This window comes from Cupriavidus sp. SS-3 (assembly GCF_035818815.1).
In the GTDB taxonomy this organism is placed as follows: Bacteria; Pseudomonadota; Gammaproteobacteria; order Burkholderiales; family Burkholderiaceae; genus Cupriavidus; species Cupriavidus taiwanensis_C.
In genome coordinates, this window is record NZ_JAYLVT010000001.1 from 225,017 (window position 1) to 281,213 (window position 56,197).

Genomic DNA, 56,197 nt, shown 5'->3' on the forward strand with positions numbered 1-56,197 from the left:
AGAAACACCGTCATGGCCCTGATACTGGGGTGCCCGCTGGCGGCCGTCGCGCAATCGTCGGTCACGCTGTATGGCGTGGCCGACATCAACGTCGAATATGTGAACCGCGTCGGCGCCGTACCGGTCGCCGCGAATGGCTTCAACCGCGGGCCGGGCGACAAGGTGTTCCGCATGGACTCGGGCGGCCTGTCCGGCTCGCGCTGGGGCCTGCGCGGCATGGAGGACCTGGGTTCCGGATGGCAGGCATCGTTCGTACTGGAAAGCGGCTTCGGCGTGGACAACGGCGCGTTGCAGCAAGCCGGGCGCCTGTTCGGCCGCCAGGCCTTTGTCGCCGTGCGCCACGCCGGCATGGGCCAGCTCAGCCTGGGCCGCCAGTACACCTCGATTTTCGAAGCCCTGGCGAATTTCTCGCCCACGGCCTACGCCACGCAATACGAACCGGTGGTGCTGCAGGCGGGCCCCAACTTCCGCGAGGACAACACCGTCAAGTACACCGGCCAGTTCGGCCCGCTGACGGCGCGTGCGCACTGGTCGTTCGGTGTCGGGCTGGCGCTGCCGCAGACGGTCGGCGTCGCCACGCCGATCGGGGGCAACGGCGAAGTGCCGGGACAGTTCCGCCGCGATACCGCCTATGGCGCCTCGCTGGCGTATGCCGCCGGACCCTTCGGCGCCACCGTCGGCTACGACCAGTGGAATCCGACCATCGGCACCAGCAACGGCACGCTGCGCAAGGCTGTGGTGGGCGCCAGCTACACCTTGGGCCCGGCCAAGATCATGGGCGGCTATCGCTGGGGGCAGAACAAGAACGCCGCCGACGTGGTGATCCAGCGCGACGACTTTTACTGGATCGGTGCCAACTACCAGGTCACTCCGGCCGTGGGGCTGACGCTCGAATACAACTACGACAACGTCAGGAGCCTGTTCGGCGACACGCAGGTGGCCAATCCGTGGCAGGTGGCCTTTATCGCCAACTATGCATTCTCGAAACGCACCGACGTGTACGTGTCCACCGCCTATGCGCGCAATGCCGGGCTGATGCTGGAATCGCTGGCCACGGTCTATGCCAACAGCCTGTCGCTGGGCAACAGCTATGCCGCGGCCAACGGGCAACGCAGCATGGTGGGCGTGGCGCTGGGGATCCGGCACAAGTTCTGATCCGGGCCTTGCTGCCAGACGGGGCTCGTTATGGCCGCCGCGCGTGGTTGCGCAGGCGGCTTTTTTTACTGTCCGGACTGCGCCCGCCAAGCCGACACGCTGCGCCCGAAGCGTGCGCTGAACCAGCGCGAGAACGCGCTCAGCGACGAAAACCCCAGCAGCGCCGCCACTTCCGACAGCGGCCGCTCGCGGTTCTCCAGGTAGCGGATCACCAGGTCGGCGCGGGCTTCGGCCAGGATGTCGGAGTAGCTGGTATGCGCCTGCTCCAGGCGCCGGTGCACGGTGCGGCGGTCGACGCTGAGATGCTGGGCCACGCGCTCCACCGAGCACAGCCCGGTCGGCAGCAGCGCGTACACCAGCTTGCGCACCATGTCCGGCATGGTGGCCGCGGTCGACTGCGCCAGCAGCGTGCCGAGATATTGCTTCACCTGCTGCGCCATCACCGGGTCGTACGACGGCAAGGGCGCTTCCAGGTCCGCCGCCTGGCAGACAATGCCGTCGAAATCCTGGTTGAACGAGCCGGCCATGCCGAACACGCGCGCATACGTCGCCGTGCTGGGCGGGACCGGATGCGTGAAGCAGATGCTGCGCGGCCGCCACGATGGCCCCAGGAACAGCTTCAGCATGCGGAACATCACGCCCACCGCCAGGTCGGTCGCCTGCCGCAACGTGCCCGGCGCTTCGCTGAGGACCTGCAGCCGGATCATTACCAGGTCGTCGCTGTCTTCGACGCGCATCGCCAGCGCTTCATTCTGCAGCCCCATGTAGCGGACCATCGACTCCAGCGCGCGGCGCAGCGTCGGTTCCTCGCGCACCACGAAGGCCAGCGGGCCCAGGTTGGAGAACTCGCGCAGCTCGGCCATGCGCAGGCCGAAATCCTCGGCCCCGGCGGCGCGCGCCGACGCATCCAGCAAGCGACCCACCGAGGACGCCGGGATGCGGATATCGGGGTCGAGCAGCACCGAGCGGTTGATCTTCGCGGCCCTGAGCTGCTGGTACGGGTCCAGCCCCAGCGCACGCGCGACTTCGACGTAGTTGGTCAGGCTGGCACTGCGCAGGTAGTAGGACATGACAGCGGCTTCCGGGCTTTCCCTGAGTGTCCCGAAATGTAAATCGGTTGTCCCGGATCGTCAAATCGCGGCGGTCCGTTGACCGATACTCCAGTCACCAACCAACCGGAGCGATCTATGCAATTCCTCGACGATTCCCTGCACCCCGAGAACATGGACAAGGTGGTGATCACCGTGGCCCCGTATGGCCCCGAGTGGATGCCACAGGACTTCCCCGAGGACATCCCGGTGACCATGGAGGAACAGGTGCAGAAGGCGGTCGATTGCTACAACGCCGGCGCCACGGTGCTGCACCTGCATGTGCGCGAACTCGACGGCAAGGGCTCCAAGCGCCTGTCCAAGTTCAACGAGCTGATCGCCGGCGTGCGCGCCGCGGTGCCGGACATGATCATCCAGGTCGGCGGCTCGATCTCGTTCGCGCCGGAGGATGACGGCCAGGAGGCCAAGTGGCTGTCCGACGACACCCGGCACATGCTGGCGGAGCTGCAGCCCAAGCCCGACCAGGTCACCGTGGCCATCAACACCACGCAGATGAACATCATGGAGCTGCTCTATCCGGAGTACCTGAAGGGGACTTCGCTGGAGCACCCGGCCTACCAGGCCGCCTACCGCGAGATGACGGTGCCGGCGGGCCCGGGCTGGGTGGAAGAGCACCTGCGCCGGCTGCAGGCGTCGGGCATCCAGCCGCATTTCCAGCTGACCGGCATGCACGCGCTGGAAACGCTCGAGCGGCTGGTGCGCGCGGGCGTCTACACCGGTCCGCTGAACCTGACCTGGATCGGCATCGGCGGCGGCTTTGACGGCCCCAACCCGTTCAACTTCTTCAACTTCGTGCACCGCGCCCCGGACGGCTGCACGCTGACCGCCGAGTCGCTGCTGAAGAACGTGCTGCCGTTCAACATGATGGCCATGGCGATGGGCCTGCATCCGCGCTGCGGCATCGAGGACACCATCATCGACCAGCACGGCAAGCGCATGACCTCGGTGCAGCAGATCGAGCAGTGCGTGCGCGTGGCGCGCGAGCTGGGCCGCGAGATTGCCTCGGGCCAGGAAGCGCGCGAGATCTACCGCATCGGCACCTGGTACGACAGCGCCGAGGCCACGCTGCAGGCCAACGGCATGGCCCCCAACCGCAAGTCGGGGCAGAAGAACCTGCCGCTGCGCGCGGCCGCCTGACGGCCGTGGGCGGGGCCGGCCACGCGGCCGGCCCGCGCCAGCCACCCGGAGCCGCCGATGCATCACCACGACGCCCTCGCCAATCCCTGCATCAACATCTGCCGGATGGACCTGGCCAACCGCTATTGCCAGGGCTGCGGCCGGACCCGGCTGGAAATCGGCCGCTGGCTGCGCATGAGCGAGGCCGAACGCGCGCAAGTGCTGGCCGCGCTGCCGGCACGCCGCGCAAGCAGCAGCCATACTAGATAACGGAGACAACATGACCACCCGACCCGCCTTCCTGCTGCGCATCGCCGCCGCGGCGGCCACCCTCGCGCTGGCCGCGCCCTCTGCCATGGCCTGGACCAGCAAGCCGGTCCGCATGCTGGTGCCGGCTCCAGCCGGCGGCACCATGGACGTGCTCGCGCGGCTGCTGGCGGACCAGCTGTCCGCGGACCTTGGCCACCCCGTGGTGGTCGACAACAAGCCCGGCGCCGGCGGTGGCATTGCCATCACCACCATGCTGGCCGCGCCCGCTGATGGCCAGACCATCATGGTCACCGCCAGCAATGTGCTGACCGAGATCCCGCATGTGCTCAAGCAGCCGTTCGACCCGCTGAAAGACGTCAGGCCCGTCGCCGCCGTGGCGCGTTCGCGCATGGTGATGATTGGCGCGCCTGGCCTGCCGGCCAAGGACCTGAAGGGCCTGGTCAGCTACGCCCGGGCCAATCCGGGCAAGCTCAGCTTTGCCTCGTACAGTGCCGGCACCGCTTCGCACTACGCCGGCATGATCATGAACCAGAAGGCCGGGCTGGACTTGCAGCATGTGCCCTTTGCCGGTTCCGCGCCGGCGCTGACGCAGGTGATGGGCAATCAGATCGCGGTAATGTACGACGGCATGGTGACCTCGCTGCCGATGATCCGCGCCGGCAAGGTGCAGGTCTATGCCGTGGCGTCGAAGAGCCGCTCGGCGCTGCTGCCGCAGGTGCCCACCTTCGCGGAAATGGGTTACCCCGACATGGAGTTCAGCAACTGGGTGGGCGTGATTGCGTCGTCGAAGCTGTCGCCCGAACTGGCCGAGAAGATTCACGCGGCTGCCTACAAGGCTGCGGCTTCTGCCAAGGTGCGTGACCGGATGGAGGCGCTCGGCTATGAGCCGCTGCCGGCGCAGCCCCTGCCGCAACTGAACGAATCGGTGCGCATGGAGTTCGAGCGCAATGCCGGCATCGTCAAGGCGTTCAATATCCAGCAGTAAAGCCCTGCCTGGCAATGCAAAAGGGCAGCCTCGGAAGAGGCTGCCCTTTTGCTTTCCTGCCGCCCGTTCAGGCGCCGGTGGCGCGCAAGCGCTTCTTGTCGATCTTGCCGACGCTGGTCTTCGGGATCTCGTCGACAAACAGGATGCGCTCGGATTCCGGCACCGCATACTTGCTGAGCCGGTTGGCCTCGACGCGCGCCAGCAGCGACGCGCGAATCGCTTCCGCGGTGACGGTGGCGCCAGGCTTGCGCACCACGTATGCCACCGGCCGCTCGCCCCAGCGGGCGTCCGGCACGCCGATGACCGCGCACTCCTGCACGCCCGGCACCTGCGTGACCAGGCCCTCGACCTCGATCGACGAGACCCACTCGCCGCCGGTCTTGATCACGTCCTTGATCCGGTCGACGATCTGCACGAAGCCGTCGGCGCCCATCACCGCGATGTCCTGCGTATGCAGGTAGCCGCCGGCCCACAGCTCGGCCGATGCCTCGGGTTTGCCGTGATAGGCCCGGGTCAGGAACGGCGCGCGCAGCACGATCTCGCCGCGCGCCGTGCCGTCGCGTGGCACGTCGTGCATGGACTCGTCCACCAGGCGGAAGTCCACCATCGCCACCGGACGGCCCGTCGAGCAGCGCATGCGCACCTCGGTCTCGCGATCGGCATTGGCGTGCCCCGGGGGCAACTGCGCCAGCGCGACGATGGGGCCGGTCTCCGACATCCCATAGCCGGCAAACACATCCATGCCGCGCTCGAGCGCGGCCTCGCACAACGCCGGCGGCAGCGCCGAGCCGCCGATGATGAGCTTCCAGCCCGACAAGTCCTGGCCGCTTGCCTGCGCTGCCTGCAGCAGCATCTGCAGCAAGGTCGGCACGCAGTGCGAGAACGTGACCCCCTCGGTCTCGCGCAACTGCAGCAGGACATCCGGTGCGTAGCGTCCCGGCAGCACGATGCGCAGCCCGAGCATGACCGCGACATAGGGGATGCCCCAGGCCAGCACGTGGAACATCGGCGTGATCGGCATGTAGACGTCTTCCCGGTGCAGGCGCTGCCCTTCGCGCGGCGCGCACAGGCTGGTGGCCGAGGCCAGCGCATGCAGCACGATGTCGCGATGGCTGTAGCACACGCCCTTGGGGTCGCCGGTGGTGCCGGTGGTGTAGAAGGTGGCGGCGCGGGTGTTCTCGTCGAACTCGGGGAAGTCGAAGTCGGGCGAGGCCGCTTGCAGCAGCGTCTCGTACTCGCCGCAGAAGGGCAATGATGTCGGCGGCACGTGCTGGCCGTCGGCCAGCAGGACAAAGCTGCGCACGCTGGTCAGCTGGTCGCGGATCTCTTCCATTACGGGCAGGAAGTCCGGATGCAGCAGCACCACCTCGGCGCCGGAATCGTTCAGCGTGTACAGGATCTGCTGCGCCGACAGCCGCACGTTGACCGTGAACAGCGTCGCGCCCATCATCGGCACGCCGAAATAGCACTCCAGGTAGCGATGGCTGTCCCAGTCCATCACCGCCACGGTGGTGCCGTGCGCCACGCCCTGCGCAGCCAGCGCGGAAGCCAGCCGGCCAACGCGCTGGCGGAATTCGCGATAGCTGTGGCGCAGCTGTCCGCGGTACGTGATCTGCTGCTCGCCGTACAGCGACAGCGAATTGAGCAGCAGCTGCCGGACCAGCAGGGGATAGGCATAGGCCTGCGGTGCCGCAGGCACAAGGTGTGAATGCATGTGTGTCTTCCTCCGTCAGAACGGCACGTCGCCGATGATGCCGGCACGCTCCATCTTGCGTACCGTGGGCGCATAGTCCTGCACCGCGTAGTGCTGCGTGCAGCGGTTGTCCCAGATCGCCACGCTGTGCTTCTTCCAGCGCCAGCGCACCTGGTACTCCGGGATCTCGGCCTGCGCGCACAGGTAGTGCAGCAGGTCTCCCGCGCCGGGCATGAAGTCCTTGCCGAAGCGGATCACGTCGCCGCGGTGGTAGTTGGCGAAGTGCGAGGTGAAGGCGTTGACGAACAGGATCTTCTCGCCCGTTTCCGGATGGGTGCGCACCACCGGGTGCTCGACCATCGGGAATTGCGCCGCCAGCGCCGCGCGCTTCTCCGGCGCCATGTTGGCGCCGAAGGTGTGTTCGATGCTGTGCTTGGCGCGCAGCCCTTCGACGCGCGCCTTGATGTCCTGCGGCAGGCGCCGGTAGGCTTCGCCCATGTTGACCCAGATGGTGTCGCCGCCGACCGCCGGCGTTTCCACGCAGCGCAGCACGCAACCCATCGGCGGCGCTTCGCGCCAGGTGGCGTCGCAATGGAAAGAATTCTCGTAGTGCTCGACCTTGCTGTCAGGCGACTTGTAGATCTGCACCAGCCCCGGATGCTCCGGGTCGCTGCCCACCACCGGGTGGTCTTCCAGTTCGCCGAAGCGGCGGGCAAAGGCAACGTGTTCGGCGCGGGTGATGTCCTGGTCGCGCAGGAACAAGACCTTGTACTGCAGCAGCAGTGCCTTGATTTCAGCGAACAGGCCGGCGTCGCGCGCGGCATCGGCCAGGCTGACGCCGCTCAGTTCGGCGCCGATGGTGCAGGTCAGTGGTTCTGCATGCATGGGGTGTCTCCTCTTGGTTGGTGTTCAGATGACGAAGATCGATGATCCGGTGGTGCGGCGCGCTTCCAGGTCCTGGTGCGCCTGGACCGCGTCTTCCAGCGCATAGCGCTGGTTGATGCCGATGTGGATGCGGCCCGCGGCGACGTGGCCGAAGACTTCGTCGGCCAGCGCCTGCTTTTCCGCGGGATCGGCGATGTAGTCGGCCAGCGCGGGGCGGGTCAGGAACAGCGAGCCCTTCCTCGCCAGCAGCGCCGGGTCGAACGGCGGCACCGGGCCCGAGGCGGTGCCCACGCACACCATGGTGCCGCGGCGGCGCAGCGAATCCAGCGAGCCCATGAAGGTGGTCTTGCCGACGCTGTCGAACACCACCGCCACGCCCACGCCATCGGTCAGCTCGCGCACGCGTTTGGCCACGTCCTCGCGGGTGTAGTAGATGATGTGGTCGCAGCCGTGCGCGCGCGCCACCTCGGCCTTGGCCTCGGTCGACACCGTGCCGATCACGGTCAGGCCCAGCAGCCTGGCCCACTGCGACACGATCAGCCCGACCCCGCCCGCCGCCGCGTGCAGCAGGATGGTGTCGCCCGCCTGGAACGGATGGATGCGGCGCATCAGGTAGGCCGAGGTCAGCCCGCGCATGGTCATCGCCGCCGCGGTCTCGAAGGCGATGCTGTCGGGCAGGCGGATCAGCGGCGCGGCGGGTACCAGGCGCTCGGTGCTGTACGCGCCCAGCGTGTTGACGAAGCCGGTGTAGGTGACGCGGTCGCCCGGCGCCACGTTGGTCACGCCGGGGCCGACGGACACCACCACGCCGGCGGCTTCCACGCCCATGCCGCTGGGCAGCGGCACGGGATAGGTGCCGTTGCGGAAATAGGTATCGGCGTAGTTCAGGCCCACCGCGACGTGGCGGATGCGGACCTGTCCCGGCCCGGGCTCGCCGACTTCCATCGGCTCGTAGCGCAGCACTTCGGGGCCGCCGGTCTCATACATGCGGACGACATTTGCCATGATTCTGTTCTCCTTGGAATGTGCGTTGGTGCAGAGTGCGCTGCACATGCCTGCCACTGTAGGCAGCGCGGCCCGGACCGGCTTTGCATTGGCTACCGACGACTTTGCATTTCATGCCAGGAGGCCTATGATCCTGCTGCGGCGGGCCGTCGGTTACCCGCCACGGCGCAGGACATGACCAACGCATCGCAACGCAAGACCGGTTTGGAAACGCTCATACGTGCCGCCGCACTGACCAACTTCCTGGAGGTATCGCGCGACCTCGGCCTGGACCCGCTGCCACTGCTGCGCCAGGCGCGCTTGCGCCGCGCCTGGCTGGGCGATCCCGACCAGCGGGTGCCGCTGGGCGCCTGCGTGGCGCTGCTGGAAGCCGCCGCGCAAGCCTCGGACTGCGAGACGTTCGGGCTGCGCATGGCGGAGTCGCGCCAGCTGTCGGATTTTGGCGTGATGAGCCTGCTGATCAGCCAGCAGCCCACGCTGCGCGCCGCGCTGGCCACCACCATCCGCTATCGCCACCTGGTCAATGATTCGGTGGCGCTGCTGCTCGAAGATGCCGGCAGCGCGGTGCTGATCCGCCAGGAGGTGCTGAGCGACGCGCCCTCGCGGCAGGCCACCGAGCTGGCCATCGGTGTCGTGTTCCGCATGTGCGCGCTGCTGCTGGGCCCGCGCTGGCAGCCGATCGGGGTGAGCTTCACGCATGCGGCGCCGGCCGACCTGCGCGTCCATCGCCGGCTGTTCGGCTGCCCGCTGGAGTTCAATGCGGACTGCAATGGCATCGTCTGCCGCGCCGCCGACCTCGACGCGCCCAACCCGGGCGCGGATCCCGTCATGGCGCGTTATGCGCAGCAGTTCATCGATACCCTGCCGCGCGCCAACCCCCAATCCATCGGCCACGAAGTGCGCGCCGCCATCTACCTGATGCTGCCGATGGGCCGCGCCACCTCCGATGCCGTGGCCGAGGGCCTGGGCCTGAGCCTGCGCACCATGCAGCGCCAGCTCGACGACGCGGGCGAGACCTTCACGGGCATCCTCAACGACGTGCGGCGCGAGCTGGCGCGACGCTATGTCGAGAACCCGCGCTACTCACTGCTGCGCGTGTCGCAGCTGCTCGGCTATGGCTCGGCCAGTGCCTTCACGCGCTGGTTCTCGGCGCAGTTCGGCACCGCGCCGGCCAACTGGCGCCGGGACCACGCGGGGCGGTAGGGCGGTCAGGCGTCAGCCCGCCAACGCTGCCGGTGCTTCGCGCAGCGCCAGTTCCGCGTCCTTGATGCCGGCCAGCGGCGCCAGTACCGCGGCGTCGAACGGCCGCACCGGTTCTCCCGCACGCACCCGCGCCGGCCAGTCCGGATTCGCCAGCGCCCCGCGTCCGAGCGCGACCAGCGTCGCGCCTTGTTCGAGCATGCCGGCCGCGCGCACCGGATCCGTCAGGCTGCCGTTGGCGACGATGGCCAGCCCCGGCGCCGCGCGCCGGGCGTGCTGCACCAACGACGCATCACCGTCGGCGAAGGCAGGCTGCCAGGCTTCATGCTCGGTCACATGAAGGTAGTCGACGCCACTTGCCGCAATGCCGGCAAACACCGCGGCCGCACCCTCTGTGCTTTCGGGCCACTGGTAGGTGAAGTCATTGACCTTGGCCTGCGAGATGCGCACGCCGACGACGACATCGCTCCCCACCGCCGCGCGCACCGCGCGGATCGTTTCCAGCAGCAGGCGCATGCGCTGCGCGATGCCGCCGCCCCAGGCGTCCTGGCGCTGGTTGGTATGGCCGTTGAGGAACTGGTCGAGCAGGTAGCCGTTGGCGCCGTGGATCTCGACGCCGTCGAAGCCGGCCTCGCGCGCCCGCCGCGCCGCTTGCGCAACGCCGTCGATGGCCTGCAGGATCTCTGACTCTTCCATCGCGCGCGGCACGCGGAAGGCGCCCGTGCCGCCATACGCTGTCAGCTGCCGGCCCCTGGGCTGCACGGCCGAGGGCCCCACCGTATCGTCGCGAAAACGGTTGGCCTGCGACAGCGCCCCCGCATGCATCAGTTGCGCGACCATGCGCCCGCCGGCCTGGTGGACCGCGTCCACGATCCCGTGCCAGCCCTGCGCCTGCTGCGCGTCGGTCAGCCCCGGCTGGCCGGCATAGCCCTGCGCATAGGCGCGGTCGGTATAGATGCCCTCGCTGACGATCAGGCCAAAGCCGCCGCGGGCAAAGCCCTCGTAATAGCGGCGCATGGCATTGGTGGGGACGCCGGTGTCGGTGGCGCTGATGCGCGTCATCGGCGCCACCACCAGGCGGTTGCGCAGCGGCACGCCGTTCAGCGCCGGCGTATCGAACAGCGAAGGCGCGGCGGGCGTCGTCATTGCGCGCCCTCCGCAGTCAGCGCGATGGCTTCGATCTCGATCATCGCGTCCGGCGAATACAGGGCCGAGACCTCGACGATGGTATCGGCCGGATAGGGCGCGGAAAACCACTTGCGCCGCAGCGCGACGATCTTCGGGAAGTATTCCATCGACGTCAGGAAGATCGTGACCTTGGCCACGCGGTCCAGCCCCGAGCCGCCCGCCTGCAGGGCACGCCTGAGGTTGCTGAACGCCTGCTCGGCCTGCGCGTCGAAGTCGCGGCGGCCGACGATGGCGCCGTCGTCGCCAACCCCGGCCTGGCCGGATACGAACAGCAGGTTGCCGGCCCGGATGGCTTGCGACAGCAGGTAGGGGGCATAGGGATCGGGTTGGGTGTGGACTTGTTGCAGGTGCATCGCGGACTCCGGTAATGATTTAGTAAAATTCACCTTGTTTTCGGCTGATCGTCTTTCGGGTCAGCCGGCATGCCAAGTATCGGAGCCGGCATCGACCGCGACAAATGGTCGCTTTTCAGTCGATGCATGAGATCGATTCATCTATGGAGTACCCTTGCGCAAACTGCCTCCCCTCGGCGCCCTGCGCGCCTTCGAAGCCGCCGCCCGCCGCGCCAGCTTCAAGCACGCCGCCGACGAACTGCACGTCACGCCGACGGCCATCAGCCATCAGATGCGCGCGCTGGAAGAGAGCCTGGGCGTGCGTCTGTTCGAACGCCAGACCCGCAAGGTGCGGCTGACGGCGGCCGGGCATCAGCTGTTCCCCGCGGTGCGGGACGGCCTCGATGGCATGGAGCGCGCCGTGCAGGCGGTGCAGCGCAGCGGCCGCCCGCATGTGGCGACGCTGACGTCGACGGTGGCGTTCATGGCCAGGCGACTCGCGCCGCTTGCCGGGCAGTTCCGTGCCGCGCATCCCGACTGGACCTTGCGGCTCGATGCCTCGGACCAGATCGTCGACCTGGACCACGATGCGGACGCGGCGATCCGCTACGGCAGCGGCAGCTATCCCGGCCTGGTGGTCGAGCCGCTGTTCCGCGACCGCTTTGCGCCGGTTTGCAGCCCCGCCCTGAAACTGGCATCCATGCAGGACCTGGAGCACGCCTCGCTGATCCACTTCGAATGGGGCGCCGCCGCGCGCGATGACGCGCGCGCGCCGGTATGGCACCGGTGGCTGGCGCAGGCCGGCGTCGACGTGGCCGATCCGCAGGCCGGCCTGCGCTTTACCGACGAGATCCACGCCGTGCAGGCCACCATCGCCGGACAGGGCGTGGGCCTGCTCAGCCTGACGCTGGTGGCTGAGGAACTGGCGTCCGGCGCGCTGGTGCGGCCTTTTGAACTGTCGCTGGAGAGCTTTCGCTATGACCTGGTCTACAGCGAGCGGGCGGCGCAGCGTCCGGCTACGCGGTTGCTGCGGGATTGGGTGATGGGGGTGTTTGCGCGCTAGCCTTGGCACCGACCAGGGTGACCACCGCCGGCGTACACTGTGCCTCCCGAATCCGGAGCCTCGCCCATGCCCGCCTTGCGCACCCTCTACCCCGAAATCGAGCCCTATGAAACCGGCACGCTGGATGTCGGCGACGGGCATGTCGTCTACTACGAGCGCGTGGGCACGCCGGGCGCCAAGCCCGCGGTGTTCCTGCATGGCGGGCCCGGCGGCGGCATTGCGCCGGACCACCGGCGGCTGTTCGATCCGGCGCGCTACGACGTGCTGCTGTTCGACCAGCGTGGCTGCGGGCGCTCTACGCCGCATGCGGGGCTGGAGGCCAACACGACCTGGCACCTGGTCGACGATATCGAGCGGCTGCGCGTGCTGGCGGGCGTGGAGCGCTGGCTGGTGTTCGGCGGCTCGTGGGGCTCGACGCTGGCGCTGGCCTATGCGCAGAAGCACCCGCGGCGCGTGAGCGAGCTGGTGCTGCGCGGCATCTACACGGTGTCGCAGGCGGAACTGGACTGGTACTACCAGTACGGCGTGTCCGAGATGTTCCCCGACAAGTGGGCGCGCTTCCAGGCGCCGGTGCCCGAGGCCGAGCGCGGCAACATGATGGCGGCCTACCGCAAGCTGCTGACCGGCCCCGACCCCGACAAGCAGGTGGAGGCGGCCCGCGCCTGGAGCGTGTGGGAAGGCGAGACCATTACCTTGCTGCCGGATGCAGGGAACAGCGCCAGGCATGACGACGGGCACTTCGCGCTGGCCTTCGCCCGGCTGGAGAACCACTACTTCACGCACCGTTGCTGGCTGGAGGAGGGGCAGCTGCTGCGCGACGCGCACAAGCTGGCCGAAATTCCGGGCGTGATCGTGCATGGCCGCTATGACATGCCGTGCCCGGCGCGCTATGCCTACGCGCTGCACCAGGCGTGGCCGCAGGCGGAGTTCCACCTGATCGAAGGCGCCGGCCATGCATGGACCGAGCCGGGCATCATGGACCAGCTGCTTGCCGCAACCGATCGCTTCGCCGCGCAGCGCTAGCCCCGCTCGCCGGGGCTCCAGCCTTACCGCACATGTTCACCACCGGAGATCACGATGGAGCTGTACGCGCACCCGTTTTCGTCCTATTGCCAGAAGGTTCTCGTGGCGTTGTACGAGAACGCGATTCCTTTCGAATTTCGCATGCTGTCGCCCGACCACGCGCAGCACATGGACGAGTTCGGCAGGCACTGGCCGCTGCGGCGCATGCCGATGCTGGTCGATGACGGCCGCGCGGTGTTCGAGTCCAGCATCATCATCGAATACCTGGACCAGCATCACCGCGGCCCGGTGCGCTGGCTGCCTGAGTCGCCCGATGCCGCGCTGAAGGTGCGCCTGCTCGACCGCTTCTTCGATCAGTACGTGATGACGCCGATGCAGCGGATCGTGGCCGATTACTTGCGTCCCGAAGCGAACCGCGATCCCTATGGCGTGGCCGGGTACCGCAAGCTGCTGGACTCGGCCTATGCGTGGCTGGAGACCGAACTGGCGGCGCGGCAATGGGCCGCGGGCGATGCCTTCACGCTGGCGGACTGCGCCGCTGCGCCATCGCTGTTCTATGCGGACTGGGTGCAGCCGATTCCGCCGTCATGCGGCAGCGTGCGCGCCTATCGCCAACGGCTGCTGGCGCGGCCGTCGTTCGCGCGCGCGGTGGACGAGGCGCGGCCCTATCGCCCGCTGTTCCCGCCGGGCGCGCCGGAGCGCGACTGACCGGCAAGCGCGGGCAGGCTCAGGTCGAACTGCGCCGTCATGGCGCGATAGCCGGCGTCGCCGGGATGCAGGTGGTCGCCGCTGTCGAAGGCCGGCAGCAGCGCCTGCGGGCGGGCAGGGTCGCGCACGGCCGCGTCGAAATCCACCACCGCGTCGAACGCGCCGCCATGGCGGATCCAGTGGTTGACCGCCAGCCGCACGGCTTCCTTGCCCGCGCTGTCATAGCCGCGGATCGGCGTGTCGCGTAACGCGCCGGCAAACGGCGTGATGGTGGCGCCGATCACGCGCACGCCGCGCGCATGCGCACGGGCGATCAGGCGCCGGTAGCCCTCGATCAGTTCGGCGGCCTGCGGCACGGCGTCGTGCGGCGCGAAGGTCGAGCCCGGCCAGGCGATATCGTTGATGCCGATGGCCGCGATCACGGTGCGGACATGCGGCTGGCTCAGCACGTCGCGGTCCAGCCGCGCCAGCGCGGACACGCCCATGCCGTCGCGCAGCAGCCGGCCGCCGGAGATGCCGGCGTTGAGCACGGCCACACCGTCGCCGGCCAGCCGCTGCGCCAGCAAGTCCGGCCAGCGCCGGTTGGTGTCGGGCGTGGAGCCGTTGCCTTCGGTGATCGAATCGCCGATCGCGACTACGGCACCGGCCCCCGTCGCGGCTTCGACCTGCACTTCGCTCAGCAGGACCCGAGCGCTGAACGCCTGCGGCGCAGCCAGCATGGCCTGCGCGGTCGCGTTGCCCGCAGCCAGCCACGCGGTCTGGCGGCCATCCCAATGGAACGATTCGATCGCGCTACGCTGCGGCAGGTAGAGGCTGAGCGCGAGTTCACCGAGTGCCGGCGCATCGAGGACGACCGCATCGCTGGCCACGGACTGGCCAGCCGGAATGGTCACCGTTGCGCTGCCCCCGAAGGTCACGGCGCGGCTGCCGGCGAGGTCGATGCGGCCGCCGCCGGCATGGGGTGCCAGTTGCGCCGCGCCGACCACGAGTGGTTGCCGGCCATAGGCGTTCGACAGCACCACGCGCAGCCGTTGACCGCCCACGCTCAGCCGCACCACCTGGCGCACCGTCTGGTCCGCCAGCACCGGGGGCACGCCGGTCGGCAGCGGCAGCGCATCCGGTTGCCACACCGGCTGCTGGCTGGCCATCCAGCTGGTCAGCCAGGCCCGGTCCTGCACCGGGCTGGCGAGCGCTGCGCTGCCGGCGATGGCGCCGGCAAGGGTCAATGCCGCGACGCGGCGCAGGAAACGAAGATCGGAAAACATGGATGGGTCCTGGTAGGTGGACCGGCAACGTTGCCGGCATGGGGCCAAAGTTAGGCCATTCCACTCATGCCAGGTAGCAGGCAAAATGGCATATTGCTCATTCCAATCCGGAATGACTGGAATGACGTAATGCAAGGAGCGGCATGGACACCATACGGGCAATGCAGGTTTTCGTGCGCGCGGTGGAGCTGGGCAGCCTGTCGGCGGTGGCGCGCGAGCAGCAGTCGACGCAGCCGACCGTCAGCAAGATCGTGGCCGCGCTGGAGCGCGACCTGGGCGTGCGGCTGCTGGCGCGCAGCACCACCAGCCTGTTGCCGACCGAGGCCGGGCGGCGCTTCTACGAGCGCGCGCGGCGGGTGCTGGACGAATACGGCGAGGCCGTCAGCGATGCGCGCGGCAAGACCGGCCAGCCGGCGGGCCGCGTGCGCGTGAGCGCACCCGCCAGCTTCGGCGTGCTGCGGCTCAACGCGCTGGTGCTGGCGTTCCAGCAGCGCTATCCGGAGGTCGAGGTGGAATTGCTGTTCGACGACCGCTTCGTCGATCTGGTCGAAGCGGGGGTCGACGTGGCGGTGCGCCTGGGTGCCACGCTGCCGCCGCATGTGGTGGCACGCCGTATCGCGGTGTCGCCGCGACTGCTGGTGGCCGCGCCGGACTACCTGGCGCGGCATCCGAGGATCCGGCAACCGGCGGACCTGGCGCGCCATCAGATCCTGCGCTTTACCTGGCTCGCCAGCGGCGACGACATCGTGCTCGACGGGCCGGGCGGGCAGGCGCTGGTGAGTGCGCCGTGCCGCTACCGCGTCAACAACTCGCTGGCGATGCGCGAGAGCTTCCTGGCCGGCGCCGGCTTCGGCATGACGCCGGCGTGGCTGGTGCAGGACCTGCTCGACAGCGGCGCGCTGCGGCGGGTGCTGCCGCGCTGGCAGGGCCCGGCGCAGGAAGCGTTCCTGGTCTGTCCGACGCGGCGCTACCAGCCGGCGCCGGTGCGGGTGCTGCTGGAGTTCCTGGCGCAGGCGATTGCGGAGCTGCCGGGATTTGCGCGGGCCTGATGGACCAGCGGCCCAGGGCCCAGCGGCCCGGCGGTCAGGGCAGCCGGTCCCGTGCCACCAGCATCGTCAACGGCCGCGCCAGCAGGGTACTGGCCAGCGCCATCAGCAGCAGGCCGGAAAACGCCGCGGTGCTGATGATGCGCGCGTCCAGCAGGACGGTGAGGACCACCACCTCGACCAGGCCCTTGGTCTGCAGCAGCGTGCCCAGTGCCAGCGCATCGCGCCAGTCCAGGCCGGCGCGGCGTGCCGGCAGCACGACGCCGGCCATCTTGCCGGCGATGGCGACCGCTAACGACAGCGCGGCGATCCAGAGCGTCATGGGGTGATTCAGCGAGATTTCGGTGCGAAGTCCGGCGGCCAGGAAGAAGAAGGGCAGCAGTGCTACCACCGTGACCGGTTCGAGCTGCCCGCGCACGCGCTGCGCTTCGCGCGCGGGCCATACCAGTCCGGCCACAAAGCCACCCATCACATGGTGCAGGCCGGCCAGCTCGCCCAGGAATGCCGATACCAGCACCAGGCACAAGGCGATCGCCAGCAGCAGCTCGATCTCCGGCGCAAGCCGGCGCAGCAGCCACGCCAGGGCAGGGCGCACCGCCAGGAACATGAGCCCCAGGTAGGCGGCGGCACGGGCCGCCACCGTGACCGCGCCGGCGCCGTCGTGGCCGCCATGCTGCAGCAGCACCAGCGTCAGGAACAGCCAGACCCAGGCATCGTTGACGGCCGCGCAGCGCAGCGCCAGCTGGCCCAGGGGCGTGCCGGTCAGGCGCATCTCGCGCAGCAGGGCACCCAGCACCGGCAGCGCCGTGACGGCGGTACAGATGCCCAGGGCGCAGGCGAACCAGCCCGGACTGGCCAGCTCGCCGGCAACCGGCCAGCCGACCGTGACCATCCACCAGCCCGCCGCGGCGCCGAGCGCGAACGGCGCCGCAATGCTGCCCAGCGAGATCTGCATGGTGGCGCGCCACTGCGCGGGCATGCCGCCTTCGCGCAGGTGCAGCCCGGTCAGGAAGCAGAACAGCGTCACGGCCAGCCACTGCAGGCCGGACAGCATCGGCAGGCGCTCGGGCCCGAACAGCGCGGTCCAGCCCTGCGGCGCCAGCGTACCGAATACCGACGGTCCCAGCACGATGCCGGCGAGCACCTGCACCCCGACCAGCGGAAACACCGAGCGCAGGCCGGCCCCGCGCCACAGCAGATAGGGCAGCGCCACCACCAGCATCGCCTGCAGGAAGAAAATGCTGACCCCGTTCATGGGCCCACCGGCGCGCCGATGGCGCCGGACCCGCTCATGACGGCGTGTGTCACCCGAACATGCCCCCGTTGACCGAGATCACCTGGCGCGTGATATAGCCCGCGTCCGGCGACAGCAGGAAGGCCACCGTGGCGGCGACTTCCTCGGGCGTGCCCATGCGGCGCGCCGGGATCATGCGCAGCGCTTCGTCGCGCACGTGCGGCTCGACCATGTCGGTGTCGATCAGGCCCGGCGCGACGCAGTTGACGGTGATGGCGCGCTTGGCCAGTTCGATCGCCAGCGCCTTGGTGGCGCCGATGATGCCGGCCTTGGCCGCGCTGTAGTTGGCCTGGCCGCGGTTGCCCACCAGCCCCGACACCGACGACAGCGTGACGATGCGGCCCGGCTGGCGGCGCTGCACCATCGGCATCACCACCGGGTTGAGCACGTTGTAGAAGGCATCGAGGTTGGTGTGCACCACCTCGTCCCACTCGGCGCCGGTCATGGCGGGGAAGGCGGCATCGCGTGCCAGGCCGGCGTTGCAGACCACGCCGTAGTAGCAGCCATGCGCGGCGATATCGGTCAGCAGCGCGCCGGCAGCGTCTTCGCGCCGGGACACATCGAAGCACAGCACGCGTGACTTGCGTCCGCACGCGCGCACGGCGTCGGCGACCGAGTCGGCCTCGTCACGGCGCGAGCGGCAGTGCACGACGACGTCATAACCGTCGCGGGCCAGCCGCAGGGCAATGGCGCGGCCGATGCCGCGCGACGAACCCGTGACCAGCACGGTCGGATGGCTCATGGTGGTTGTCCTTGCAGAACCGCCTGCGCCAAGGCAGGCTGGCATACGGTGAGGCGCATCAGACCTTGCAGAACTCTTCCAGCACCGCCAGCCGGCGGCGCGGCTCGGTGACGAAGGGGTTGTCGCGGTCCCACGCATAGCCGGCCAGGATCGCCGCGATCATGTCGCGGATTTCCGAGGTGGCGTTGGGATGGAAGATCAGCTTCTGGAAGCGGCCTTCATACCAGGCTTCGACGAATACGCGGAAGCAGTCGACGCCGGCCTTGAGCGGCCGCGCGAACTCGTGTTCCCAGTCCACCGGCTCGCCGCGCAGCTGGCGCACCAGGCACTGCGCCGCCAGGCTGGCCGACTTGAATGCGATGGTCACGCCGGACGAGAACACCGGGTCGAGGAACTCGCCGGCATTGCCGAGCAGCGCATAGCCGTTGCCCCACAGCGATTTCACGTTGGCCGAATAGCCGGCGATCTGGCGCGCCGGGGTGTCCCATTGCGCGTCGGCCAGCAACGTGGCCAGGCCCGGCTCTTCCGCGACCAGCGCCTGCAGCCGCTCGGTCTCGGTGCCGGTGTAGCGGTCCAGGAACGCCTTCTCGGCCACCACGCCCTGCGAGCAGCGCCCGTCGGAGAACGGGATGGTCCAGTACCAGACGTCCTGGTGCTGCGGATGCACGCTGATCAGGATCTTGTTGCGGTCGAAGGTGCCGGTCGGAATGCGGTCTTCCACATGCGTGAAGATCGCGCTGCGCACCGGAAAGCCCGACGGCGTTTCCAGCTGCAGCAGGCGCGGCAGGATGCGGCCGAAGCCGGAGGCATCGAGCAGGAACTTCGCACGTACCGTGTACTGGCTGCCGTCGGGCGCGCGCACGGTGACTTCCGGCTGCGCGCCGCTGACATCGACGTTCTCGACCACATGCGAGAAACGCACCTCGGCGCCCTGGCGCTCGGCCTCGCGGATCAGCACGTGGTCGAACTGCGCGCGCTGCACCTGGTAGGTGGTGCCCCAGCCGGGCGAGTACTTCTGGCGGAAGTCGAAGGCGGTGCGCTGCGTGCCGCGCGCGAAGGCGGCGCCGTTCTTGTACTGGAAGCCGGCTTCCACCACCGCGCGCAGCATGCCGGCTTCCTCGAGATAGGCCATGCTTTGCGGCAGCAGGCTTTCGCCGATGGAGAAGCGCGGGAAGGTTTCTTTCTCGATCACCAGCACCGGAATGCCGTGCTTGCGCAGCAGGCCGGCAGCGACCGAGCCCGCAGGCCCTGCGCCGATGATGACGACGTCCGTGGTTTCCGTTTTCATAAGCTTCGGCTCCGGAATCACATCCGGAACGACGGGAATTTGGCGGGCGTCAATTGTACTCAGAACACTGCCTGGCACCGGCAAAACCGGCCCCGGCACTGTTCGGGACTCACGGCGATCGTTGCGCGGGCGCGGCGCGCCCGTCAGACATGTGTGCCCAGCGCCCGGTTGATCCGCAGCGCCAGCAGCGTGCAGGCGACGCCGGAAAGCAGGTAGCCGCTCACCGCGATCAGGCCGAATTCCGCCGATAGCCCCAGCGCCACCAGCGGCGCGAAACCCGCGCCGAACAGCCACGCCATGTCGGTGGTCAGCGCCGCGCCGGTGTAGCGGAAGCGCCGCTCGAAGTTGGAGGTGACGGCACCGGCGGCCTGGCCGTAGGACAGGCCCAGCAGGCCGAAGCCGAGCAGGATGAACAGGTCCTGCGCCAGCGGGCCGCCGCCCATCAGCCAGGGCGCGAACAGGCTGAAGATGCCGATCAGGATGGCCATCAGTGCCAGCGTGGTGCGCCGCCCGATCCGGTCCGCGATCACGCCCGAGGCAATGGTGCCGAGGATGCCGATGAAGGCGCCGGCAATCTGCACGGCCAGCACGTCCGTGACCGGTTGCGAGCCGTTGAGCGCGACCCACGACAGCGGAAACACCGTCACCAGGTGAAACAGCGCAAAGCTCGCCAGCGCGGCGAACGCGCCCAGCAGCAGGTTGTAGCCCTGCTTCCTGACGATCTCGGCGGTGCTGATGGGTTCGAGCTCGTCCTCGTCGAGCAGCTGCGTGTATTCGTGCGTCACCACCAGGCGCAGCCGCGCGAACAGCGCCACCACGTTGATGGCGAACGCGACATAGAAGGGATAGCGCCAGCCCCACGCCAGGAACTCGCGCGGCTCGAGGCTGAGGTTGAGGAACAGGAACAGCGAACCGGCGACGATAAAGCCGGTGGGCGCGCCCAGCTGCCCCAGCATCGCGTACCAGCCGCGCCGCTGCGCGGGCGCGTTCAGCGCCAGCAGCGAGGGCAGCCCGTCCCACGAACCGCCGAAGGCCACGCCCTGCAGCGTGCGGAACACCGCCAGCAGGATGATGGACGCCGGGCCGAGCGTGGCATAGCCGGGCAGGAAGGCGATGCCGACGGTGGCCGTGCCGAGCAGGAACAGCGACGCGGTCAGCTTGACGCCGCGGCCCCAGCGGCGCTGGATGCGCATGAACAGCGTCGTGCCGAAGGGCCGGCCGATAAAGGCCAGCGCGAAGATGGCGAAGGCATAGAGCAGCGCGTCGAGCCGGTCGGCGAACGGAAAATAGACCGCCGGGAACACCAGCACCGAGGCGATGCCGTAGACGAAGAAATCGAAGTACTCCGAGGCGCGGCCGATGACCACGCCGGTGGCGATTTCCGCGGGCGCGACATGCGCGGCGCCGGGTGCGGGAGGTGCTGTAGGAGACGCCCGGTGCTGGTGGGTCGCGGTGGTCATCGGCATACCTCCCTGTCTGTGAGCGAGGGCGCTGCAAATTGCACCATGAAGAATGGCACTTGAGCGCCTACACTGCCATAGTTGCTCAGACCAGTCTAAGTCACTTGCGCCGCGGCGTACAAATGGCGCGACCCGAAAGCTATGCGATCTTCCGGTCAGACAATGTCAATGCACCGCCCGATGCGCTGGTTATTGCTGCCAGTCGTGCTGCCAGTCCTGCTGTCGCTGGCCGGCTGCAACGCCGTGCTGCTGTCGCCTGCCGGCGATCTTGCGGTCCGGCAACGTGACCTGATCATCATTTCCACCGGCCTGATGCTGCTGATCATCGTGCCGGTGATCGTGCTGACGCTGGTGTTCGCGTGGCGCTACCGCGCCGCCAACGCCGATGCGCACTACAACCCCGACTGGGACCACTCCACGGTGCTGGAGCTGCTGATCTGGTCGGCGCCGCTGCTGATCATCATCGCGCTCGGGGCCATCACCTGGGTCAGCACCCACAAGCTCGATCCCTACCAGCCGCTGACCCGGCTCGACGAAAGCCGCCCGCTGCCGCCGGGCGCGCAACCGCTGACGGTGGAGGTGGTGGCGATGGACTGGAAGTGGTTGTTCGTCTACCCCGAGCAGGGCATCGCCACCGTCAACGAGCTGGCCGCCCCGGTCGACCGGCCGATCCGCTTCAAGATCACGTCCACCACCATGATGAATTCGTTCTTCATCCCCGCGCTGGCCGGCCAGGTCTACGCCATGCCCGGCATGGAAACGCGCCTGCATGCGGTGGTCAACCGGGCGGGCGTCTACGAGGGCTTTTCCGCCAACTACAGCGGCGCGGGCTTTTCGCACATGCGCTTCCGCTTCCATGGCCTGAGCGACGATGAATTCGGCCGCTGGGTGCAGACCGTGCGGGCCGCCGGCGCGCCGCTGAGCCGGGCCACCTATACGCAGCTGGCGCAGCCCAGCGAACGCGAGCCGGTGCGGCGCTACGGCAGTGTCGACGCGAACCTGTTCGATGCCATCGTGAACCGCTGCGTGCAGGCCGGGCAGGTCTGCCAGAAGGACCTGATGGTCCGCGATGCGCAGCGCGCCGCGGGCCTGGGCGCGGCCGTCTGCACGGCCAGCAACACGCTGGGCGAACCCCTGTTCGGGACCGGCGCGTCCGGTCCCGGCGAGGTGCTGCGCTAGCGCCTCGCGTCGGTGGCAGGCGCTGCGCAGGAGCGTGACCTAGAACGCCGTTGTTGTCCTGGAGATCCACATGCCGGAGCGATCCGAACTCGCCACGCAACTCTTCGGCCGCCTGAGCTGGGAGGCCATCCCGCTGCATGAGCCCATCCTGATCGCCACCTTCGCGGTGGTGGTGCTCGGCGGGCTGGCGCTGGCCGGCGGTGTCACGTATTACGGCAAGTGGGGCTACCTGTGGCGCGAGTGGTTCACCAGCATCGACCACAAGCGCATCGGCATCATGTACATGATCCTCGGCATCGTGATGCTGCTGCGCGGCTTTGCCGATGCCATCATGATGCGCATCCAGCAGGCCATTGCCTTTGGCGACAACCTGGGCTACCTGCCGCCGCACCACTATGACCAGATCTTCACCGCGCACGGCGTGATCATGATCTTCTTCGTCGCCATGCCGCTGGTCACCGGCCTGATGAACTTTGTCGTGCCGCTGCAGATCGGCGCGCGCGACGTGGCGTTTCCGTTCCTGAACAACTTCAGCTTCTGGATGACGGTGGGCGGCGCCGTGCTGGTGATGATGTCGCTGTTCGTCGGCGAATTCGCGCGTACCGGCTGGCTGGCCTATCCGCCGTTGTCCGGCATCCTGCAGAGCCCGGACGTGGGCGTGGATTACTACCTGTGGTCGTTGCAGGTGGCGGGGGTGGGCACGCTGTTGTCCGGCATCAACCTGCTGGTCACCATCGTCAAGATGCGCGCGCCCGGCATGACACTGATGCGCATGCCGATCTTCACCTGGACCGCGCTGTGCACCAACGTGCTGATCATCGCCGCGTTCCCGGTGCTGACCGCGGCGCTGGCAATGCTGGCGGTCGATCGCTACCTGGGCATGAACTTCTTCACCAGCGACCTCGGCGGCAGCGCCATGATGTACGTGAACCTGATCTGGATCTGGGGCCACCCCGAGGTCTACATCCTGATCCTGCCGGTGTTCGGCGTGTTCTCCGAGGTGGTGGCCACCTTCTGCCGCAAGCGCCTGTTCGGCTATGCCTCGATGGTGTACGCCACGGTGGTGATCACGGTGCTGTCGTACCTGGTGTGGCTGCATCACTTCTTCACGATGGGCTCGGGCGCCAGCGTGAATTCGTTCTTCGGCATCACCACCATGATCATCTCGATCCCCACGGGTGCCAAGCTGTTCAACTGGCTCTTCACCATGTACCACGGGCGCATCCGCTTCGAGGTGCCGATGCTGTGGACCGTGGGCTTCATGGTGACGTTCGTGATCGGCGGCATGACCGGCGTGCTGCTGGCGGTGCCGCCGGCGGATTTCTCGCTGCACAACAGCCTGTTCCTGGTCGCGCATTTCCATAACGTGATCATCGGCGGCGTGCTGTTCGGGCTGATGGCCGGCATCACCTACTGGTTCCCCAAGGCCTTCGGCTACCAGCTGGAGCCGTTCTGGGGCAAATGCTCGTTCTGGTTCTGGCTGGTCGGCTTCTACGTGGCGTTCATGCCGCTCTACGTGCTGGGGCTGATGGGGGTGACCCGGCGCGTCAGCCATTTCGAGGACCACTCGCTGCAGATCTGGTTCCAGCTGGCGGGCGTGGGCGCGCTGCTGATCGCGCTGGGCATCGGCTGCTTCCTGGTGCAGCTGGTGGTGAGCTTCCTGCGCCGCGAGTCGCTGCGCGATGTCACCGGCGACCCCTGGGACGGCCGCACGCTGGAGTGGTCAACCTCGTCGCCGCCGCCGCCGTACAACTTTGCCTTCACGCCGCTGGTACATGACACCGACGCCTGGTGGCAGATGAAGGCGCACGGCTACCAGCGCCCGGCGCAGGGCTTCATCCCAATCCATATGCCAAAGAATACGGGCGCCGGCATCATCCTGGCCGGGCTTAGCACGCTGTGCGGCTTCGCGCTGATCTGGCATATCTGGTGGCTGGCGGCGCTGGCCTTCGCCGCCACGCTGATCACGGCGATCGGCCATACCTTCAATTACCAGCGGGATTTCTACATCCCGGCCGACACGGTCCACCGCACCGAGGCAGAGCGCAACGCGCTGCTGGCGAGCCATGGCTGATACCGTCGCTCCCTTTACCGCCGAGGGCGCGCGCCCGCACGAGGCCCCGCCGCAACGCGCGCCCGTGCCCGCGCAGCCGGCCGAGCTGCGTTTTTACCTGACCGAGGAATACCACGTGCCCAACGGCACGCTGCTCGGCTTCTGGCTCTACCTGATGAGCGACTGCCTGATCTTTGCGTGCCTGTTCGCCGCCTACGGCGTGCTGGGCCGCAACTATGCGGGCGGGCCGTCCGGTGCCGAGCTGTTCGACCTGCCGCTGGTGGCGCTGAACACCTCGTTCCTGCTGCTGTCGTCGATCACCTATGGCTTTGCCATGCTGGAGACGCAGCGCGGCCGGCTGGGGCCGACGCAGGGCTGGCTCGCCGTGACCGGCCTGCTGGGCGCCGCTTTCCTCGCGGTCGAGATCTACGAGTTCGCGCACCTGGTGGGCGAGGGCGCGGGGCCGCAGCGCAGCGGCTTCCTCACCTCGTTCTTCGCGCTGGTTGGCACCCATGGCCTGCATGTGACCTTCGGCATCGTGTGGCTGGTGACGCTGGTGGCGCAGCTGCGCCGCCACGGGCTGATCCCGGAGAACAAGCGCCGCCTGATGTGCCTGTCGATGTTCTGGCACTTCCTGGATGTGGTCTGGATCGGTGTCTTTACCTTTGTCTACCTGATGGGAGTGCTGCCATGAGCGCGCACGACGACACGCTGGCCCACGGTCATGGAGACGGACATGGCCACGGCCATGGCCATGGCGAAAGCGAGATCCATATCTCGCTCGGCGGCTACGTGACCGGCTTCGCGCTGTCGGTGATCCTGACCGCGATCCCGTTCTGGCTGGTGATGGGCCGGGTGTTCGAGCAGTCCTCCACCACTGCGATGGTGCTGCTGGCGCTGGGCGCGGTGCAGATCGTGGTGCACATGGTCTACTTCCTGCACCTGAACGCCAGGTCCGAGGGCGGCTGGAACATGCTGGCGCTGATCTTCACGCTGGTGCTGGTGGTGATCACGCTGACCGGCACGCTGTGGGTGATGTTCCACCTGAATTCCAATATGATGCCGGGCATGCATACCACCAAGACCCTGCCTTGACCGGTTCCACGGACGACCGCGCGCCGGTCGAAAAATTGCGCACCGCCCACGCCAACCAAGGCGCCCCTGAATCCCCGCGCCCGCTGTCGACAGTCTGGCTGACCGCACTGGCGCTGTTTGCCGCCGCGGCCATCGCCGGCCTGGTGGCGCTGGGCAACTGGCAGGTCGAGCGCCGCGCCTGGAAGCTCGGCCTGATCGCCCAGGTGGCCGAGCGCGTCCATGCGGCGCCGGTGGCGGCGCCCGCGCCCGCGCAATGGGCGGGGCTGACCAGGGCCAATGCCGAGTACCGGCGCGTGCGCGCCAGCGGCACCTTCCTCGACGAGCGCCAGACCCTGGTGCAGGCCGTGACCGAGCAGGGCGGCGGCTACTGGGTGATGACGCCGCTGCGGCTAGCCGACGGCAGCACCGTGCTGGTCAACCGCGGTTTCGTCGCCGAGCCGTTCCGCGCGCGCGTGGCCCCCGCCGGCAGCGGCCCCAGCGAAGTGGTCGGCCTGCTGCGCATGAGCGAGCCGGGCACCGGCCTGCTGCGCCACAACGACGCGGCGCGCGACCAGTGGTTCTCGCGCGACGTCGCGGCGATCGCCGCGCACCGCGGCCTGGGGCAGGTCGCGCCGTATTTCATCGACGCCGCGGCGGTGCCGCCGCCGGCCGGGGCGGATCCCAAGGCCTGGCCCGCGGGCGGGCTGACGGTGACGGCCTTTACCAACAACCACCTCGGCTACGCGCTGACCTGGTACGGGCTGGCGCTGATGGTGGCTGCCGCCGCCGCGTACGTGGGGCGCGAGGAATACCGCAAGCGCCGCGGCGCCCGCGCCGCCGCAGCCCATTCCGGTCCGCGCGCCTGAGGCGGCGCCGGCAAGCCTGGCCGGGTGGCGGCACAATGTGGGCTGTCCCAACCAAGGAGCCGCCATGCCAGACCTCTCCATGCCGTACCGCCGCCTCGGCGCCAGCAACCTGCGCGTCTCGGCGCTGTGCCTGGGCACCATGATGTTCGCCGACCAGACCGACGAGGCCGAGGCCGGGCGCATCGTCGCCAGCGCGCGCGACCACGGCGTGAACTTCATCGATACCGCCGACGTGTACAGCAAGGGCGCGTCCGAGCAGATGGTCGGGCGCCTGCTCACCGCCAACCGCCACGACTGGGTGCTGGCCACCAAGCTTGGCAACGCCATGCAGGCGGCGCCCAACCACGGCCACTACTCGCGCACGTGGATCACGCGCGCGGTCGAGGACAGCCTGCACCGGCTGGCGACCGACTACATCGACATCCTCTACCTGCATCGCGACTATCCCGGCGCCAACCTGGAAGAGGCGGTGCGCGCCATGGGCGACCTGGTGCGCAGCGGCAAGATCCGCTACTGGGCGGTGTCGAACTTCCGCGGCTGGCGCATCGCCGAGATCGCGCGGCTGTGCGGCGAGCTGGGCGTGCCGCGTCCGGTGGCGTGCCAGCCGTACTACAACCTGCTGAACCGGCTGCCCGAGGTAGAGATCCTGCCCGCGTGCGAGCACTACGGCCTGGGTGTGGTGCCCTACAGCCCGGTCGCGCGCGGCGTGCTGACCGGCAAGTACGCGCCCGGCCAGGCGCCGGCCGAAGGCACGCGCGCGGGCCGCGCCGACCGCCGCATGATGGAGACCGAGTTCCGCGAGGAATCGCTGGTCATCGCCCAGCAGCTCAAGACCCATGCCGAGGCGCGCGGGCTGACTCCCGGCCAGTTCGCCACGGCCTGGGTGCTGGCCAACCCGATCGTGTCGTCGGTGATCGCCGGCCCGCGCACGCTGGCTCAGTTCGAGGATTATTTCGGCGCGCTCGCTGCCGCGATCACGCCCGAGGAAGAGGCGATGATCGATGCGCTGGTGTCGCCGGGCCATGCCTCTACGCCGGGCTACAACGATCCGGGCTATCCGCTGATCGGGCGGCCCGTGAGGCGCGCGGAGGCTGGCCGATAATTCGGCCCCGCCTTTCGGACGCACTGCAAGTGGCGCTCGCGCTGCCTGGAGTGACGTCCGTTCACAACGGCACGCGGCCGGCGCGCGAGCATGATGCACCCGGGCGCGACTCCTACTAATATCAATACAGGCAGGCGCGCGTGCGGCGCGCCCTGCGAAAACATCGCGCTTCGAGCCGGCGCATGAACCATTCTGCGCGCTGCGCCGGCCCACCAAGGAAGCCAAACGTGTCGCGTCGTGCCTGGATTTTCGCTGGCTTGGCGGTCGCCCTCACGGGCGGCGCCTATGTCGTGTATAGCGTTGTCGCAAGCGAGGTGCGCAACTCGCACTGGCAGGCGCGGCTGATCGGCAGCCTGGGCCAGCGGCTGACGTTCGAGATCCAGCCGGGCGCCAGCGACAGCATCCGCTTCCCGCATTCCGGACCCTATGACGCCCGCATGGGCTACGGCAGGCTGCCGCTGTTCGCGCAGCGGCTGGAGCAGCGCGGCTATGTGCCGGCCGAGCAGGCGCGCATGTCGCCCGACATGGTGCGGCTGATCGACGAAGGCCTGTTCACGCCCTATCGCGAAAAGAACCAGGCGGGCCTGCTGCTGCGCGATTGCAACGGGCTGACGCTGGCGTTCGAGCGCTACCCGCAGCGCCAGTACGCCGAATTCGGCGCGGTGCCGCCGGTGCTGGTGAGCGCGTTGCTGTACGTCGAGAACCAGGGCCTGCTCAATCCGGAATACCCCAACATGAACCCGGCGCTGGACTGGCGCCGGCTGTCGCGCGCGGTGCTGGACCAGATGATCCGGCTGGCCGACAAGTCGCACGACGCGCCCGGGGGCAGCACGCTGGCGACGCAGATCGAGAAATACCGGCACTCGCCCGAGGGCCGTACCGCCTCGATCCCGGAAAAATTCCGGCAGATGGCGTCGGCATCGCTGCGCGCCTACCTGGACGGCCCCGACACCCAGCGCGCGCGCGAGCGCATCGTGGTCGACTACCTGAACACGGTGCCGCTGTCGGCGCGCGCCGGCTTCGGCGAGATCAACGGCATCGGCGATGCGCTGTGGGTCTGGTACGGCGAGGATTTCGGCGAGGTCAACCGCCTGCTCAAGGAGATGGACCAGCGCGCGCCCGACCCGCGCCAGGCCCAGGCCTTCAAGCGGGCGCTGTCGCTGATCATCTCGCAGCGCCGCCCGTCGTACCACCTGCGCCGCGACGACACCAACCTGGACGCGCTGACCGGCAGCTACCTGCGCCTGATGGCGGCCAACAACATCATCACCGCCGAGCTGCGCGACGCGGCGCTGGCGCAGCCGCTGGACAAGGCGTCGGCGCCGCAGCGCCCGCCGCAGGAGCCCTTTGTCACGCGCAAGGCCGTCAACCGCGTGCGCGCCGACATCACCCGGCTGACCGGAGTCGAGAGCCGCTACGACATGGACCGGCTCGACCTGACCGTGGACAGCACCATCAACCGCGAGGCCCAGCGCATCGTCGTCGACACGCTGCAGCGCGTGAACAACAAGGCCGACGCGCGCGCCATGGGCCTGTATGGCCACAACCTGCTGCGCGATAACGACGATCCGTCCAGGCTGATGGCCAGCTTCACGCTGTACGAGCGCGTCGGCAATGCCAGCGTGGTGCGGATCCAGGCCGACAACATCGACCAGCCGTTCGACATCAACAGCGGCGCGCGCCTGAACCTGGGCTCCACCGCCAAGCTGCGCACGCTGGTGACCTACCTCGAGATCATCAGCGAACTGCACGCGCGCTATGCCGGCATGACCAACGCCGAACTGGCCGCCGTGCCGCTGGCGCGCCAGGACGCGCTCAGCCGCTGGGCGGTCGACTACCTGGCCAAGGCGCGCAAGCCGGCCGAGCGCGAGCTGATGGCGATGCTCGAGGCGGCGATGGAGCGCAAGTATGCCGGCGGTGCCGGCGAAGCCTTCTACACCGGCGGCGGCCTGCAGAGCTTCACCAACTTCGAGCGCGACTCGGGCCTGCGCAACCTGACCGTGCGCACCGCGTTCCAGCACTCGGTCAACCTGGTGTTCATCCGCATGATGCGCGACATCGTGCGCTACGAGACCTTCCACGCCAGCCCGGATATCGGCAACCTGTTCGAAGACCGCGACGCGCCCGGCCGGCGCGCCTACCTGGAGCGCTTTGCCGACCAGGAAGGCAGTGCCTACATGACCAACTTCTACCAGCGCTACCGCGGCAAGACTTCCGAGCAGCGCCTGGCCACGCTGCTGGGGCGGGTGCGCATGACCACGCCGCACCTGAACGCGGTGCGCATGTCGGTAACGCTGCTGAGCGCGCGGCCCGCGCTGGACGAAGACAGTTACATCCGCATCATGCGCGCGCGCCTGGGCGACAAGCAGCTGGCCAAGGAGGACCTGCCGGCGCTGTACCGCAAGTACGGCAAGGACAAGTTCAACCTGAACGACCGCGGCTACCTGTCGCGGGTGCATCCGCTGGAACTGTGGATGGTGGAATACCTGGACCAGCACCCCGACGCGACGCTGGCCGAGATCCTGCGCGCCAGCACCGCCGAGCGCCAGGAGGTGTACAAGTGGCTGTTCAAGACGCGCAGCAAGGCCGGCCAGGACAACCGCATCCGCACCCTGCTGGAGCAGGACGCCTTCGTGCGCATCGCGCGGCGCTGGCAGCGGCTGGGCTATCCGTTCGACTCGCTGACGCCGTCGTATGCCAGCGCCATCGGCGCCGCCGGCGATCGCCCCGCGGCGCTGGCCGAGCTGGCCGGCATCCTGCTGTCGGGCGGCGTGGTCACGCAGAACGCGGCGGTGCGCAGCCTGGCGTTCGCCGACGGCACCCCGTACGCTACCCGCTACGTGCTGCAGCCCGGCCCGGGCAAGCGCGTGCTGCCGGCCGAGGTGGCCGAGCTGGCGCGCCGGTCGATGCTGGATGTGGTGGAGCGCGGTACCGCCAAGTCGATCCGCGGCGCGTTCACGGTGCCGGGGCGCGATGGCGCCACCCTGACCGTGGCCGGCAAGACCGGCACCGGCGACCAGCGCTTCCAGGTCTACGGGCCGGGCGGGCGGCTGATCTCGTCGCGCTCGGTGAACCGCTCGGCCACCTTCGTGTTCACGCTGGGCGAGCGCTTCTTCGGCACCGTGGTGGTCAATGTGCGCGAACCCTACGCGGCGCGCTACAGCTTTACCAGCGCGCTGGCGGTGCGGGTGCTGCGCGCGATCGCGCCGCAGGTGTCGGCGATGGCGCCGGGCGGCGACCGCGCGCTGCTGCGCTGCCGCGACGCGGCCCCGGGCCTGCGCACGCCGCGCGCGCCGACCATGGCGTCACCCGCCGACGGCCTGCCCGGCACGGTCCTGGCTGATGGGTTGGGCGCGGGACTGGAAGCCGCGCTGCAGCCGCCGGCGCGGCAGGAGGTGGCGGCGATGCCGCCGCCGCCAGCGCCCCAGGGGCCGGGCCTGGCCGACAACGACGCGGCTGGCGTGCGCCGCGCCAGTCAGGCCTTGCGGCGCACCATGCCGTAGATCACCAGCAGCACGATCGCGCCGAGCACCGAGGCGACCCAGCCCGCGGGTTCGCCCGGCTGGTACCAGCCCAGCGCGCGGCCGACGTAGCCCGCGACCACCGAGCCCAGGATGCCCAGGATGATGGTCATGATCCAGCCCAGCTTGTCGTCGCCGGGCTTTACCGCCCTGGCGATCAGGCCGACGATAAGGCCAACGAACACGGTGCCAATGAATGCCATCATGGTGCGCTCCTGTCAGTGGTCTGCGGTAACGGTCTGATGCACTGAGCCGGCCGCCTGTGCGGCCGGCTTCGCTTCATCATACACGCAGGCACGCCGGGCGGAAGGCGCGCGCAGGGGGAGTGGGGCGCTACTCAGGCCGCCAGGCGGAACTGGCCCACGGCGCGGTGCAGCGCCTCGGCCTGGTCTTCCAGCGACGCGGCGGCGGCGGCGGCCTGTTCCACCAGCGCGGCGTTCTGCTGCGCCATCTGGTCCATCTGCGACACCGCCTGGTTGACCTGCTCGATGCCGCCGGTCTGTTCCTCGGTGGCGGCGCGCATTTCGCCCATCAGGTCGGTCACCCGCTTGACCGCGTCGACGATCTCGTCCATCGCCTTGCCGGCGTTCTCCACCAGCACCGCGCCGTCTTCCACGCGCTGCGCCGAGTTGCCGATCAGCGCCTTGATCTCCTTGGCCGCGGTGGCGCTGCGCTGGGCCAGCGTGCGCACCTCGCCGGCCACCACCGCGAAGCCGCGGCCCTGGTCGCCGGCGCGGGCCGCCTCGACCGCCGCGTTGAGCGCCAGGATATTGGTCTGGAAGGCAATGCCCTCGATCACGCCGATGATGTCGACCACCTTGCCCGAGGCGCTCTTGATCTCGCCCATGGTGTCCACCACCTGGCTGACGATGGCGCCGCCGCGCACGGCGATGTCCGACGCACCCTCGGCCAGGTGGCTGGCCTGGCGCGCGTTCTCGGCGCTCTGGCGCACGGTGCTGGTGAGCTGCTCCATGCTGGCGGCGGTTTCCTGCAGCGACGCGGCCTGTTCCTCGCTGCGGCGCGACAGGTCGGCGTTGCCCGCGGCAATCTGCTTGGCCGCGCCGGCAATCGAATCGGCCGAGCCGCGGATGCTGCCGATCGCGCCGGTCAGGCGCGACTGCATGCGGTGCATGGCATGGAGCACGCTGTGCTCGTCGCCGGCGCGTACCTCGACCTGTCCGGCGAGGTCGCCTTCGGCAATGCGCCCGGCGATCTGCGCGGTGGTGGCCGGCTCGCCGCCCAGCTGGCGCTGCAGGCTGGCCGCGACCCGCACCATCACCAGCGACATCAGCGCGCCCACCGCCAGCAGCAGCCCCAGCGCCTTCCACAGCTCCTGGCGGAACGCCGCCTCGATGTCATCGAGGTACAGCCCGGCGATGAAGTTCCAGTCCCAGGGGCGGAAGTTGGCCACGTAGCTCAGCTTCGGCTGCGGCGCCTCGGCGCCCGGCTTGGGCCACAGGTATTCGACGAAGCCCTTGCCCGGGCCCTTGCCGATCGCGGCGATGTCGCGGAACAGGTAGACGCCGTTCGGGTCCTTCATACCCTCCATCGCCTTGCCGTTCATCTCCGGCTTGAACGGGTGCATCAGCACCACGGTGTCGGAACGCATCAGCGTGAAATACCCGTCGGCGCCGAAGCGCATCGCGCGCACGCGCTCGATCGCCTGCTGCTTCGCTTCCTCGGCGGGCAGCTTGCCGGCCTTGGCCAGGGCCTCGTACTCGGCCACCACTGAAACGGCGGTGTCGGTCACGTGGGCCAGGTCGAGCCGGCGCTCGTCCATGCGCAGCGTGCGGATGTGCCACGCGTTCCACAGCGTGATGCCGAGCAGGCAGACCCAGCTCAGCACCAGCGGCAACAGCAGTTTTTTCTTCAGGCTCAGGTTGTGCAGCATCGCTTCCACTCCTCCATCTTCTTCGCGCTTTACGCTTCTCGTCGGTGATGCGCATCGCCGTGCCACGCCGGTGGGCGCGCGTGACCGTCTGCCGGGAGACAAGGGTCGACGGCGCATGCGTCTGCGGCATAACGGCGCAAAACGGGCGTAACTTGATTGAGGTAGGTCCGCCACAACGGCAGTGGGGTTGTTTGGTTTCAAGAGCCTGGGTCGGCGTTGTGCGCTATACAACGCTTCTTCACCTCGTACGTCACGTGCGCGTGCTGCCGCCGTCGCTTTGTCACCCCGGGCCGGCAAAATCGGTCAGAATCTGCGCTGTCTTCCGCCCGCCTCCACACGCTTCCGTTTGCTTGCGAACCGCCCCAATGGCTTCCTTGCCCAGCCCCTCCGATGACACCCGCGGCCACGACGGCCCGCTTGCCGTGTTCCTGATCTTCCTGCGGCTCGGCCTGACCTCGTTCGGCGGCCCGGTGGCCCACCTGGCGTTTTTCCGCGAGGAACTGGTGCGCCGGCGCGGCTGGCTCAGCGAGGCCGCCTATGCCGATGTGGTTGCGCTGTGCCAGTGCCTGCCCGGACCGGCCAGCAGCCAGACCGGCATCGCGCTGGGGCTGGCGCGCGCCGGCTATGGCGGCGCGCTGGCGGCATGGGTGGGCTTTACGCTGCCGTCGGCGCTGGCCATGATCGTGTTCGCGCTGGGGGTGACCCATTACGGCATGGCGGCGGCGCCGGGCGTGCTGCACGGGCTCAAGCTGGTGGCGGTGGCGGTGGTGGCGCAGGCGGTGTGGGGCATGGCGCGGACGCTGTGCGTCGGTCCGGTGCGCATCGCCATCATGCTGGTAGCCGCCGGCACCGTGCTGGCATGGCCGGGGCCGTGGGCGCAGGTGGCCCTGATGGCCGCCGCCGCGGTCGCCGGCATGGCCCTGTTGCGACCGGCGCTGGGCGGCACGCATGAACCGCTGCGCCTGCCGGTGACGCATCGCGGCGGCGTGCTGGCGCTGGCGCTGTTTGCCGCGCTGCTGGCCGGCCTGCCGCTGCTGGCGCAGTGGGCCGCCGATCCGGCCGTGCGGGTGTTCGATGCCTTTTACCGCGCCGGCGCCCTGGTGTTCGGCGGCGGGCATGTGGTGCTGCCACTGCTGGATGCGGCCGTGGTGACCCCTGGCTGGGTCGGCAAGGAAGCCTTCCTGGCCGGCTACGGCGCGGCGCAGGCGATGCCGGGGCCGCTGTTTTCCTTCTCCGCGTTCCTCGGAGCGGCCATGCAGAACCCGCCCACCGGCCTGGCCGGCGGACTGCTGTGCACGCTTGCCATCTTCCTGCCCGGCGCGCTGCTGGTGCTGGGCGCGCTGCCTTTCTGGGAAAGCCTGCGCCGCAACCAGCGCGCCCAGGCGGCGCTGGCCGGCATCAACGCCGGCGTGGTCGGGCTGCTGCTGGCGGCGCTATGGCATCCGGTGTGGACCAGCGCGGTGCAGGGCCCGCTGGACATCGTGCTGGTGGCGCTGGCGCTGGTGGCGCTGATGCGGTGGAAGCTGCCGCCGTGGCTGGTGGTGGTGGCTAGCGGCGTGGCCGGCTGGGCGGTGGCGGCAGTGGCTTGAGGCGGACCAGGCGCACGGCTTGACGTTGTAATGCGCTGTAATCCGATCCGCCCGCCGACCGTTTGCACTTTCAAATGCGAACGATTATCCTTCTCTCTTCCGCGCCTTCTTGTGACTGTCAGGGCACATCTTGACGCCCTGTGAGCGTTTCAAGGGGCGATTTAGCTACCTGTATCAGGCCAGATCGGGCGTGCACAGTCCAGATCGCCCCCTGCCGACCCACCGCAATGACCGACACCCAGCCGGCCGCCGGCCAGCAGCGCCGCGCCTTCTGGCTCAAGCATCTCCACCAGTGGCACTGGATCAGTTCCGCGATCTGCCTGGTCGGGATGCTGCTGTTCGCGGTCACCGGCTTCACGCTGAACCACGCCGGCCAGATCGAGGCCAGGCCCGCCGTTCAGACCCGGCACGCGACGCTGCCCATGCGCGTGCTCGAACAGGTCCGGAGCGCGGCCCCGGCTGAGACCGCCCAGGCAAGCGAGACCAGGGCGCCGGTGCCGGCGGTGCTGGCTGACTGGCTGGCGCGGGCGCTGGGTATCGACGCCAGCGGGCGCGAGGCGGAATGGTCCGCCGATGAAATCTACGTGGCGCTGCCGCGCCCGGGCGGCGACGCCTGGGTCAGCATCGCCCTCGACAGCGGTGAGGCGCAGTACGAGAACACCTCGCGCGGGGCCATCTCGTACCTGAACGACCTGCACAAGGGCCGCAACACCGGCGCGGCGTGGAGCCTGTTCCTGGACGCGTTCGCGCTGGCCTGCCTGGTGTTCTGCGTGACCGGCCTGTTCCTGCTCAAGCTGCATGCGGGCGGGCGCGTGGCGACCTGGCCGCTGGTGGGACTGGGGCTGGTGGTGCCGGTGCTGCTGGCGATCCTGTTTATCCACTGATCGGTCGCGCGCGATCCGATCTTCTTTCTGCATCTCACTGACGAGGTTTCTCCGATATGCGCCGACTGCTCTCCGCCTCCCTGACCGGCATGGCCGCCGTGCCGCTGGCCGGCCCCGCGCTGGCCGCGGACCTGAACGTCAAGGTCGATATCCCGCGCCTGAGCGTGGCCGAATACCACCGGCCCTATGTGGCGCTGTGGGTCGAGCGCGCCGACCAGAGCCCGGTGCAGACGCTGGCGGTCTGGTACGACGGCAAGCTCAAGGACGGCGAGGGCACCAAGTGGCTCAAGGACATGCGCCAGTGGTGGCGCAAGGCCGGCCGTGACCTGCACATGCCGGCCGACGGCATCTCCGGCGCCACGCGCGCGCCGGGCGAGCACAGCGTCAGCTTCAGCGACGGCAAGGCCCCGCTGGGCAAGCTGCCCGCGGGCAACTACCAGCTGGTGGTGGAGGCCGCGCGTGAAGTTGGCGGGCGCGAACTGCTGCGCGTGCCGTTCACGTGGCCGCCGCAATCGGCACAGACCGCCCGCGCCAAGGGCGAACACGAACTCGGCGGCGTCACCGTCGACCTGAAGCCTTGACCTTCCCGGAGCCCTGACCATGAAACCTTCCCTGATGTCCGCCGCATCTTCCCGCCTGGCAGTGCGCGCCGCTGTCCTGGCGCTGGCCGCGCTTGCGCCGCTGGCCGCGCACGCGCACCGCCAGTGGCTGCTGCCGTCGGCCACCGTGCTGTCCGGCAGCGATCCGTGGGTGACCGTCGACGCAGCAGTCTCCAATGACCTGTTCTACTTCGAGCACGTGCCGATGCGGCTCGACAACCTGCAGGTGACCGCCCCCGACGGCAGCGCGGTCAAGGCGCAGAACGCGGCCACCGGCAAGTACCGCAGCACCTTCGACCTGCACCTGACCCAGCCCGGCACGTACCGCGTGGCGGTGGTCAACAACGGCCTGTTCGCCAGCTACAAGATCGACGGCCAGGCCAAGCGCTGGCGCGGCAGCGCCGAGAACTTCGCCAGGGAAGTCCCGGCCAACGCGCAGGACCTGCAGGTCACGCAGGCCGAGGGCCGCATCGAATCCTTCGTCACCGCCGGCAAGCCCAGCGACAAGGGCCTGCGTACTGTCGGCCGCGGCCTGGAGCTGGCGCCGATCACGCACCCGAACGACCTGGTTGCCGGCGACACTGCCAGCTTCCGCCTGCTGCTCGACGGCAAGCCCGCGAGCAACCTGAAGGTGGCGGTGGTGCCGGGCGGCATCCGCTACCGTGACCAGCTGCAGGAATTCAGCGCCACCACCGACGCCGACGGCAAGTTCAGCGTCAAGTGGCCGGCCGCGGGCATGTACTGGATGGAAGCCGAGGTCAAGGACGACAAGACCACCTTCAAGCAGGCCAGGTCGCGCCGCGCCGTCTATGCGGTGACGGTGGAAGTGCTGCCGCAATAAGCCGGTTGCACGGGGTGAATCGCGTCCTGGTACCCGTTGCGCTGAGCGCGCCGCCCAGTCCGCCCGCCGCCGGGGCGCGCCTGCAGCGCTGGGGCGGGCCCACCATGGGCACCAGCTGGTCAGTGGCGGCGCTGCTGCCGCCGGAAGCGGAAGACGGCGCCATCGGTGCCATCGGCGCCGGCATCCGGGCCGTGCTCGAGCGCGTGATCGCGCAGATGAGCAACTGGGACGCGGATTCCGACCTGAGCCGGTTCAACCGCGCGCCGCCGGGCAGCTGGCACGCCTTGCCGGCGGATTGCTTCGCGGTGCTGCAGACCGCGCTGCAGGTCGCACGCGACAGCGGCGGCGCCTATGACCCAAGCGCGGGTCCGCTGGTCGATCTGTGGGGCTTCGGTCCGGCCTCGGGGCTGGCACGCCGCGCACCGCCGTCGCCAGACCAAGTCCAGGCCGCGCGCGGCCGTTGCGGCTGGGCCCGCCTCGAAGTCGATGCCGCCGGCGGGCGCGCCCGCCAGCCGGGCGGCGTGGCGCTGGACTTCTGCGCCATCGCCAAGGGCTTCGCCGTCGACGCGGTGGCGCGCTACCTGTGCGAACAGGGCCTGGAGCACCACCTGACCGAGATCGGCGGCGAACTGCGCGGCCATGGCGTCAAGCCCGACGGCATGCCGTGGTGGGTCGCGCTGGAAGCGCCGCCAGGGCCTGGCAGCGATGCCGCGCAGCAAACGCTGGTGGCGCTGCACGGGCTGTCGGTGGCAACCTCTGGCGACTACCGGCGCTACTTCGACAGCGATGGCCGCCGCTTTGCCCATACCATCGATCCGCGCACCGGCTATCCGGCCAGCCACGCGCTGGCCTCGGTCACGGTGATCCACCCGCAGTGCATGCTGGCCGATGCGCTGTCCACCGCGCTGACCGTGCTGGGCCCAGACGCCGGCATGGCGCACGCGCGCCGCCACGGCATAGCCGCGCGCTTCCTGGTGCGCACCGCAAACGGTTTTCTCGAACATCTTTCACCGGCGTTTACCGCGATGCTGGCATGAGCGGCCGCACCAAGTCGTGGGCCATCGCCGGCGCTGGCTGGCTTGCCGCGGCCGGGGGCGCGGCGTTGTCCGTGCTCGGGCCGTCGCGCATGGCCATGGCCGCCGGCGTGGTCGCCGCGTACGCGGGGTTTTGCGGCGCAGTGGTGGCGCATCACCGCCAGCGGCGCGCGCGGGTGGCGGCGCTGGCCGGCTCGGAAGACGGCGCGACGCTGGTGGTCTATGCCAGCCAGACCGGGTTTGCCGAACAGCTGGCGCTGCAGACCGCCACCGCGCTGCAGGGCGCGGGCCTGCCGGTGCAGCTGCTGTCGCTGGCCGAGGCCGATGGCCGCCGCCTGCGGGCATGCCGCCAGGCCCTGTTCGTGGTCAGCACCACCGGCGAGGGCGACGCACCCGACAGCGCGTCGGGCTTCGCCCGCCGCCTGCTGGCGGGCGCCGATGGCCTGCACCGGTTGCGCTACGGCATCCTGGCACTTGGCGACAGCAGCTACGCGCGCTTCTGCGCCTTCGGCCATGCGCTGGAGGGGTGGCTGCAGCGCCAGCGCGCGCAGCCGCTATTCGACCTGATCGAAGTCGACAATGGCGACGCCGGCGCGCTGCGACACTGGCAGAACCACCTGTCGGCGCTGAGCGGCGGCGCCGAGATCGCCGACTGGGAACGTCCGCGCTATCAGCACTGGCGGCTGGCGCAGCGCCATCACCTGAATCCCGGCAGCCAGGGCGCGCCGGCCTTCCATCTGGTGCTGGCGCCGCCGGACGGCACGGCGCCGGACTGGCAGGCCGGCGATATTGCCGAGATCGGCCCGTGCCACGCGCCGGCCGAAGTCGACCGGCTGCTGGCGCAGCTTGGCCTGGATGGCGCTGCCCCGGTGCGCTGCGATGGCGCCGACACCACCCTGGCCGCGGCCATGGCCACGCGCCTGCCGCTGCCCGCAGCGCACTTTGCCGCGATGCAGGGACTGGCGCCACAGCAGCTGGTGGATGCGCTGGCGCCGCTGCCGCATCGCGAATATTCGATCGCCTCGCTGCCGCGCGACGGCCAGCTGGAGTTGCTGGTGCGCCAGACCCGCCACGACGATGGCCGCCTCGGCCTGGCCTCGGGCTGGCTGACCGCGCACGCCGCGCCGGGCAGCCGCATCGCGCTGCGCATCCGCGCCAATCGCGGTTTCCATCCGCCGGCCGACGACCGGCCGCTGATCCTGGTCGGCAACGGCACCGGGCTGGCCGGGCTGCGGGCCCAGCTCAAGGCCCGCGCCGCGGCCGGGCGGCAACGCAACTGGCTGCTGTTCGGCGAGCGCTCGGCGCAGCATGACGCCTTCTTCGCCGGGGAACTGGCGCGCTGGCGCGCGGACGGCACGCTGGCCCGCGTGGACCACGCCTGGTCGCGCGACGTTGGCGCGCCGCGCTACGTGCAGGACGCGCTGCGCCTGCAGGCGGATGGCGTGCGGCAATGGGTGGCCGACGGCGCGGCCATTTATGTCTGCGGCAGCCTGCAGGGCATGGCCGGCGGCGTCCAGGACGCGCTGGCCGAGATCCTGGGCGAGGGCGCATTGCGCCGCCTGGCCGACGACGGCCGCTACCGGCGCGACGTCTACTGAGCCCGCGGCGCGCCACGCGGCGTGCGGAGATCGGCCGCCGCGCTCGCGCCCCGGCCGGCCATGCACTATCTTCGGTGTGAACTGCAAGACATCTGCAGCCATCACAACACGAGGAGACCTGATGTTACGCACCCCCCGCCGCCTGGCCGCTGCGCTGGCCCTGCTCGCCACCGCCAGCCCCGTCGCCATCCCGGCCGCCATGGCCGAAGCGCCTGCCCGCCAGAACCTCTTTGCGGTACCCGGCCTGGAAAAGCCCGCCAGCGTGCTGGTCGACCGCTGGGGCGTGCCGCATATCTATGCCGGCACGCTCTACGACGCCTTTTATGCGCAGGGCTTCATGGCCGCGCGCGACCGCTTGTGGCAGATTGACCTGTGGCGCAAGCGCGGGCTCGGCGAGATGGCCAGGGACTTCGGCCCGGCCTATGCCGAGGGCGACCGCATGGCGCGCGCGGTGCTGTTCCGCGGCGACATGTACCGCGAATGGCTGGCCTACGGCAGCGACGCCAAGCGCGTGGCCGAGGCCTTTGTCGCCGGGGTGAACGCCTACGTGGCGCTGACCGAGCAAAAGCCCGAGCTGCTGCCGCCTGAATTCCGCAAGCTCGACTACAAGCCGTCGCGCTGGCAGGCCGAAGACATCGTGCGCATCCGCCACCACGGCCTGACGCTGAACTTCACCGGCGAGATCGATCGCGCCCGCCTCTACTGCGAGGCCAAGACCCACGCCGCGCGCGCCGACTGGCTGCGGCGCGAGCTCGACCCGCAGGTCGAACCCAGGCTCAACCCCGGCATCGATCCGTGCACCGTGCCCGCGGCCGAACTGCGCCGCGCCTACGACCTGGCCACCGCCCCCGCGCGCTTCCCCAAGGAAGCCTGGGGCGACGTCCGGGCCGCCGGCATCCCGCTGGACCAGCTCTACGCCGTGGTCGATGCCAACAGCGATACCGGCCGCAGCCTGGGCTCGAACAACTGGGTCATCGGTGGCAAGCGCACCACCACCGGCCGCCCGATCCTGGCCAACGACCCGCACCGCTCGCATGGCGCGCCCAGCCTGCGCTACATCAGCCATCTCAACGCGCCCGGGATGTCGGTGATCGGCGCCGGCGAGCCGTTCCTGCCGGGCATCTCGATCGGGCATAACGGCACCATTGCCTTTGGCCTGACGCGCTTCTACATGGACCAGGAAGACCTGTACGGCTACGAGCTGAACCCGGCCAACCCGCGCGAGTACAAGTACAAGGGCCGCTGGGAGCCGATGGAGACCATCACCGAAGAGATCGCGGTCAAGGGCGAGTCCGCGCCGCGCAAGGTCACGCTCGACTTCACCCGCCACGGCCCGGTGCTGGTGTCCGGCGCCGGGCACGCCTGGGCGCTGCGCGCGGCGTGGCTGGACCACGGCATGGCGCCGTACTTCGGTTCGATGGACTACATGCGCGCGCGCAACTGGGACCAGTTCCGCGCCGCCATGAACCGCTGGGGCGCGCCGGGCGAGAACCAGGTCTATGCCGACACCGGCGGCAATATCGGCTGGATCCCGGGCGGGCTGACCGTCAAGCGTCCCAACTGGGACGGCCTGACGCCGGTGGCCGGTGACGGTCGCTATGAATGGGCCGGCTACCGCAACATGGACGAGCTGCCGTGGGCCTACAACCCCGCGCCCGGCTATATCGTCACCGCCAATGAAAACAACATCCCGCCCGAGCACCCGGCCGCCAAGCTGGGCGTGGGTTACGAATGGAGCGACAGCTCGCGCGCGCGCCGGCTGAAGGCGGTGGTCGGGGCCAATCCGCGCAGCTCGGTGCAGGATTCGATGGCGTGGCAGAACGACACCGTGTCGCTGCCGGCGCAGCGCGTGGTCGCGCTGCTGCAGGACCTGCGCAGCGACGACCCGCAGCTGGCCCGCGGCCTGGCGCTGCTGCGCGGCTGGAACGGCAACGAGCGCGCCGACAGCGCCGCCGCGGCGCTGTTCGAAGTCTGGTTCAGCAAGCACCTGCGCCAGGCCGTGGTGCGTGCCGCGCTGCCGTCCGAAGCCGCGCGCCTGGTCGGCGCCGGCGATGCCGCACGCGTGGTCGCGGTGCTGGAGCAGCCCGGGCCATGGATGCCGCCGGAGCGCCGCAATGCCGTCATGCTGGAATCGCTGAAGGCCGCGATGGCCGAGGTCGAAGCCAAGCTCGGCTCCGACCCGCGCGCCTGGCAATGGGGCAAGCTCCACACCGCCGTGTTCACGCATCCGATGGACCCGATCCTGAGCGATGCCGAACGCCAGCAGTTCAACGTCAACGCGGGCCCGATCGGCGGCTCGGCCTTCACGCCGATGAACACCAGCTACCGCAATACGGATTTCCGGCTGACTGCGGGCGCGTCGTTCCGCATGGTGCTGGACGTCGGCAACTGGGATGCCTCGCGCGTGATCAACACGCCGGGGCAGTCGGGCAATCCGGCCAGCCCGCATTACCGCGACCTGGCGCCGTTGTGGGCCAAGGGGGAGTATTTCCCGCTGGTTTATACGCGCAAGGCGGTGGAGAAGGCGAGCAGGGAGAGGTTGGAGCTGGTGCCGCAGTGATTCTCTAGCTTCGTAACTCCCGCTGGTGTACTCCCTCTCCCGCGCGCGGGAGAGGGAGCAAACCGGCAGCGGATCGAACGCCTCGATTCGCCGTAGGCCTTACTTCAACAACCCCAACACCGCCTCGGCCCCCGCCTCCGACGACGCCGGGTTCTGCCCCGTCACCAGCCGTCCCGCCACCGCAACGTGGCTGGCCCAGTCATCCCCGCGCGTAAACCGCCCGCCGCTGGCCTTCAGCACATCCTCCACCAGGAACGGCACCACCTCGGTCAGCTGCACCGCCTCTTCCTCGCTGTTGGTAAAGCCGGTGACTTCCTTGCCCTTGACCAGCGGCTGCCCGTCCGCGCCCTTGACGTGCCGCAGCACCCCCGGCGCATGGCACACGGCGCCCACCGGCTTGCCGAGCCGGTCGAACTGCTCGATCAGCGCGATCGACCGCTTGTCTTCAGCCAGGTCCCACAGCGGGCCATGGCCGCCGGGATAGAACACGGCGTCGAAGTCGTCGGCCTTCACCTGGTCCAGCGTCAGCGTGCTGGCCAGTGCCTGCTGCGCGGCGGTGTCGGCGCGGAAGCGGCGGGTCGCATCGGTCTGCGCATCCGGGTCGTCGCTCTTGGGATCGAGCGGCGGGTGGCCGCCCTTGGGCGAGGCCAGCGTCAGGTCAACGCCTGCGTCCTTGAAGACGTAGTAGGGCGCGGCGAATTCCTCCAGCCAGAAGCCGGTCTTCTTGCCCGTATTGCCAAGCTGGTCGTGCGAGGTCAGCACCATCAGGATTTTCATGTTGGTTCTCCGGTTTGCGTCCACGGTCGGCCGGGGCAGCCCCGGCATTGGCAACATCCTACGCAGCTGGCTATGATTCGAAAACTTCGAATCTTCGATGCCTGCCATCCAAAAAATGAATATCGCCGGCAAGGACCTGAACCTGCTCTACGTCTTCCATGTGCTGTACCAGGAAGGCAACGCCTCGCGCGCGGCGGCGCGCATGGCGCTGAGCCAGCCGGCACTGAGCCACAAGCTCAACCGGCTGCGCGACGAACTGGGCGACCCGCTGTTCGTGCGCGCGCCACGCGGCCTGACCCCGACGCCGCGCGCGCATGCGCTGGCGCCGCAGGTGCAGCGGCTGGTGGCGGACCTGGATGCGTTCTACGACGCCTGCGACGGCCGCGATTTCCTGGCACGCAGCGAGGCCGTCCACATCTACACCACCGACTACATGGAGCAGCTGCTGCTGCCGGCGCTGTTGCCGCGGCTGCGCCGCGACGCGCCGGGGGTGGTGCTGGTCACGCACAACACGCGCGGCGAGCTGCCGCGCGAGGAACTGGAGAAGGGCACCTGCGACCTGGCGATCGCCGGCTTCTATGAGAACCTGCCCGACACCTTCCACCAGCAACGGCTGGGCAGCGAGGATTTCGTGGTGCTGGCCTCGCGCACCAATCGACGCATTGCGGATGGCCTGGACCTGGACGCGTTCCTGGCGTGCGAACACCTGCTGACCACGCTGACCGGCGATCTCAACGGCGTGGTCGATCGGGCGCTGGCACGGCTGGGGCACCGGCGCACGGTGGTGGCGGGTTTGTCGAGCTTCCTGGCGCCGAGCCGGCTGGTGCGCGGTTCGGCGCTGTTGCTGACCTGCCTGCGCTCGGTCGCGCAGGAAGCGGTGGCGCGCGATCCGGACCTGGTGATGCTGCCGGTGCCGTTCGCGCTGCCGCGGGTCGACATGATGCAGATCTGGCACGCGCGCACCGATGCCGACCGGCTGCGGCGCTGGCTGCGCCAGCAGATCCAGGAAGCGGCCAGCGCCATCGGCGCGGCCGCACCCGCGGCGCGCCGGCCGCGCGTCAGGCGCGGTTGACCACCGGCACCAGCGCGCCGTGCACCGCGCGCGCGGCGTCGGAGGCGAGGAACAGGATCACGTCGGCCAGCGCATCGAGGGCGACCCAGCGCGAGGTGTCGGCATCCGGCATGGCCTGGCGGTTCTCGGGCGTGTCGAGGATGCTGGGCAGCACCGCGTTGACGCGGATGCCCTGGTCGCGCAGCTCGGCCGACATCGATTCGGTCACGCGCGCCAGCGCGTCCTTCGATGCGCAGTAGGCGCCCATCTGCGCCAGGCCGCGCGCCGCCGAATTGGCGCCGACGTTGACGATGGCGCCGCCGCCCGCGGACAGCATGTGCGGCACCACCGCGCGCGCCATGTTCAGCACCGTGCCCACGTTCATGTCGAACAGGCGGTTCCAGTCGGCCGCGCTGGTCTCGTGGATGCCCGTGCCCATGGCAAAGCCGCCGGCCAGGTTGCACACCACGTCGATGCGTCCGCATGCCTGCACGGCCTGGTCGATGGCCTTGCCGAGACTGTCCGCGTCGAGCAGGTCGGCCTGCAGCGCCAGGTGGCCGCTGCCGGTTTCCGGCAATGGTGCGTCGTGACGGTCCAGCAGTACCACGCGCGCGCCTGCCTGCGCGAAGGCGTGCGCGACCGCGCGGCCCAGGTTGCCGCGTGCGCCGGTGACCAGTACGTTCTTGCCGTGGAAGTTCATTTGCGTGCTCCTGCGCCGTGCCGGCGCGCATTGTCGTGATCAGGCTTCGCCCGGCTTTCAACCATCGTGGCCGGCAGCGAAAAACGCAAGCCAGTCTACGCAACGGCACGCAACATAAGCTTGCGAAAACGCCTCGGGGTAACCCTCGAAACGCACAGGAAGTTGCGCGGGCACTTACCGACCGGGCCGTGCGGGGGCCAGGACCGGCACGGCGCCCGCCGCTTCCTGCGCCGCGGCGTGCTCCAGGAATTGCACCAGCAACTGCGCAGCCGGCGACAGCAGCGAGAAGTCGCGGCAGCAGATGGCAAAGCGCCGCCGCGCCCAGTCGTCGCGCAGCGGGATCACGCGCAGGCCGAAGGCCGTGGCAATCAGCGTGGCGATCTCGGCCGGGATGATGACGATGCCGAGTTGCGCGCGCACGCAGCGCAGCGCGGCGTCGAAGGTCGACACCACGGCGCGGTGCGCGATGCGCCGCCCCTGGATGGCGGCGTAGCGTGCCAGCATGATCTGCACCGCGGTCTGCGCCGGCATGGCGATCTGGTCGTAGTCCAGCGTGTCTTCGAACAGGCAGCTATCCGACTGCGCCAGCGGATGCCCCGCGTAGACCACGGCGGCGAGGTGGTCGCTGCGGTAGGGGCGGGTCTGGAAGCCTTCCAGGTCGGCCGCGTCCCAGCAGATGCCCAGCGGCGCGGTGCCGTCGCGCAGCGCGCTGACCACTTCGCTGCTCAGGCTCTCCTCGATGGTCACGCGCACGTCGCGGTGCGCCGGCAACTGCATGAAGGCGGCGATGTCGTCCGGCAGCGATTCCGCCATGGTCGACACCGTGGCGAGCAGGCGCACCTGCCCGCGCACGCCGGAGCCGTAATCGGCCATGTCGCGCGTCACGCGGTCGGCCGCAGCCAGCATGGCGCGCGCATGCCCCAGCACGATCTCGCCGGCGGGCGTGGGGATGACGCCGTGGCGGCGGCGTTCCAGCAGCGTGGCGCCGACGGTTTCCTCCAGTTGCGCCAGGCGCTTGCTGATGGCCGAAGCGACGATGTGTTCCTGTTCGCCCGCGCGCGCCATGTTGCGGGTTTCGCAGACGGCGACGAACAGGCGCAGCGTGGTGAGGTCGAGGTCTCGCATGGCGGGGGCGGCTGACTTTCCTGCCCGGAATGTTACCTGCGGGCAGCCGGCCGGTGACATCGCATCCGGGAAATCCCGCAGCATGAAAGAAGGGCGCGGGTGACTTTCCGTTTCGGCATGCCTGGATGCGCAAATCATCGCTTCAGCTTGCCCGCAGAAACTCATAGAGTTGGACGGTCGCCCCCTAGCCTCATCAATCCGCCATGACCCACTCCTTTCCCAGCCAGGCCGTGATCCGCGAAGTCGGTCTGCGCGATGGCCTGCAAAGCCTCCGCACCATCCTGCCCACCGCCAGCAAGCTTGCATGGATCCGCGGCGCCCACGCTGCCGGGCTGCGCGAACTGGAGGTCGGTTCGTTCGTCCCCGCGCGCCTGTTGCCGCAACTGGCCGATACCGCCGAACTGGTCGCGTTCGCGCGCACGCTGCCGGGCCTGTTCACGTCGGTGCTGGTGCCCAACCTGCGCGGCGCGCAGGACGCGCTGGAATGCGGCGCCGACCTGATGATCGTGCCGCTGTCGGCCAGCCACGCGCACAGCCTCGCCAACCTGCGCAAGACGCCGGATGAAGTGGTTGCGGAAGTGGCGCGCATCCGCGCCGCGCGCGATGCCAGCGGCGCGAAGACGCTGATCGAAGGCGGCGTCGGCACGGCCTTCGGCTGCACGCTGCAGGGCCATGTCGATGCGGAAGAAGTGCTGCGGCTGATGCAGGCGCTGCTCGATGCCGGCGCCGACCGCGTCAGCCTGGCCGACACCGTCGGCTATGCCGATCCGGCCATGGTGCGCGAACTGTTTGCGCGCGCCATCGCCATCGCCGGCGAGCGCTTCTGGTGCGGCCATTTCCACGACACGCGCGGGCTCGGGCTGGCCAATGTCTGTGCCGCGCTCGAAGCCGGCGTGACCCGCTTCGACGCCTGCCTGGCCGGCATCGGCGGCTGCCCGCATGCGCCCGGCGCCAGCGGCAACGTGGCCACCGAAGACCTGGCCTACCTGCTCGGCAGCATGCGCATCGAGACCGGTATCGATATCGGGCGCCTGCTGGCGCTGCGCGAAGACGTGGCCGGCTGGCTGCGCGACGAAACCCTGCACGGCACGCTGTGGCGCGCCGGCCTGCCCAAGACCTACGCGGCGCGCCCCGCGGCCATCGCTGCCTGAGACAAGAGATGACCCAAGACAACAGCAACTCCCTGCCGCTCGCCGGCGTGCGCGTGGTCGAATTCACGCACATGGTGATGGGCCCCACCTGCGGCATGATCCTGGCCGACCTGGGCGCCGAGGTGATCAAGATCGAACCGCCCGGCGGCGACAAGACGCGCAACCTGCCGGGCCTGGGCATCGGCTTCTTCCGCGCCTTCAACCGCAACAAGAAGAGCGTGGTGCTCGACATCACCACCGACGAAGGTCGCGCAGCCGCTGCCGAACTGGCGGGCCAGAGCGACATCCTGCTGGAGAACTTCCGCCCAGGCCTGATGCAGAAGCTGGGGCTGGACTACGCCACGCTGTCGCGCGACTACCCGCACCTGATCTACGTGTCGCACAAGGGCTTCCTGCCCGGTCCCTACGAGCACCGGCTGGCGCTCGATGAAGTGGTGCAGATGATGGGCGGCCTGTCGTACATGACCGGTCCGAGCGGCCGGCCGCTGCGCGCCGGCACCTCGGTCAACGACATCATGGGCGGCATGTTCGGCGCGATCGGCGTGCTGGCCGCGCTGCGCGAACGCGACCGCACGGGCAAGGGACAGGAGATCCAGAGCGCGCTGTTCGAGAACTGCGTGTTCCTGGCCTCGCAGCACATGCAGCAATACGCGATGACCGGCGAGCCGCCGCCGCCGATGCCGTCGCGCGTGTCGGCGTGGAGCGTTTATGACGTGTTCACGCTGGCACAGGACGAGCAGCTTTTTATCGGCGCGGTCAGCGACAAGCAGTTCGTCACGCTGTGCCACGTGCTGCAGCATCCGGAACTGGTCGACAAGCCCGAGTACGCCAGCAACGCGGCGCGCGTCGCGGTGCGCCCGCAACTGCTGGAAGAGCTGGGCGCGATCCTGCGCCACCATCGTTCCGCGGAACTGGCGCCGAAGCTCGAAGCGGCCGGCATTCCCTATGCGCCGATCGTGCGCCCGGACCAGCTGCTCGACGATCCGCACCTGCTCGCCAGTGGCGGACTGGTGCCGATGCAGGCGGACGACGGCTCGACCACGCCCACGGTGCTGCTGCCGCTGCTGATGGGCGGCCGCCGCCCGGGGGTGCGCAGCCCGCTGCCCCGCGCCGGCGAGCACAACGAAGAAATCCTGGCGCGGCTCGGCACGGAACGCCGCGCAAGCGCCTGAGGGGTATGCCGCGGCACAGCGGCAACCGCCACGCCCTACGATAACGATTACGGAGACAAAGCATGCAACGTCGCACCCTGCTCAAGTCAGCGCTGGCACTTTCCGCCACGCTCGCGGTGACCCTCGCCGTCCCTGGCTTCGAAGCGCTGGCCCAGGGCGGATCGGGCAAGCCCGTGCGCCTGATCCTGCCAATCAGCGCGGGTTCCGGTGTCGACAACATCGCGCGCGCGGCCGGCCCGGCGCTGGGCAAGGCCTTCGGCCAGCCGGTGGTGATCGAGAACCTGCCCGGCGCCGGCGGCATCACCGGCGCCGCCGCGGTGGTCAAGGCGCAGCCTGACGGCAGCACGCTCGGGCTGGTATCGAACAACCACGTGATCAACCCCAGCGTGTTCCGCGCGATGCCGTTCGACGCGATCAAGGACATTACGCCGATCAGCGTGATCGGCACCACGCCGCTGGTGCTGGTGGTCAACCCCAAGGTGCCGGCGAAGAACGTGAAGGAACTGGTGGCGCTGCTCAAGGCCAGGCCCGACAGCTACAACTACGCCTCGTCGGGCAACGGCACCATCATCCACCTGGCGGGCGAGATGTTCCTGGACGAGGCCGGCGTGACGGCACGTCACGTGCCGTACAAGGGCACCGGTCCGATGGTCAACGACCTGCTGGCCGGACAGGTGGAAATGGGCGTGGTCGCGCTCAACGCAGTGGCGCCGCACCTGAAGGCAGGCACGCTGCGCGCCATCGGCCTGTGCGGCGACAAGCGCAGCGCCGCCGCGCCGGACATTGCCACCATCGCCGAACAGGGCCTGCCGCGCTACAACGTCGCCGGCTGGTTCGCGGTCATCGGCCCTGCCGGCATGCCGGCGGCCGAAGTCAAACGCACGCACGATGCCTTTGCCAAAGCCTTCACGTCTCCCGAAGTGCTGGAAGCGATGAAGAAGCAGGGCACGGTGATCGAGCCCGGCACGCCCGAGGCCGCCGCCGCCTTCTTCCGCAGCGAAGCCGCACGCTACGCCGCGCTGGTGAAGAAGGCCAACGTCAAGGTCGAATAGGCCGGCGACCACACCCGCGGCACATTGACCGGCAAGCGCCTAGAATGTCCTGCATCCCGCCATGCAGGAGCACGATGATGCCAGGCAAGCCCGTCAGGATCCCCGGCCCCGACCATCCCATCACCATCACGCCGACCGCCGGCAGGGTGGTGGTCAAGGTGGCCGGCATCACGATTGCCGACAGCGATGCGGCGCTGACCCTGCAGGAGGCAAACTATGCGCCGGTGCAGTACATCCCGCGCGCGCACGTCGACATGGCGCGGCTCGAGCGCAGCGCGCATGCCACCTACTGCCCGTACAAGGGCGACTGCAGCTACTTCTCCATTCCGGCCGGCGGCGAGCGCGGGCGCAATGCGGTGTGGAGCTATGAGGCGCCGTATGCCGCCGTTGCCGCCATCGGCGCGTACCTGGCGTTCTATCCGGACCGTGTCGACGGCATCGAAATCATCGGACCCTAGGTTTCGAGCGCCGCATCGATCATCGCCGCGGCCAGGCCGATCACCAGCGCAATGGCCGAGGCGATAAAGCAGCGCACCGTCTTGCGATACTCCGGCACCGCATCGTCCTCGACGCGCAGCGCGCGGAACAGCGCGACGATCTGCAGCACCACCGCGGCCAGCAGCGCCACCGCCGCCAGCAGCGAGCGCCAGTCCCATTCGCCCGGGCTTTCGAAGCCCCAGAAGCGCCAGAACCCCAGCGAGAAGCCCAGCAGCACGGTGATCGCGGTGATGATGCCCTGGCGGTAGCCGGTGGGCACCACTTGCGGGGCTGGCTTGGAGGGTGCCGCTGGCTCGGGCGCGGTCATGGGCTTCAGGCCGGCGGCACCGGCATCTGCACCACGGCCAGCGTGGCGTCGGCGGGGCCGACCACCTTGCTGGCGTGGCCCTTGCCGGTGGTGTCTTCGAGCATCAGTGCGCTGCCTGTCGGCAGCGCGCGGCGTTCGCCATCGCTCGCCTCGAATTCCATCGCGCCACCCAGCACGAAGACCCACATGCGCAGTGGCGACGGGTGTGGTTCGCCGACCCAGCCAGCGGGCACGACCAGGAAGCCTTGCCGGGCGGCTTCCTCCAGCGGCGATACCCAGAACGCGTGCGCAGGCGGCGCGAACAGGCGCTCGGTGACGGCAACGGCAAGCGGCGCGAAGTGCGATTCGCCGGCCGCATCCGCATACAGCCGCGCGAACGCCAGCGGCGCCCGCCCGGTGGTGGCGGGCGGCTCGATGGTGGCCATGATGGACCTCCCTGCGGCGCATTGGCGCGCCGCCTTGTCATGCAGCCAGTCTAGGCTGCCGGACGCGGAGTGCAATGCCGGCCCGGGCCGGCGTGGTCCGCTTCAGCCCTTGCTGAAGATGCTGTAGAAGTCCGGCGCGCCGCTGTCCGGCATGCTCAGGTCGAGCGAGCCTTCGATATGCTCCAGGTGTTCCGCCATCAGCGCGCTGGCGCGCGCGGCATCGCGCTGTTCGATGGCGTCGATCAGCTGCCGGTGCTCATGCTCGGCGCAGGCGGGGGCGCCGGGGCGGTCGTACAGCGTGATGATCAGGCAGGTCAGCGACACCATCTCGCGGATCAGCTTTTCCAGGATGGCGTTGCCGGCCATCTCGGCCAGCAGGATATGGAACTCGCCCGACAGGCGGATCATCGCCGCGCGGTCGCCGCGGGCGCGCGCGTTGTCTTCTTCCATGGCATGGCGGCGCAGGCTGCGCACCTTGGCCGGCGTGGCGCGTTGTGCGAGTTCGGCGGCCAGCGCGGGCTCGACCACGCGGCGCGCCTGGAACACCTCGCGCGCTTGGTCCACGCTGGGGCTGGAGACAAAGGCGCCGCGGTTGGGCACCAGCGTGACCAGCTTCTCGTGCGCCAGGCGCGCGAACACCTGGCGGATGCGCGCCCGGCTGGCGCCGGTCACTTCGCACAGCCGTTCCTCGACCAGCTTGGTGCCCGCCAGCAGGCGGTGTTCCATGATGGCGTAGAGCAGGCTCAGGTAGATCGCCTCGGTGGCAGAGGCCTCGCTGGCGGCGCCTTCCTGGCCGGTCTCGTCGTCCGGGGCGGTATTGGCTGAGGCCTTTTGCATGGTCTTCTGCGAGGCTCTGGGGGCAGCCTTGGCGGCGGCGCGGCGCGGGGTTTTGGCGGCGGCGCCGGGCGCCGCCTTTTTCGATGTGGTTGCCATATCAGGGTACGGACATTCAGCCCGTCGCCGGAACTGGCGACGAAACACGGCTATATCGTACACAACTATGGCGACAGCGAGGCCGCGGGGGTCAGGCCGGGGCGGTTTCCTGGCAGGCGGTGCGCGGCCGGGCATCCGCGTCCCGCGCCGGGAACGGATGCTCCTGCGCCCAGTGCCGGGCGATATCGACACGGCGGCAGATCCACACCTTGTCGTGTCCCTGCACGTAATCGAGGAAGCGCTGCAGCGCGCGGAAGCGGCCCGGGCGGCCGAGCAGCCGGCAGTGCATGCCGATCGACAGCATCTTGGGGCTGTCCTGTCCCGCGGGATCGCCTTCTTCATACAGCACGTCGAACGCATCCTTCAGGTACTGGAAGAACTGCTCGCCGGTGTTGAAGCCCTGCGGCGTGGCGAAGCGCATGTCGTTCGAATCCAGCGTGTACGGCACCACCAGATGCGGCTTCTTCTCGCCGCCGCTGACTTCGACCTCGGTCCAGAACGGCAGGTCGTCGCCGTAGTAGTCCGAGTCGTACAGGAAGCCGCCATGCTCGACCACCAGCCGGCGCGTGTTGGGGCTGTCGCGGCCCGTGTACCAGCCCAGCGGCAGCGCGCCGGTCAGGTCCTTGATGATCTGCATGCCGATGCGCATGTGCTCGCGCTCGGTGGCTTCGTCGATGTTCTGGTAGTGGATCCAGCGCCAGCCGTGGCAGGCGATCTCGTGGCCCAGCTCGACGAAGGCGCGGGTCAGTTCGGGATGGCGCTGCAGCGCCATCGACACGCCGAAGATGGTCAGCGGCAGCCTGCGCTTTTCGAACTCGCGCAGGATGCGCCAGACGCCGGCGCGCGAGCCGTATTCGTAGATGCCCTCCATGCTCATGTGGCGGTCCGGGTAGGCCGCGGCGCCGACGATCTCGGAGAGGAACTGCTCGGAAGCGGCGTCGCCGTGCAGCACGCAGTTTTCGCCGCCTTCTTCGTAGTTGAGGACGAACTGCACGGCGATGCGCGCGCCGCCAGGCCAGCGTGCGTGGGGCGGCTGGGCACCGTAGCCGGTCAGGTCGCGGGGATAACGGGTGTGGAGCATGTTGCGCGATAAGGTAAGTGGGTCTGGAAACATCAGTTCAGTGCTCAGTTCAGTGCATAGGGCGCCAGCATGCCGGCATACGCCTTGGGCAGCGGCCGCGCCCAGTCGCCGCGCTTGCTGGTGCCCAGGCGCACCGAGACCATCGCCTCGGCCAGCTTGACCGCGCAGGTCACGCCGTCGATCACCGGCGCGCCGATGGCGTCGGCGATCTCGTCGCACAGGTCGGTCATGCCGGCGCAGCCGAGCACGATGCATTCGCTGCGGTCTTCCACCAGCGCGCGGCGGCAGGCCTCGGCAATGATGCGGCGCGCGTCCGAGCCGGGGCGTTCCAGCTCCAGCACGGGCAGGTCGCAGGCGCGCACGTTATTGCAGAAGCGCTTCATGCCGTAGCGCTCGGCCAGGTGCCAGGCGATATTGCAGGTGCGCGCCAGCGTGGTGACCACGCTGAAGCTGCTGCCGACCACGCTGGCCATGTGCATGGCGGCCTCGGCGACGCCGATCACCGGCCCGCGCGCCACTTCGCGCGCGGCGTACAGGCCCGGGTCGCCGAAGCAGGCGATGACGTAGCCATCGACGCCTTCCTGCTCGCCGGCCAGGATCTCGTCGAGGATGCCCGGCACCGACAGGGCCTCGTCGTAGTGGCTTTCGATCGAAGCCGGGCCCATGCGCGGGCTGACCGCACTGATGCGCGTGCCGGGCGCCGCGACGGCCGCGGCGCACTGCCCGATCTTGTCGGTCATGCTCTGGGTGGTATTGGGGTTGATGATCTTCAGCTTCATGGACACGGCTCTGGGGTGGATGCGGTCGAAGGGGGGATGTCGTTCAAGCCTGGCTGGAGGCCGGCGCGGCCGGGGCGGCAAGATGATCCGGCATCATGCGCGGCGCCAGCTGGCGGTACAGCACCAGCGCGATGCCCATGCCGATGAACCAGCTGTAGTTGGCCGCCGCCTGCCAGGCCGGCACCACCACGCACAGGATCGGGATGATGGCCGCGGGAATCATGGTGGCCACCGCCGCCGGGTTGAAGCCATTGCGGTACCAGTAGCGGCCGCGCGGGTTCAGCGTGTACAGGTCGTCGACTTCCACGTGCTGGCGCCGCACCAGGTAATAGTCGGCGATCAGGATGCCGAACAACGGGCCGATGAAGGCGCCCAGCACATCCAGCGTGTAGTGGATCACGGCGGGGTTGTTGTACAGGTTCCAGGGCGTGATGAAGATCGAGGCCACCGCGGCGATCATGCCGCCGGTGCGCCAGCTGATGTGCCTGGGCGACACGTTGGAGAAGTCGAATGCCGGCGACACGAAGTTGGCGACGATGTTGATGCCAATGGTCGCGGTCATGAAGGTGAAGGCGCCCAGCAGCATGGCGAAGGTGCTGTCGATATGGCTCACCGTCTCCACCGGATCGGTGATCAGCTTGCCGAACACCGGCAGCGTGGCCGAGGTGGTGATCACGGTCAGCAGCGAGAAGCCCAGGAAGTTGACCGGCAGGCCCCAGAAGTTGCCGCGCTTGACCGACTTGAAGTCCTTGGCATAGCGCGAGAAATCGCCGAAATTCAGCATCGGGCCGGAGAAGTACGACACCACCAGCGCGATCGCGCTCAGCATCACCGGCACCGCTTCCCAGCCGGTGTACTTGACGAAGCTCAGCGTGAAGTTGACGTTCTCCCAGCCGGCCTTGTTCACCAGCCAGATCGCCAGCGCGATCATCACCACGTACACCGCCGGGCCGGCCCAGTCGATGAACTTGCGGATGGTCTCCATGCCGGTCCAGAACACCAGCGCCTGCAGCACCCACAGCACCATGAAGGCAGCCCAGCCCAGCGTCGACAGCCCGGCGAAGCCATGCAGCTTGACGTCGGCGTATGGCGCCAGCGCCGGGAAGAAGTGCAGCGCCAGCACCAGGAAGGCGCTCGACGCGAGATAGGTCTGGATGCCGTACCACGCCACCGCGATCAGCCCGCGGATGATGGCCGGGATATTGGCGCCGAGCACGCCGAAGGAGGCGCGGCAGATCACTGGATAAGGCGTGCCGGTCACCTGGCTGGGCTTGGCCACCAGGTTGCAGAAATACTGCACGATCACGATGCCCACCAGCAGCGACACCAGCACCTGCCAGCTGGTCAGCCCCAGCGCGAACAGGCTGCCCGCGGTGATATAGCCACCGACGCTGTGCACATCGGACATCCAGAACGCAAAGATGTTGTAGGTGCCCCAGGTCTGCTTGCGCAGCGGCGCCAGGTCCTCGTTGGTCAGGCGTTCGTCATAGCTGGGCTTGATCAGGGCATTGCCGTGTGCGGCATGCCCGCCCTGCGCCTGCGCTGCGTCGGCGGGTGTTGCGGTGGTTTGCATCATCTGAGTCTCCTGGCAGATGTGTGTCTTGACGATAGGCGACGCGCGGCCCTTCGGGGCTCTGTGCGGTGCGCCAGGGGAGGGTGTTTATGTGTCTACTAAATTGTCTACAAAATCGATGAAGGGTGTAGACGATGTTGTAGATCACGGATTTGTGATTGTCAACATTCGTTTTCCCTGAAGGTGGGAGGCGGGGGATGTGAGCGGGTGGGGGTGGATGCGGGTAACTTCGTGGATGCTCCGGCCCTCTCCCACGCCCCTCTCCCCAAGCGGAAGAAGGAAGCAAACAGGCGGAAGGGAGAAGTCCTTTGGGCTCGCCCGCGACAGCGCCGTGCGAGCGCAGCGACGCACTCCGTGCCCGAGCAGCACACCTGAGATAGGGAGCGCGCGCAGCGCAGCCGAAGGCGTCCCACCGATAGCGCCAGCAGCAGGCTGCCTACACCCTGTTGGGATCGTTCAAAAGTGGGTGATCGAAGGCACCGCCCCTGACTCACATAGCGTTAGCAGGTTCGAACGGGCACCCACGCCCAAACGGAAATCACCACCCCCCGAACCACCAACGCCGCGGAATTGATTGCCAGCCGCATAGGCGACGCGTTTCTTGCCTACTTCTTGGCGCTCGGCCAAGAAGTAGGTCGCCGGCTGCGCCGGCGAAACAGCCACGCCGACAACCCAACCAACTTCCACACCCCAAGCGCAGCAAGAACCAACAAAAAACCCGCTCCAGAGAGCGGGTGTCATCGCGCGTGCGGCAAAACTTCAATACGCAATCTTAGCCGTCAAACTGATACTCCGCGGATCCGCCGGCTGGATATAGTTTTCATACTGGAAGCCCCAGTACCGCTTGTTGGTCACGTTGTTCAGAGCCGCCCGCAACGTCAGGTCCTTGCCCGCGACCCGCGTGCTGTAGCTGGCCCCGAGATTGAACACCGTATAGCCGCCGGCCTCGAGCGTATTCCCCGCATTGAGCTTGGTATTGCCGGTGTATTTCCCATCGACGCCAACACGCAATCCCGGCACAAACGGCACGCGGTAGCTGACGCGGCCGGCCATGATGAAGCCGGGCGCGCCGGCCACGCGGTTGCCGCTGTTGGCGACGCCCTTGTCGTAGTACGAATCGAGATACATCGCGCTGGCGCCGAACTCCCATTGCGAGCCCAGGCGGTACACGCCCGCCAGCTCCAGGCCCTGGTAGATCGAGGTGCCGTCCTGCTGGCGCGTCGGCACGCCGCCGCTGATGCTGTCGTACTCGGCGCCGCGCTCGATGCGGAAGGCCGCGGCGGTCGCGCTCCACGCGGCCTGGTCGGCCTTGACGCCGATTTCATACTGCTTGCTGCGGATCGGGCTGAGCAGCTGGCGCGCGTTGGTGTAGCCGTCCGGCACGATCGAGCCGGGCTCCAGCGCTTCGACATAGCTGGCATAGACCGTGGCCGTGGGCACCGGCTTGAACATCAGCGCCAGCGTCGGCGTGACCACGCCGTTCTTGCTGTAGCTGGAGGTGACCGGCACATAGCCGTTCTGCTCAAAGTTGGTCACGCGCAGGCCGGCCAGCACCGACCAGCGCTCGGCCAGCTGCACGGTGTCGCTGGCAAACACCGACTTCTGCGTGATGTCGCTGTTGCGCACCTTGTTGAAGGCGGTCGAGCTGTAATACGTGTTGGTGTTCGGCGCAAAGATGTTGCCGGTGCCGATGACCGCGCCGAAGCCGTTGTTGTCATAGCGGTCGATCTGCTTCTGCCACGAAAGGCCCGCCACCAGCTGGTGGCCGAACGGGCCGGTGCGGAACTTGCCCTCCAGCATCGCCTGCCATTGCCCCACCTGCTGGTTCTGCGCGGTGTCGTAGCGCTGGTCGATGTAGTCGCCGGCCTGGTTCAGCAGGTTGTAGGTGCTTTCGTTGCGGCTGCGGTTGACCTTGGTAAAGCTGTAGCTGGTGCTGACCGCCCAGTCCGGATTGA

Annotated in this window: 51 protein-coding genes (2 of these 51 cut by a window edge); 28 read left to right on the plus strand and 23 right to left on the minus strand. The window is 68.9% G+C overall.

Features of this window, described 5'->3' with window-relative positions:
- Window positions 1-1,155: the 3' portion of a porin gene (locus U9J39_RS00990; protein WP_116313752.1), read on the plus strand. Its footprint begins 9 nt before the window's first position; the window shows 1,155 of its 1,164 coding nt (coding positions 10-1,164); its start codon lies beyond the left edge, outside the window; its stop codon occupies window positions 1,153-1,155.
- A gap of 65 nt (window positions 1,156-1,220) precedes the next feature.
- Here U9J39_RS00990 and U9J39_RS00995 read toward each other — a convergent pair whose 3' ends face one another.
- Entirely contained in the window at window positions 1,221-2,225 is a 1,005-nt protein-coding gene (locus U9J39_RS00995; protein WP_326346307.1) for an AraC family transcriptional regulator, read from the minus strand.
- Window positions 2,226-2,342: 117 nt separating this feature from the next.
- On the opposite strand from U9J39_RS00995, the gene U9J39_RS01000 reads away from it, so the two are divergent.
- From U9J39_RS01000 to U9J39_RS01010, 3 genes are read left to right on the plus strand one after another with little or no spacing between them, the layout of a single operon-like run.
- Complete coding sequence (locus tag U9J39_RS01000) at window positions 2,343-3,401, plus strand: 3-keto-5-aminohexanoate cleavage protein (RefSeq protein WP_092315018.1); 1,059 nt, start codon at window positions 2,343-2,345, stop codon at window positions 3,399-3,401.
- A 57-nt stretch (window positions 3,402-3,458) separates the two neighbouring features.
- Entirely contained in the window at window positions 3,459-3,650 is a 192-nt protein-coding gene (locus U9J39_RS01005) for a DUF1289 domain-containing protein (protein WP_115682020.1), read from the plus strand.
- Between the two features lie 10 nt (window positions 3,651-3,660).
- Window positions 3,661-4,635, plus strand: coding sequence for a Bug family tripartite tricarboxylate transporter substrate binding protein (locus U9J39_RS01010; protein ID WP_326346308.1), 975 nt, complete (start codon window positions 3,661-3,663; stop codon window positions 4,633-4,635).
- 67 nt (window positions 4,636-4,702) lie between these two features.
- Here U9J39_RS01010 and U9J39_RS01015 read toward each other — a convergent pair whose 3' ends face one another.
- The 3 genes from U9J39_RS01015 to U9J39_RS01025 are packed head-to-tail and all read right to left on the minus strand — an operon-like array spanning window position 4,703 to window position 8,218.
- Window positions 4,703-6,349 carry a fatty acid--CoA ligase gene (locus U9J39_RS01015; RefSeq protein WP_116313756.1) on the minus strand — a complete coding sequence of 549 codons (1,647 nt, stop codon included), beginning with the start codon at window positions 6,347-6,349 and terminating at the stop codon, window positions 4,703-4,705.
- A 15-nt stretch (window positions 6,350-6,364) separates the two neighbouring features.
- Window positions 6,365-7,213, minus strand: coding sequence for a TauD/TfdA dioxygenase family protein (locus tag U9J39_RS01020; protein WP_326346309.1), 849 nt, complete (start codon window positions 7,211-7,213; stop codon window positions 6,365-6,367).
- Window positions 7,214-7,237: 24 nt separating this feature from the next.
- Window positions 7,238-8,218, minus strand: coding sequence for a quinone oxidoreductase family protein (locus tag U9J39_RS01025; RefSeq protein WP_116313757.1), 981 nt, complete (start codon window positions 8,216-8,218; stop codon window positions 7,238-7,240).
- Window positions 8,219-8,422: 204 nt separating this feature from the next.
- Between U9J39_RS01025 and U9J39_RS01030 the strand changes: the two genes are divergently transcribed.
- Window positions 8,423-9,421, plus strand: a complete 999-nt coding sequence (locus U9J39_RS01030) for an AraC family transcriptional regulator (protein ID WP_326346526.1) — start codon at window positions 8,423-8,425, stop codon at window positions 9,419-9,421.
- Between the two features lie 12 nt (window positions 9,422-9,433).
- On the opposite strand, the gene U9J39_RS01035 is transcribed toward U9J39_RS01030, so the two are convergent.
- Both U9J39_RS01035 and U9J39_RS01040 read right to left on the minus strand, forming a co-directional pair.
- Complete coding sequence (locus U9J39_RS01035) at window positions 9,434-10,564, minus strand: NADH:flavin oxidoreductase (protein ID WP_326346310.1); 1,131 nt, start codon at window positions 10,562-10,564, stop codon at window positions 9,434-9,436.
- Window positions 10,561-10,959 carry a RidA family protein gene (locus tag U9J39_RS01040; RefSeq protein ID WP_326346311.1) on the minus strand — a complete coding sequence of 133 codons (399 nt, stop codon included), beginning with the start codon at window positions 10,957-10,959 and terminating at the stop codon, window positions 10,561-10,563. Before U9J39_RS01040 ends, U9J39_RS01035 begins: the two co-directional genes overlap by 4 nt.
- Before the next feature lie 154 nt (window positions 10,960-11,113).
- Between U9J39_RS01040 and U9J39_RS01045 the strand changes: the two genes are divergently transcribed.
- From U9J39_RS01045 to U9J39_RS01055, 3 genes are all read left to right on the plus strand, one after another.
- Window positions 11,114-12,001, plus strand: a complete 888-nt coding sequence (locus U9J39_RS01045; protein WP_326346312.1) for a LysR substrate-binding domain-containing protein — start codon at window positions 11,114-11,116, stop codon at window positions 11,999-12,001.
- Between the two features lie 66 nt (window positions 12,002-12,067).
- Window positions 12,068-13,024 carry a prolyl aminopeptidase gene (pip, locus tag U9J39_RS01050; RefSeq protein ID WP_115714129.1) on the plus strand — a complete coding sequence of 319 codons (957 nt, stop codon included), beginning with the start codon at window positions 12,068-12,070 and terminating at the stop codon, window positions 13,022-13,024.
- A gap of 54 nt (window positions 13,025-13,078) precedes the next feature.
- Window positions 13,079-13,732 carry a glutathione S-transferase family protein gene (locus U9J39_RS01055; RefSeq protein WP_326346313.1) on the plus strand — a complete coding sequence of 218 codons (654 nt, stop codon included), beginning with the start codon at window positions 13,079-13,081 and terminating at the stop codon, window positions 13,730-13,732.
- On the opposite strand, the gene U9J39_RS01060 is transcribed toward U9J39_RS01055, so the two are convergent.
- Window positions 13,690-14,997, minus strand: coding sequence for an SGNH/GDSL hydrolase family protein (locus U9J39_RS01060; RefSeq protein ID WP_326346314.1), 1,308 nt, complete (start codon window positions 14,995-14,997; stop codon window positions 13,690-13,692). The two genes, U9J39_RS01055 and U9J39_RS01060, sit on opposite strands and share 43 nt — an antisense overlap.
- Before the next feature lie 143 nt (window positions 14,998-15,140).
- Between U9J39_RS01060 and U9J39_RS01065 the strand changes: the two genes are divergently transcribed.
- Window positions 15,141-16,046 carry a LysR family transcriptional regulator gene (locus U9J39_RS01065; RefSeq protein WP_326346315.1) on the plus strand — a complete coding sequence of 302 codons (906 nt, stop codon included), beginning with the start codon at window positions 15,141-15,143 and terminating at the stop codon, window positions 16,044-16,046.
- A gap of 34 nt (window positions 16,047-16,080) precedes the next feature.
- Here U9J39_RS01065 and U9J39_RS01070 read toward each other — a convergent pair whose 3' ends face one another.
- From U9J39_RS01070 to U9J39_RS01085, 4 genes are all read right to left on the minus strand, one after another.
- On the minus strand, window positions 16,081-17,298 hold the full coding sequence (locus tag U9J39_RS01070; RefSeq protein WP_115714125.1) for a cation:proton antiporter: 1,218 nt from the start codon (window positions 17,296-17,298) through the stop codon (window positions 16,081-16,083).
- A 49-nt stretch (window positions 17,299-17,347) separates the two neighbouring features.
- Window positions 17,348-18,079, minus strand: coding sequence for a 3-oxoacyl-ACP reductase FabG (gene fabG / locus U9J39_RS01075; RefSeq protein ID WP_115714124.1), 732 nt, complete (start codon window positions 18,077-18,079; stop codon window positions 17,348-17,350).
- Between the two features lie 58 nt (window positions 18,080-18,137).
- Window positions 18,138-19,367: an NAD(P)/FAD-dependent oxidoreductase gene (locus U9J39_RS01080; protein ID WP_115714123.1), complete on the minus strand. Its 1,230-nt coding sequence runs from the start codon at window positions 19,365-19,367 to the stop codon at window positions 18,138-18,140.
- Between the two features lie 143 nt (window positions 19,368-19,510).
- Window positions 19,511-20,827 carry an MFS transporter gene (locus U9J39_RS01085; RefSeq protein WP_115714327.1) on the minus strand — a complete coding sequence of 439 codons (1,317 nt, stop codon included), beginning with the start codon at window positions 20,825-20,827 and terminating at the stop codon, window positions 19,511-19,513.
- Window positions 20,828-20,989: 162 nt separating this feature from the next.
- Between U9J39_RS01085 and cyoA the strand changes: the two genes are divergently transcribed.
- From cyoA to U9J39_RS01120, 7 genes are all read left to right on the plus strand, one after another.
- Entirely contained in the window at window positions 20,990-22,006 is a 1,017-nt protein-coding gene (cyoA, locus tag U9J39_RS01090) for a ubiquinol oxidase subunit II (RefSeq protein ID WP_240987753.1), read from the plus strand.
- A gap of 70 nt (window positions 22,007-22,076) precedes the next feature.
- On the plus strand, window positions 22,077-24,080 hold the full coding sequence (gene cyoB, locus U9J39_RS01095; RefSeq protein ID WP_115682004.1) for a cytochrome o ubiquinol oxidase subunit I: 2,004 nt from the start codon (window positions 22,077-22,079) through the stop codon (window positions 24,078-24,080).
- Entirely contained in the window at window positions 24,073-24,753 is a 681-nt protein-coding gene (gene cyoC / locus U9J39_RS01100) for a cytochrome o ubiquinol oxidase subunit III (RefSeq protein WP_240987754.1), read from the plus strand. The genes cyoB and cyoC overlap by 8 nt, the downstream gene beginning before the upstream one ends.
- Complete coding sequence (gene cyoD / locus U9J39_RS01105; protein ID WP_115714121.1) at window positions 24,750-25,154, plus strand: cytochrome o ubiquinol oxidase subunit IV; 405 nt, start codon at window positions 24,750-24,752, stop codon at window positions 25,152-25,154. Before cyoC ends, cyoD begins: the two co-directional genes overlap by 4 nt.
- Window positions 25,151-25,999, plus strand: a complete 849-nt coding sequence (locus U9J39_RS01110; RefSeq protein WP_115714120.1) for an SURF1 family protein — start codon at window positions 25,151-25,153, stop codon at window positions 25,997-25,999. The genes cyoD and U9J39_RS01110 overlap by 4 nt, the downstream gene beginning before the upstream one ends.
- A 64-nt stretch (window positions 26,000-26,063) precedes the next feature.
- The gene (locus U9J39_RS01115) at window positions 26,064-27,101 is read left to right on the plus strand and encodes an aldo/keto reductase (protein WP_115714119.1); all 1,038 of its coding nucleotides are present in this window, start codon (window positions 26,064-26,066) and stop codon (window positions 27,099-27,101) included.
- Between the two features lie 227 nt (window positions 27,102-27,328).
- Complete coding sequence (locus U9J39_RS01120; protein ID WP_326346316.1) at window positions 27,329-30,604, plus strand: transglycosylase domain-containing protein; 3,276 nt, start codon at window positions 27,329-27,331, stop codon at window positions 30,602-30,604.
- On the opposite strand, the gene U9J39_RS01125 is transcribed toward U9J39_RS01120, so the two are convergent.
- Window positions 30,577-30,828 (minus strand): GlsB/YeaQ/YmgE family stress response membrane protein, encoded by a 252-nt coding sequence (locus U9J39_RS01125; RefSeq protein WP_092315066.1) that lies wholly within the window; start codon window positions 30,826-30,828, stop codon window positions 30,577-30,579. The two genes, U9J39_RS01120 and U9J39_RS01125, sit on opposite strands and share 28 nt — an antisense overlap.
- Before the next feature lie 131 nt (window positions 30,829-30,959).
- A complete protein-coding gene (locus U9J39_RS01130; protein WP_115714117.1) occupies window positions 30,960-32,513 on the minus strand; it encodes a methyl-accepting chemotaxis protein in 1,554 nt (517 codons plus the stop codon).
- A 365-nt stretch (window positions 32,514-32,878) separates the two neighbouring features.
- On the opposite strand from U9J39_RS01130, the gene chrA reads away from it, so the two are divergent.
- From chrA to U9J39_RS01165, 7 genes are all read left to right on the plus strand, one after another.
- Window positions 32,879-34,102, plus strand: coding sequence for a chromate efflux transporter (gene chrA / locus U9J39_RS01135; RefSeq protein ID WP_326346317.1), 1,224 nt, complete (start codon window positions 32,879-32,881; stop codon window positions 34,100-34,102).
- A gap of 227 nt (window positions 34,103-34,329) precedes the next feature.
- Entirely contained in the window at window positions 34,330-34,986 is a 657-nt protein-coding gene (locus U9J39_RS01140) for a PepSY-associated TM helix domain-containing protein (RefSeq protein WP_115714113.1), read from the plus strand.
- Window positions 34,987-35,042: 56 nt separating this feature from the next.
- Window positions 35,043-35,567, plus strand: a complete 525-nt coding sequence (locus U9J39_RS01145; protein ID WP_115714112.1) for a DUF2271 domain-containing protein — start codon at window positions 35,043-35,045, stop codon at window positions 35,565-35,567.
- A 19-nt stretch (window positions 35,568-35,586) separates the two neighbouring features.
- Complete coding sequence (locus U9J39_RS01150; RefSeq protein WP_115714111.1) at window positions 35,587-36,426, plus strand: DUF4198 domain-containing protein; 840 nt, start codon at window positions 35,587-35,589, stop codon at window positions 36,424-36,426.
- Window positions 36,427-36,440: 14 nt separating this feature from the next.
- Window positions 36,441-37,463 carry an FAD:protein FMN transferase gene (locus U9J39_RS01155; protein ID WP_326346318.1) on the plus strand — a complete coding sequence of 341 codons (1,023 nt, stop codon included), beginning with the start codon at window positions 36,441-36,443 and terminating at the stop codon, window positions 37,461-37,463.
- Complete coding sequence (locus tag U9J39_RS01160) at window positions 37,460-39,058, plus strand: sulfite reductase subunit alpha (protein WP_326346319.1); 1,599 nt, start codon at window positions 37,460-37,462, stop codon at window positions 39,056-39,058. Before U9J39_RS01155 ends, U9J39_RS01160 begins: the two co-directional genes overlap by 4 nt.
- A 121-nt stretch (window positions 39,059-39,179) precedes the next feature.
- Complete coding sequence (locus tag U9J39_RS01165; protein ID WP_326346320.1) at window positions 39,180-41,618, plus strand: penicillin acylase family protein; 2,439 nt, start codon at window positions 39,180-39,182, stop codon at window positions 41,616-41,618.
- Between the two features lie 99 nt (window positions 41,619-41,717).
- Here the strand turns inward: U9J39_RS01165 and U9J39_RS01170 are convergent, their stop codons facing one another.
- Window positions 41,718-42,395: a type 1 glutamine amidotransferase domain-containing protein gene (locus U9J39_RS01170; RefSeq protein WP_326346321.1), complete on the minus strand. Its 678-nt coding sequence runs from the start codon at window positions 42,393-42,395 to the stop codon at window positions 41,718-41,720.
- 97 nt (window positions 42,396-42,492) lie between these two features.
- On the opposite strand from U9J39_RS01170, the gene U9J39_RS01175 reads away from it, so the two are divergent.
- Window positions 42,493-43,467, plus strand: coding sequence for a LysR family transcriptional regulator (locus tag U9J39_RS01175; protein WP_240071285.1), 975 nt, complete (start codon window positions 42,493-42,495; stop codon window positions 43,465-43,467).
- Here U9J39_RS01175 and U9J39_RS01180 read toward each other — a convergent pair.
- A complete protein-coding gene (locus U9J39_RS01180; protein ID WP_326346322.1) occupies window positions 43,454-44,146 on the minus strand; it encodes an SDR family NAD(P)-dependent oxidoreductase in 693 nt (230 codons plus the stop codon). The two genes, U9J39_RS01175 and U9J39_RS01180, sit on opposite strands and share 14 nt — an antisense overlap.
- Before the next feature lie 174 nt (window positions 44,147-44,320).
- Window positions 44,321-45,271, minus strand: a complete 951-nt coding sequence (locus tag U9J39_RS01185; protein WP_326346323.1) for a LysR family transcriptional regulator — start codon at window positions 45,269-45,271, stop codon at window positions 44,321-44,323.
- Between the two features lie 203 nt (window positions 45,272-45,474).
- Here U9J39_RS01185 and U9J39_RS01190 point away from each other — a divergent pair, with 203 nt between their 5' ends.
- The 4 genes from U9J39_RS01190 (at window position 45,475) to U9J39_RS01205 (ending at window position 49,104) form a co-directional block, all read left to right on the plus strand.
- Entirely contained in the window at window positions 45,475-46,422 is a 948-nt protein-coding gene (locus U9J39_RS01190) for a hydroxymethylglutaryl-CoA lyase (protein ID WP_115714103.1), read from the plus strand.
- Between the two features lie 8 nt (window positions 46,423-46,430).
- On the plus strand, window positions 46,431-47,594 hold the full coding sequence (locus U9J39_RS01195) for a CaiB/BaiF CoA transferase family protein (RefSeq protein WP_326346324.1): 1,164 nt from the start codon (window positions 46,431-46,433) through the stop codon (window positions 47,592-47,594).
- A 62-nt stretch (window positions 47,595-47,656) separates the two neighbouring features.
- Window positions 47,657-48,646: a Bug family tripartite tricarboxylate transporter substrate binding protein gene (locus tag U9J39_RS01200; protein ID WP_116313777.1), complete on the plus strand. Its 990-nt coding sequence runs from the start codon at window positions 47,657-47,659 to the stop codon at window positions 48,644-48,646.
- Between the two features lie 77 nt (window positions 48,647-48,723).
- On the plus strand, window positions 48,724-49,104 hold the full coding sequence (locus U9J39_RS01205) for a DUF427 domain-containing protein (protein WP_115714325.1): 381 nt from the start codon (window positions 48,724-48,726) through the stop codon (window positions 49,102-49,104).
- Here the strand turns inward: U9J39_RS01205 and U9J39_RS01210 are convergent.
- The 7 genes from U9J39_RS01210 to U9J39_RS01240 form a co-directional block, all read right to left on the minus strand.
- Complete coding sequence (locus U9J39_RS01210; RefSeq protein ID WP_115681982.1) at window positions 49,101-49,451, minus strand: hypothetical protein; 351 nt, start codon at window positions 49,449-49,451, stop codon at window positions 49,101-49,103. The genes U9J39_RS01205 and U9J39_RS01210 overlap by 4 nt on opposite strands.
- A gap of 5 nt (window positions 49,452-49,456) precedes the next feature.
- The gene (locus U9J39_RS01215; protein WP_326346325.1) at window positions 49,457-49,876 is read right to left on the minus strand and encodes a cupin domain-containing protein; all 420 of its coding nucleotides are present in this window, start codon (window positions 49,874-49,876) and stop codon (window positions 49,457-49,459) included.
- Window positions 49,877-49,978: 102 nt separating this feature from the next.
- Window positions 49,979-50,809, minus strand: coding sequence for a GntR family transcriptional regulator (locus U9J39_RS01220; protein ID WP_115714100.1), 831 nt, complete (start codon window positions 50,807-50,809; stop codon window positions 49,979-49,981).
- A gap of 91 nt (window positions 50,810-50,900) precedes the next feature.
- A complete protein-coding gene (puuE, locus tag U9J39_RS01225; protein ID WP_326346326.1) occupies window positions 50,901-51,890 on the minus strand; it encodes an allantoinase PuuE in 990 nt (329 codons plus the stop codon).
- A 44-nt stretch (window positions 51,891-51,934) separates the two neighbouring features.
- On the minus strand, window positions 51,935-52,669 hold the full coding sequence (locus U9J39_RS01230; RefSeq protein WP_326346327.1) for an aspartate/glutamate racemase family protein: 735 nt from the start codon (window positions 52,667-52,669) through the stop codon (window positions 51,935-51,937).
- Window positions 52,670-52,712: 43 nt separating this feature from the next.
- Entirely contained in the window at window positions 52,713-54,245 is a 1,533-nt protein-coding gene (locus U9J39_RS01235) for an NCS1 family nucleobase:cation symporter-1 (protein WP_326346328.1), read from the minus strand.
- A gap of 756 nt (window positions 54,246-55,001) precedes the next feature.
- Window positions 55,002-56,197, minus strand: partial view of a TonB-dependent siderophore receptor gene (locus tag U9J39_RS01240; RefSeq protein ID WP_326346329.1) — the 3' portion only. The gene runs 967 nt beyond the window's last position; only the last 1,196 of its 2,163 coding nucleotides appear in the window; the start codon falls outside the window, past its right edge; it ends in the stop codon at window positions 55,002-55,004.

Coding starts and splice junctions, on each gene's coding strand:
- U9J39_RS00995 (WP_326346307.1), bottom strand. CDS start 2,225: ATGTCCTACTACCTGCGCAGTGCCAGCCTGACCAACTACGTCGAAGTC.
- U9J39_RS01000 (WP_092315018.1), top strand. CDS start 2,343: ATGCAATTCCTCGACGATTCCCTGCACCCCGAGAACATGGACAAGGTG.
- U9J39_RS01005 (WP_115682020.1), top strand. CDS start 3,459: ATGCATCACCACGACGCCCTCGCCAATCCCTGCATCAACATCTGCCGG.
- U9J39_RS01010 (WP_326346308.1), top strand. CDS start 3,661: ATGACCACCCGACCCGCCTTCCTGCTGCGCATCGCCGCCGCGGCGGCC.
- U9J39_RS01015 (WP_116313756.1), bottom strand. CDS start 6,349: ATGCATTCACACCTTGTGCCTGCGGCACCGCAGGCCTATGCCTATCCC.
- U9J39_RS01020 (WP_326346309.1), bottom strand. CDS start 7,213: ATGCATGCAGAACCACTGACCTGCACCATCGGCGCCGAACTGAGCGGC.
- U9J39_RS01025 (WP_116313757.1), bottom strand. CDS start 8,218: ATGGCAAATGTCGTCCGCATGTATGAGACCGGCGGCCCCGAAGTGCTG.
- U9J39_RS01035 (WP_326346310.1), bottom strand. CDS start 10,564: ATGACGACGCCCGCCGCGCCTTCGCTGTTCGATACGCCGGCGCTGAAC.
- U9J39_RS01040 (WP_326346311.1), bottom strand. CDS start 10,959: ATGCACCTGCAACAAGTCCACACCCAACCCGATCCCTATGCCCCCTAC.
- pip (WP_115714129.1), top strand. CDS start 12,068: ATGCCCGCCTTGCGCACCCTCTACCCCGAAATCGAGCCCTATGAAACC.
- U9J39_RS01055 (WP_326346313.1), top strand. CDS start 13,079: ATGGAGCTGTACGCGCACCCGTTTTCGTCCTATTGCCAGAAGGTTCTC.
- U9J39_RS01060 (WP_326346314.1), bottom strand. CDS start 14,997: ATGTTTTCCGATCTTCGTTTCCTGCGCCGCGTCGCGGCATTGACCCTT.
- U9J39_RS01065 (WP_326346315.1), top strand. CDS start 15,141: ATGGACACCATACGGGCAATGCAGGTTTTCGTGCGCGCGGTGGAGCTG.
- U9J39_RS01070 (WP_115714125.1), bottom strand. CDS start 17,298: ATGAACGGGGTCAGCATTTTCTTCCTGCAGGCGATGCTGGTGGTGGCG.
- fabG (WP_115714124.1), bottom strand. CDS start 18,079: ATGAGCCATCCGACCGTGCTGGTCACGGGTTCGTCGCGCGGCATCGGC.
- U9J39_RS01080 (WP_115714123.1), bottom strand. CDS start 19,367: ATGAAAACGGAAACCACGGACGTCGTCATCATCGGCGCAGGGCCTGCG.
- U9J39_RS01085 (WP_115714327.1), bottom strand. CDS start 20,827: ATGACCACCGCGACCCACCAGCACCGGGCGTCTCCTACAGCACCTCCC.
- cyoA (WP_240987753.1), top strand. CDS start 20,990: ATGTCAATGCACCGCCCGATGCGCTGGTTATTGCTGCCAGTCGTGCTG.
- cyoB (WP_115682004.1), top strand. CDS start 22,077: ATGCCGGAGCGATCCGAACTCGCCACGCAACTCTTCGGCCGCCTGAGC.
- cyoC (WP_240987754.1), top strand. CDS start 24,073: ATGGCTGATACCGTCGCTCCCTTTACCGCCGAGGGCGCGCGCCCGCAC.
- cyoD (WP_115714121.1), top strand. CDS start 24,750: ATGAGCGCGCACGACGACACGCTGGCCCACGGTCATGGAGACGGACAT.
- U9J39_RS01115 (WP_115714119.1), top strand. CDS start 26,064: ATGCCAGACCTCTCCATGCCGTACCGCCGCCTCGGCGCCAGCAACCTG.
- U9J39_RS01125 (WP_092315066.1), bottom strand. CDS start 30,828: ATGATGGCATTCATTGGCACCGTGTTCGTTGGCCTTATCGTCGGCCTG.
- U9J39_RS01130 (WP_115714117.1), bottom strand. CDS start 32,513: ATGCTGCACAACCTGAGCCTGAAGAAAAAACTGCTGTTGCCGCTGGTG.
- chrA (WP_326346317.1), top strand. CDS start 32,879: ATGGCTTCCTTGCCCAGCCCCTCCGATGACACCCGCGGCCACGACGGC.
- U9J39_RS01140 (WP_115714113.1), top strand. CDS start 34,330: ATGACCGACACCCAGCCGGCCGCCGGCCAGCAGCGCCGCGCCTTCTGG.
- U9J39_RS01145 (WP_115714112.1), top strand. CDS start 35,043: ATGCGCCGACTGCTCTCCGCCTCCCTGACCGGCATGGCCGCCGTGCCG.
- U9J39_RS01150 (WP_115714111.1), top strand. CDS start 35,587: ATGAAACCTTCCCTGATGTCCGCCGCATCTTCCCGCCTGGCAGTGCGC.
- U9J39_RS01160 (WP_326346319.1), top strand. CDS start 37,460: ATGAGCGGCCGCACCAAGTCGTGGGCCATCGCCGGCGCTGGCTGGCTT.
- U9J39_RS01165 (WP_326346320.1), top strand. CDS start 39,180: ATGTTACGCACCCCCCGCCGCCTGGCCGCTGCGCTGGCCCTGCTCGCC.
- U9J39_RS01170 (WP_326346321.1), bottom strand. CDS start 42,395: ATGAAAATCCTGATGGTGCTGACCTCGCACGACCAGCTTGGCAATACG.
- U9J39_RS01175 (WP_240071285.1), top strand. CDS start 42,493: ATGCCTGCCATCCAAAAAATGAATATCGCCGGCAAGGACCTGAACCTG.
- U9J39_RS01180 (WP_326346322.1), bottom strand. CDS start 44,146: ATGAACTTCCACGGCAAGAACGTACTGGTCACCGGCGCACGCGGCAAC.
- U9J39_RS01185 (WP_326346323.1), bottom strand. CDS start 45,271: ATGCGAGACCTCGACCTCACCACGCTGCGCCTGTTCGTCGCCGTCTGC.
- U9J39_RS01190 (WP_115714103.1), top strand. CDS start 45,475: ATGACCCACTCCTTTCCCAGCCAGGCCGTGATCCGCGAAGTCGGTCTG.
- U9J39_RS01195 (WP_326346324.1), top strand. CDS start 46,431: ATGACCCAAGACAACAGCAACTCCCTGCCGCTCGCCGGCGTGCGCGTG.
- U9J39_RS01200 (WP_116313777.1), top strand. CDS start 47,657: ATGCAACGTCGCACCCTGCTCAAGTCAGCGCTGGCACTTTCCGCCACG.
- U9J39_RS01205 (WP_115714325.1), top strand. CDS start 48,724: ATGCCAGGCAAGCCCGTCAGGATCCCCGGCCCCGACCATCCCATCACC.
- U9J39_RS01210 (WP_115681982.1), bottom strand. CDS start 49,451: ATGACCGCGCCCGAGCCAGCGGCACCCTCCAAGCCAGCCCCGCAAGTG.
- U9J39_RS01215 (WP_326346325.1), bottom strand. CDS start 49,876: ATGGCCACCATCGAGCCGCCCGCCACCACCGGGCGGGCGCCGCTGGCG.
- U9J39_RS01220 (WP_115714100.1), bottom strand. CDS start 50,809: ATGGCAACCACATCGAAAAAGGCGGCGCCCGGCGCCGCCGCCAAAACC.
- puuE (WP_326346326.1), bottom strand. CDS start 51,890: ATGCTCCACACCCGTTATCCCCGCGACCTGACCGGCTACGGTGCCCAG.
- U9J39_RS01230 (WP_326346327.1), bottom strand. CDS start 52,669: ATGAAGCTGAAGATCATCAACCCCAATACCACCCAGAGCATGACCGAC.
- U9J39_RS01235 (WP_326346328.1), bottom strand. CDS start 54,245: ATGATGCAAACCACCGCAACACCCGCCGACGCAGCGCAGGCGCAGGGC.